General features: G+C 48.0%; 52 protein-coding genes, 1 pseudogene and 1 riboswitch (2 of these 54 only partly in view). Of the genes and pseudogenes, 28 read left to right on the top strand and 25 right to left on the bottom strand.

The annotated features are described in order from the left end of the window. Positions 1-50 carry the final stretch of a hypothetical protein gene (locus W04_RS18855; protein WP_157576305.1) on the top strand. It extends 121 nt beyond the left edge of the window, so the window shows 50 of its 171 coding nt (coding positions 122-171); the start codon falls outside the window, past its left edge; its stop codon occupies positions 48-50. Here the strand turns inward: W04_RS18855 and W04_RS06230 are convergent. Continuing rightward, the gene (locus W04_RS06230; RefSeq protein WP_053910222.1) at positions 25-666 is read right to left on the bottom strand and encodes a DUF2959 domain-containing protein; all 642 of its coding nucleotides are present in this window, start codon (positions 664-666) and stop codon (positions 25-27) included. The genes W04_RS18855 and W04_RS06230 overlap by 26 nt on opposite strands. Positions 667-754: 88 nt before the next feature. Here W04_RS06230 and W04_RS06225 point away from each other — a divergent pair, with 88 nt between their 5' ends. The 3 genes and pseudogenes from W04_RS06225 to dtd all read left to right on the top strand — a co-directional run bounded on the left by W04_RS06225 (position 755) and on the right by dtd (position 3,030). Beyond that, positions 755-1,648 (top strand): virulence factor BrkB family protein, encoded by an 894-nt coding sequence (locus tag W04_RS06225; RefSeq protein ID WP_053910207.1) that lies wholly within the window; start codon positions 755-757, stop codon positions 1,646-1,648. Between the two features lie 2 nt (positions 1,649-1,650). Then, a complete protein-coding gene (locus W04_RS06220) occupies positions 1,651-2,604 on the top strand; it encodes an alpha/beta fold hydrolase (protein WP_053910206.1) in 954 nt (317 codons plus the stop codon). Further along, positions 2,592-3,030 (top strand): annotated as a pseudogene (gene dtd / locus W04_RS06215) (D-aminoacyl-tRNA deacylase). The gene W04_RS06220 and the pseudogene dtd overlap by 13 nt, the downstream one beginning before the upstream one ends. On the opposite strand, the gene W04_RS06210 reads toward dtd, so the two are convergent. Further along, entirely contained in the window at positions 3,027-3,716 is a 690-nt protein-coding gene (locus W04_RS06210) for a spermidine synthase (protein WP_053910221.1), read from the bottom strand. The pseudogene dtd and the gene W04_RS06210 overlap by 4 nt on opposite strands. Positions 3,717-3,857: 141 nt before the next feature. Here W04_RS06210 and W04_RS06205 point away from each other — a divergent pair, with 141 nt between their 5' ends. Next, positions 3,858-4,757, top strand: coding sequence for a bifunctional GNAT family N-acetyltransferase/hotdog fold thioesterase (locus W04_RS06205; RefSeq protein ID WP_053910205.1), 900 nt, complete (start codon positions 3,858-3,860; stop codon positions 4,755-4,757). 35 nt (positions 4,758-4,792) lie between these two features. Here the strand turns inward: W04_RS06205 and W04_RS06200 are convergent, their stop codons facing one another. The 5 genes from W04_RS06200 to dapA form a co-directional block, all read right to left on the bottom strand. After that, positions 4,793-5,830 carry a phospholipase A gene (locus tag W04_RS06200; RefSeq protein ID WP_053910204.1) on the bottom strand — a complete coding sequence of 346 codons (1,038 nt, stop codon included), beginning with the start codon at positions 5,828-5,830 and terminating at the stop codon, positions 4,793-4,795. 146 nt (positions 5,831-5,976) lie between these two features. Next, positions 5,977-7,089: a succinylglutamate desuccinylase/aspartoacylase family protein gene (locus tag W04_RS06195; protein ID WP_053910203.1), complete on the bottom strand. Its 1,113-nt coding sequence runs from the start codon at positions 7,087-7,089 to the stop codon at positions 5,977-5,979. A gap of 2 nt (positions 7,090-7,091) precedes the next feature. Then, positions 7,092-8,294: a PLP-dependent decarboxylase gene (locus W04_RS06190; protein WP_053910202.1), complete on the bottom strand. Its 1,203-nt coding sequence runs from the start codon at positions 8,292-8,294 to the stop codon at positions 7,092-7,094. Further along, complete coding sequence (locus tag W04_RS06185; RefSeq protein WP_053910201.1) at positions 8,294-9,034, bottom strand: 2,3,4,5-tetrahydropyridine-2,6-dicarboxylate N-succinyltransferase; 741 nt, start codon at positions 9,032-9,034, stop codon at positions 8,294-8,296. Before W04_RS06185 ends, W04_RS06190 begins: the two co-directional genes overlap by 1 nt. 28 nt (positions 9,035-9,062) lie before the next feature. Continuing rightward, the gene (dapA, locus tag W04_RS06180; RefSeq protein WP_053910200.1) at positions 9,063-9,950 is read right to left on the bottom strand and encodes a 4-hydroxy-tetrahydrodipicolinate synthase; all 888 of its coding nucleotides are present in this window, start codon (positions 9,948-9,950) and stop codon (positions 9,063-9,065) included. Positions 9,951-10,072: 122 nt separating this feature from the next. Next, positions 10,073-10,264, bottom strand: a riboswitch (Lysine riboswitch). A 148-nt stretch (positions 10,265-10,412) separates the two neighbouring features. On the opposite strand from dapA, the gene W04_RS06175 reads away from it, so the two are divergent. After that, positions 10,413-12,110 (top strand): response regulator, encoded by a 1,698-nt coding sequence (locus tag W04_RS06175; RefSeq protein WP_053910199.1) that lies wholly within the window; start codon positions 10,413-10,415, stop codon positions 12,108-12,110. Here W04_RS06175 and W04_RS06170 read toward each other — a convergent pair. Then, positions 12,085-12,972 carry a TraB/GumN family protein gene (locus W04_RS06170; RefSeq protein ID WP_053910198.1) on the bottom strand — a complete coding sequence of 296 codons (888 nt, stop codon included), beginning with the start codon at positions 12,970-12,972 and terminating at the stop codon, positions 12,085-12,087. The genes W04_RS06175 and W04_RS06170 overlap by 26 nt on opposite strands. A 483-nt stretch (positions 12,973-13,455) precedes the next feature. On the opposite strand from W04_RS06170, the gene ilvG reads away from it, so the two are divergent. The 8 genes from ilvG to can all read left to right on the top strand — a co-directional run bounded on the left by ilvG (position 13,456) and on the right by can (position 22,894). Continuing rightward, on the top strand, positions 13,456-15,117 hold the full coding sequence (ilvG, locus tag W04_RS06165; protein WP_053910197.1) for an acetolactate synthase 2 catalytic subunit: 1,662 nt from the start codon (positions 13,456-13,458) through the stop codon (positions 15,115-15,117). Further along, positions 15,114-15,356: an acetolactate synthase 2 small subunit gene (gene ilvM, locus W04_RS06160; RefSeq protein WP_022943892.1), complete on the top strand. Its 243-nt coding sequence runs from the start codon at positions 15,114-15,116 to the stop codon at positions 15,354-15,356. The genes ilvG and ilvM overlap by 4 nt, the downstream gene beginning before the upstream one ends. 54 nt (positions 15,357-15,410) lie before the next feature. Then, positions 15,411-16,334: a branched-chain amino acid transaminase gene (locus W04_RS06155; protein ID WP_053910196.1), complete on the top strand. Its 924-nt coding sequence runs from the start codon at positions 15,411-15,413 to the stop codon at positions 16,332-16,334. An 86-nt stretch (positions 16,335-16,420) separates the two neighbouring features. Continuing rightward, positions 16,421-18,277 carry a dihydroxy-acid dehydratase gene (gene ilvD, locus W04_RS06150; protein ID WP_053910195.1) on the top strand — a complete coding sequence of 619 codons (1,857 nt, stop codon included), beginning with the start codon at positions 16,421-16,423 and terminating at the stop codon, positions 18,275-18,277. Further along, entirely contained in the window at positions 18,277-19,836 is a 1,560-nt protein-coding gene (gene ilvA / locus W04_RS06145) for a threonine ammonia-lyase, biosynthetic (RefSeq protein ID WP_053910194.1), read from the top strand. The genes ilvD and ilvA overlap by 1 nt, the downstream gene beginning before the upstream one ends. 47 nt (positions 19,837-19,883) lie before the next feature. Next, on the top strand, positions 19,884-20,948 hold the full coding sequence (locus W04_RS06140) for an ABC transporter substrate-binding protein (protein ID WP_082342153.1): 1,065 nt from the start codon (positions 19,884-19,886) through the stop codon (positions 20,946-20,948). A gap of 81 nt (positions 20,949-21,029) precedes the next feature. Then, a complete protein-coding gene (locus tag W04_RS06135) occupies positions 21,030-22,232 on the top strand; it encodes a methyltransferase (RefSeq protein ID WP_053910193.1) in 1,203 nt (400 codons plus the stop codon). Continuing rightward, on the top strand, positions 22,229-22,894 hold the full coding sequence (can, locus tag W04_RS06130; RefSeq protein ID WP_022946622.1) for a carbonate dehydratase: 666 nt from the start codon (positions 22,229-22,231) through the stop codon (positions 22,892-22,894). The genes W04_RS06135 and can overlap by 4 nt, the downstream gene beginning before the upstream one ends. Before the next feature lie 31 nt (positions 22,895-22,925). Here can and W04_RS06125 read toward each other — a convergent pair whose 3' ends face one another. Beyond that, on the bottom strand, positions 22,926-23,198 hold the full coding sequence (locus W04_RS06125; protein WP_053910192.1) for an accessory factor UbiK family protein: 273 nt from the start codon (positions 23,196-23,198) through the stop codon (positions 22,926-22,928). A 223-nt stretch (positions 23,199-23,421) separates the two neighbouring features. Here W04_RS06125 and rep point away from each other — a divergent pair, with 223 nt between their 5' ends. Further along, positions 23,422-25,437: a DNA helicase Rep gene (gene rep, locus W04_RS06120; protein ID WP_053910191.1), complete on the top strand. Its 2,016-nt coding sequence runs from the start codon at positions 23,422-23,424 to the stop codon at positions 25,435-25,437. Here the strand turns inward: rep and W04_RS06115 are convergent. The 3 genes from W04_RS06115 to elbB all read right to left on the bottom strand — a co-directional run bounded on the left by W04_RS06115 (position 25,424) and on the right by elbB (position 29,333). Next, on the bottom strand, positions 25,424-27,988 hold the full coding sequence (locus tag W04_RS06115; RefSeq protein WP_053910190.1) for a diguanylate cyclase domain-containing protein: 2,565 nt from the start codon (positions 27,986-27,988) through the stop codon (positions 25,424-25,426). The genes rep and W04_RS06115 overlap by 14 nt on opposite strands. Positions 27,989-28,123: 135 nt before the next feature. After that, positions 28,124-28,516 (bottom strand): cytochrome c5 family protein, encoded by a 393-nt coding sequence (locus tag W04_RS06110; protein ID WP_022946626.1) that lies wholly within the window; start codon positions 28,514-28,516, stop codon positions 28,124-28,126. Positions 28,517-28,682: 166 nt separating this feature from the next. Continuing rightward, complete coding sequence (elbB, locus tag W04_RS06105) at positions 28,683-29,333, bottom strand: isoprenoid biosynthesis glyoxalase ElbB (protein WP_022946627.1); 651 nt, start codon at positions 29,331-29,333, stop codon at positions 28,683-28,685. 491 nt (positions 29,334-29,824) lie between these two features. Between elbB and polA the strand changes: the two genes are divergently transcribed. The 3 genes from polA (at position 29,825) to W04_RS06090 (ending at position 34,109) form a co-directional block, all read left to right on the top strand. Next, the gene (polA, locus tag W04_RS06100; protein WP_053910189.1) at positions 29,825-32,557 is read left to right on the top strand and encodes a DNA polymerase I; all 2,733 of its coding nucleotides are present in this window, start codon (positions 29,825-29,827) and stop codon (positions 32,555-32,557) included. A gap of 432 nt (positions 32,558-32,989) precedes the next feature. Beyond that, on the top strand, positions 32,990-33,574 hold the full coding sequence (locus W04_RS06095) for a YceI family protein (RefSeq protein ID WP_231658046.1): 585 nt from the start codon (positions 32,990-32,992) through the stop codon (positions 33,572-33,574). Beyond that, positions 33,564-34,109 carry a DUF1285 domain-containing protein gene (locus W04_RS06090; RefSeq protein ID WP_053910188.1) on the top strand — a complete coding sequence of 182 codons (546 nt, stop codon included), beginning with the start codon at positions 33,564-33,566 and terminating at the stop codon, positions 34,107-34,109. The genes W04_RS06095 and W04_RS06090 overlap by 11 nt, the downstream gene beginning before the upstream one ends. Here W04_RS06090 and yihA read toward each other — a convergent pair. Beyond that, on the bottom strand, positions 34,073-34,720 hold the full coding sequence (yihA, locus tag W04_RS06085) for a ribosome biogenesis GTP-binding protein YihA/YsxC (protein WP_022946631.1): 648 nt from the start codon (positions 34,718-34,720) through the stop codon (positions 34,073-34,075). The two genes, W04_RS06090 and yihA, sit on opposite strands and share 37 nt — an antisense overlap. A 255-nt stretch (positions 34,721-34,975) precedes the next feature. On the opposite strand from yihA, the gene W04_RS06080 reads away from it, so the two are divergent. From W04_RS06080 to W04_RS06065, 4 genes are all read left to right on the top strand, one after another. Then, positions 34,976-35,608: a cytochrome c gene (locus W04_RS06080; RefSeq protein ID WP_022946632.1), complete on the top strand. Its 633-nt coding sequence runs from the start codon at positions 34,976-34,978 to the stop codon at positions 35,606-35,608. Positions 35,609-36,181: 573 nt separating this feature from the next. Then, the gene (locus W04_RS06075) at positions 36,182-36,835 is read left to right on the top strand and encodes a class I SAM-dependent methyltransferase (RefSeq protein ID WP_053910187.1); all 654 of its coding nucleotides are present in this window, start codon (positions 36,182-36,184) and stop codon (positions 36,833-36,835) included. 2 nt (positions 36,836-36,837) lie between these two features. Further along, complete coding sequence (yihI, locus tag W04_RS06070) at positions 36,838-37,413, top strand: Der GTPase-activating protein YihI (protein ID WP_053910186.1); 576 nt, start codon at positions 36,838-36,840, stop codon at positions 37,411-37,413. Continuing rightward, the gene (locus W04_RS06065; protein ID WP_022946635.1) at positions 37,410-37,910 is read left to right on the top strand and encodes a DUF2489 domain-containing protein; all 501 of its coding nucleotides are present in this window, start codon (positions 37,410-37,412) and stop codon (positions 37,908-37,910) included. Before yihI ends, W04_RS06065 begins: the two co-directional genes overlap by 4 nt. Positions 37,911-37,944: 34 nt before the next feature. Here the strand turns inward: W04_RS06065 and hemN are convergent, their stop codons facing one another. Then, a complete protein-coding gene (gene hemN, locus W04_RS06060) occupies positions 37,945-39,315 on the bottom strand; it encodes an oxygen-independent coproporphyrinogen III oxidase (RefSeq protein ID WP_053910185.1) in 1,371 nt (456 codons plus the stop codon). An 83-nt stretch (positions 39,316-39,398) separates the two neighbouring features. Next, on the bottom strand, positions 39,399-39,821 hold the full coding sequence (locus tag W04_RS06055; RefSeq protein ID WP_053910184.1) for a BLUF domain-containing protein: 423 nt from the start codon (positions 39,819-39,821) through the stop codon (positions 39,399-39,401). Positions 39,822-39,890: 69 nt separating this feature from the next. On the opposite strand from W04_RS06055, the gene W04_RS06050 reads away from it, so the two are divergent. After that, the gene (locus W04_RS06050) at positions 39,891-40,652 is read left to right on the top strand and encodes an NADP-binding protein (RefSeq protein WP_053910183.1); all 762 of its coding nucleotides are present in this window, start codon (positions 39,891-39,893) and stop codon (positions 40,650-40,652) included. Here the strand turns inward: W04_RS06050 and hutH are convergent. Genes hutH through hutC form a run of 3 tightly spaced genes read right to left on the bottom strand, consistent with a single transcriptional unit; the run spans position 40,649 to position 44,623 of the window. Then, positions 40,649-42,178 (bottom strand): histidine ammonia-lyase, encoded by a 1,530-nt coding sequence (gene hutH, locus W04_RS06045; RefSeq protein ID WP_053910182.1) that lies wholly within the window; start codon positions 42,176-42,178, stop codon positions 40,649-40,651. The genes W04_RS06050 and hutH overlap by 4 nt on opposite strands. Further along, a complete protein-coding gene (gene hutU / locus W04_RS06040) occupies positions 42,171-43,859 on the bottom strand; it encodes a urocanate hydratase (protein ID WP_053910181.1) in 1,689 nt (562 codons plus the stop codon). Before hutU ends, hutH begins: the two co-directional genes overlap by 8 nt. 50 nt (positions 43,860-43,909) lie before the next feature. Then, the gene (hutC, locus tag W04_RS06035) at positions 43,910-44,623 is read right to left on the bottom strand and encodes a histidine utilization repressor (protein ID WP_053910180.1); all 714 of its coding nucleotides are present in this window, start codon (positions 44,621-44,623) and stop codon (positions 43,910-43,912) included. 116 nt (positions 44,624-44,739) lie between these two features. Here hutC and hutI point away from each other — a divergent pair, with 116 nt between their 5' ends. Next, entirely contained in the window at positions 44,740-45,966 is a 1,227-nt protein-coding gene (hutI, locus tag W04_RS06030) for an imidazolonepropionase (RefSeq protein WP_053910179.1), read from the top strand. A 79-nt stretch (positions 45,967-46,045) separates the two neighbouring features. Further along, on the top strand, positions 46,046-47,770 hold the full coding sequence (locus W04_RS06025) for an EAL domain-containing protein (RefSeq protein ID WP_053910178.1): 1,725 nt from the start codon (positions 46,046-46,048) through the stop codon (positions 47,768-47,770). Here W04_RS06025 and W04_RS06020 read toward each other — a convergent pair. Continuing rightward, entirely contained in the window at positions 47,767-48,819 is a 1,053-nt protein-coding gene (locus W04_RS06020; RefSeq protein WP_053910177.1) for a formimidoylglutamase, read from the bottom strand. The genes W04_RS06025 and W04_RS06020 overlap by 4 nt on opposite strands. An 8-nt stretch (positions 48,820-48,827) precedes the next feature. Then, positions 48,828-49,349, bottom strand: a complete 522-nt coding sequence (gene rraA / locus W04_RS06015) for a ribonuclease E activity regulator RraA (protein ID WP_022946645.1) — start codon at positions 49,347-49,349, stop codon at positions 48,828-48,830. A 167-nt stretch (positions 49,350-49,516) separates the two neighbouring features. Here rraA and W04_RS06010 point away from each other — a divergent pair, with 167 nt between their 5' ends. The 3 genes from W04_RS06010 (at position 49,517) to W04_RS06000 (ending at position 53,086) form a co-directional block, all read left to right on the top strand. Further along, on the top strand, positions 49,517-50,041 hold the full coding sequence (locus W04_RS06010) for a phosphatase PAP2 family protein (protein WP_053910176.1): 525 nt from the start codon (positions 49,517-49,519) through the stop codon (positions 50,039-50,041). Continuing rightward, complete coding sequence (locus W04_RS06005) at positions 50,038-51,066, top strand: MJ1255/VC2487 family glycosyltransferase (RefSeq protein ID WP_053910175.1); 1,029 nt, start codon at positions 50,038-50,040, stop codon at positions 51,064-51,066. Before W04_RS06010 ends, W04_RS06005 begins: the two co-directional genes overlap by 4 nt. Positions 51,067-51,205: 139 nt before the next feature. Beyond that, entirely contained in the window at positions 51,206-53,086 is a 1,881-nt protein-coding gene (locus W04_RS06000) for a methyl-accepting chemotaxis protein (protein WP_053910174.1), read from the top strand. Between the two features lie 88 nt (positions 53,087-53,174). Here W04_RS06000 and W04_RS05995 read toward each other — a convergent pair whose 3' ends face one another. From W04_RS05995 to priA, 5 genes are all read right to left on the bottom strand, one after another. Then, positions 53,175-53,549 carry a gamma-butyrobetaine hydroxylase-like domain-containing protein gene (locus W04_RS05995; RefSeq protein WP_053910173.1) on the bottom strand — a complete coding sequence of 125 codons (375 nt, stop codon included), beginning with the start codon at positions 53,547-53,549 and terminating at the stop codon, positions 53,175-53,177. Positions 53,550-53,600: 51 nt separating this feature from the next. Further along, positions 53,601-54,929 (bottom strand): HslU--HslV peptidase ATPase subunit, encoded by a 1,329-nt coding sequence (hslU, locus tag W04_RS05990; RefSeq protein ID WP_053910172.1) that lies wholly within the window; start codon positions 54,927-54,929, stop codon positions 53,601-53,603. 11 nt (positions 54,930-54,940) lie between these two features. Beyond that, positions 54,941-55,459 carry an ATP-dependent protease subunit HslV gene (gene hslV / locus W04_RS05985; RefSeq protein ID WP_022946651.1) on the bottom strand — a complete coding sequence of 173 codons (519 nt, stop codon included), beginning with the start codon at positions 55,457-55,459 and terminating at the stop codon, positions 54,941-54,943. Between the two features lie 154 nt (positions 55,460-55,613). Continuing rightward, positions 55,614-56,144, bottom strand: a complete 531-nt coding sequence (locus tag W04_RS05980) for an SPOR domain-containing protein (protein WP_053910171.1) — start codon at positions 56,142-56,144, stop codon at positions 55,614-55,616. Positions 56,145-56,163: 19 nt separating this feature from the next. After that, positions 56,164-57,671: the 3' portion of a primosomal protein N' gene (priA, locus tag W04_RS05975; RefSeq protein WP_053910218.1), read on the bottom strand. The gene runs 718 nt beyond the window's last position; 1,508 of the gene's 2,226 nt are visible here — the last part of the coding sequence; its start codon lies off the right edge, out of view; it ends in the stop codon at positions 56,164-56,166.

Below are 57,671 nucleotides of genomic sequence, written 5' to 3'. Positions count from 1 at the left end.
CGGGCAGTGGGTTATCAAAGAAAGTTAGTTTTGATTCATTTGCTCAATAAAGCGGTTAGAGTCTTCGATTGAACGATTCATATCATCAATAAGTACTTGAATGTCGCGCTTAAGATTCGTGAATTCACCTTTTATCGCGGCGATTGCTTGCGCGTTGAGGTTGTGCTTAAGGTAGAGCACGTTGTCTTGTAAAGACTCTAACACGGGTTGCATCTTCGCCTCGCTAGCGCGCATAGAGCGCAGGAGCTGCTCAAATTGGCGTTCAGTGGCGCGCAACTTTTTACTGCTTTCGCGTTTTAGAGCGGCGCTTTGGTACTCTTCTAGTTCATCGGCCCATTCGTCAAATAAAGCTTCTGCCACATCTTCTACTTTATCAATGTTAGTTGAGACCTCATCAGCCGCCGCGAGACTTGACTCATAGTCATCATTGAGCTGCTCGTAAGCGTCTTGTAAATCACCGCCATCGAAGTTAATTAACGTACTTAAACGCTCCAATGCTGACTGAAACTCCTGTTGTGAATCCTGCTGTGACTCTTTAGTTTCCTCAACGCGATCAACAAGGATATCTCGTTTATGTACGCCGACAGATTCCATTGCCGAATAGTAAGCGGACTGACACGCTGTGAGCGTCATAAATGCAGTAGCTAGCGCGATTTTTTTAATCATTTTCAACCCTTGTATGGATACTTGATACTGTAAATTATGTGGTCGATTGCTATGATAAGCAAAAGGTTTTTTATATTTTAGGTAACTCATGCAGTTCGACGGTGAGAAAATCAAAGCGCAACTCTCCATCTGGTTAAAAGCACAGCCGCGCTGGTGGCGGTATTTTTTTACTCGGTGTATGGAAGATCAAATCACTGTTAACGCAGGCTATCTAGCCTATGTAACCCTGCTTTCCTTAGTGCCTTTAATTGCTGTAGGTGTGGCCATCTTCTCGGCTTTCCCTGGCTTTGAAGATACCCGTATTGCTATCGAAAGCTTCATTTTTAATAACATGGTGCCCACCTCAACGGATGTAATTAAAGAACATATCGGCGCATTTACAGGGAATGCGAATAAAATGACCGCCGTGGGGGTCTCTTTCTTGGCTGTTGTGGCGTTATTTTTAATACGTAATATCGATCTCACCTTAAACCGGATTTGGCGCATCAAAAAGAAACGCCCTGCGGTCATTTCTTTCGCTATTTATTGGATGGTGCTGAGTCTAGGGCCGGTATTGCTTGGGTTAAGTATTGGTGCCACGTCTTACATTGTGTCTTTGGTGTCTTTTGCTGATGGTGGCATTCCTGGTTTTAGTGGTTTTGTTTTAAAGTCGCTTCCTTACGTTATTTCTACTGTTGGCTTTGTGATGCTCTATACTCTAGTACCAAATACACGAGTTCCATTTAGAGCAGCGGTTCCCGGGGCTATTTTTGCAGCACTGTTATTTGAGCTGACAAAAAAGGGGTTCGCTATGTACATCAGCCATTTCCCCTCATATGAAGTGATTTATGGGGCGCTAGCGACAGTACCTATTTTATTTGTATGGGTGTATCTGTCGTGGGCTGTGGTACTACTCGGTGCAGAGTTCACTGTGTGTATCAGTGTGAGCAAGCCTCCTATTGATGATATTGTCGCCGAGGAGAAACGCGCACTTAAGGAGTAACAATGGCATTGAGCTACCCCGTTAGTGCGCCACGAAAAACCCACCATGTTTTGGTCGGACAGGGGCACCAACTAGAAGTTGAGGAACATGGCAGCGGGGATGGCTTGCCGGTGATTGTCTGTCACGGGGGGCCAGGTGGAGGGCTCAGTCGCTTTGAATGCGCGCACTTTAATCCCGAGCACTACCGAATTTTACTTTTCAGTCAACGAGGGTGTGGTAATTCCACCCCTCATAGTTGCGAGCATAATACTCTGGAACACTTGATTGGCGACCTTGAATGCATTCGCCGTCATTTGGGAATTGGCCGCTGGGTTGTGTGTGGTGAGTCTTTCGGAGCTACCCTAGCGATGGTGTATGCTTTGCGACACAGTGAGCACGTAAACGCTTTGATGCTTTGGGCCAGCTTTTTTGCAAGCCAACAGGATTACGACTGGTGTCTGGGGAAAAGTGGCGCCGGAGCACAATTTTACCCTGAATATTATCGCCAATTTAACCTACAAAACCAGCCAACGTCAGCATTGATCGAAGGTTTCCATCAGCAACTTTTTAGTGATAGCGAGCCCACGCAGCTCAAAGCCGCCAAAGCATGGGTGGCCTGGGAGGAAACCTTATGTTGCGGCACGGCACCAAGTATTAAACTGCTAGAACCCGCTGCGCTTATCAACCGAGCACAGCTACAGCTGCACTACTTCAAGCACCAGTTTTTTCTACGTGACAATATGCTCATGGACCATGCCAAGGAGTTCGCAGGCCTGCCGGTATGGATGGTTCACGGGCGCCACGACTTGGTGTGTTCATACGCGCGAGCCCAAGCATTTGCCACGGCCGCACAAGCACATTTAGATATTTTTGAAGGCCTTGGTCACAGCTTGGCTGATGAGGTATATTGCCAAGCCCAATGTCGGGCAACCGACCATATGTATTTGAAGTTAAAGAGGCAGCAGTGCAAGGATTAATACAGCGCGTTAGTCGCGCCGAAGTCACCGTTGAAGGGCATGTAGTAGGGGAAAATAGACCAAGGGATTGTGCTGTTATTAGGCGTAGAAAAGGCCGATAGTGAACAACAGGTCGACAAACTACTCCATAAAGTGAGTAATTATCGTATTTTTACCGATGAGCAAGGTAAGATGAATTTAAGCCTAAAAGACATCGGTGGTGAGCTTTTGGTGGTATCGCAGTTCACGCTTGCCGCCGATACTCGCAAAGGGATGCGTCCTAGCTTTTCCAGTGCGGCAACGCCACAACAAGCTAGACAGCTATATGACCTGTTTGTTGATAAAGCGAAAGCATTAGGCATCACTGTGGCGACCGGACAATTTGCTGCAGATATGCAAGTATCATTAGTCAATGATGGTCCGGTGACGTTCAATTTAGCCGTTTAACGGGACAAAAACACTAAATGATTGGAGTAGCCTTTTACTTTAACCATATCGGGTGGCTTGCCAAAACAAGTGATCAACAAATGTTTAAGTTGCTGCAACTGTGACTCATGGTGGGCCAAAAAGTTGATAAAGAGGTGCCCATCATGGTTCAACGCAGCGCGTATTTTGTCGTAAAACCGATGTTTGTAGAGGAACATTGGAGCATCGAGCTCACTGAATAAATCAATGATTATCCAGTCGTAACACCCCGGCTCACTCAGTACTTGCTCGGCATCGGCACAGCGTAAAGTGGTGTCATGGCGACCACCGAAGTAGCGTTTATAGCAATGAATAATATCGGGGTTTTGCTCCACGGAAATAAGCTCGGTATCAGGGTAGCTGTGGTGTAAATAGTTGCGTATCGCCCCTCCACCTAGCCCCAATTCCAGAACTCTGTCCGGGGTGGGCAAGGTGTGCCAATACTGAGCAAAAATTTGTAGGTGTGGAAAAAGTAGGTGGTTAGGGCGACTGCGCTCAATAATGGATTGCAGTGTTTGGTTTATCAGCAACCAGCGAAACTGTTTATGTTGGCGTACCTGAATACTTGTGCAGCCGAATTTGTGCCAATACAAAAGTTGGCCGATATTGGCACAATCAGCAACAAAGTGCTCGGAGACGGCTCCGCTATGTTCGATTACTGTTTCCATAAAAACAGCATAGACACCTTGTGACATTTTACCTAATTGTGCACTAAATTTTACGGTGCGAGAAACCGCAGTGCTTTGGTCTTATTTTATCCCGTTGGTAAATCTTGTAAGGTGAGGCATCACTTTTTATCTGGAGTTGGCATGTTCGAAGTAACTATTCCGCAAAGTAGCGATGATTGGCAGGCCTATTATCATTTACGTTGGCAAGTTTTGCGTGCACCTTGGGAGCAGCCTAGAGGCAGCGAGCAGGATGATTTAGAACAAGAGTCAGAACATCGGTTTATTAAGAATAAGGACGGTGAGGTGATCGCCGTGGCACGTTTGCACTTTAATAACTCGCAACAAGCCCAAGTGCGTTATATGGCTGTTGATGATGCTCACCGAGGCCAACATCTGGGTAGCCGGCTATTACATGAGCTGGAGAAAATAGCTTGGAATCAGGATGCGAGTGAATTGGTTTTGTTTGCTCGCGAGCGAGCTTTGAAGTTTTATCAACGCCATGGCTACGAGCTTAAAGAAAAAGCGCATCTTGCCTTTGGTGATGTGCAGCATTGGAAAATGGTAAAGCAACGCCCTAGCGAGCCAGGTTGGTTTCGTCATCCAGATTGGACTCAGGTCTTGCAAGACACTTGGCGCGAATCGATTCCTATCAGCGATAAGATGGGAATTAAAGTAGAAACGTATACTGACTGGCAGTTCAGTGTCAGTGCTGATCTGAATGCTAATATTAATGTGCATAACACCATGTTTGCTGGCTCTGTTTATTCTATGGCAACGCTAGCAGGGTGGGGAGCAACTTATTTGGCACTTCAAGAGTCCCAACTTATGGGGGACATTGTGCTTGCTGATGCGCAGATAAAGTACCTTAAACCTATCAACAAAGAGCCTAGAGCCCAGGTTGATTTAACCCAGTGTGAGGGGAATGTTGGCGATTTAACAACCCAAGGGAAAGCACGTTATCAGGTGCCAGTACACATTTATGATGGCGATATTTTGGTCGGGGAGTTTACCGGCCGCTTTGTTATCGTTAAAAGTGAATAAGATTAAAAAAGCCCCTGACGGGGCTTTCTTTTATACTACAGAAGGTCGGTGAGTAGAATGCCGACACCAAAGCGCTCGGTATCTTGGTTGTAGTCAATCAAGCTTTCACCATAACCATTAAAGTACTGAGCATAGCCACGAAGACGGCCCCACATAGGGAAAGACCAATCTAGTTGAATGGCACCGCGATTATCCGAGTTTAGATTGTTGCGCAGCATAAAGCTAAACTCATGCTCTTCGAAACGGCGCACGCCTTTGAGCTCAAAGTAACCCATGTATTTATAAATATCAGGATTGTCATCACCATCGGCAACCATAGGATCTTCTTTTTCATCTTCAGGGATGCGGTACCACGGCTTAAAGCTAAATACATAGCCGTCTTTTTCCCAAATAAAGTCGACGTATAAGCGGTTCCAGGAACGCGAGTAAGGTTGGCTACGGCCGTTGGATTGATGCACAGCACCCACTGCAATGGCCATTTCGTCGCCCCAAAGCACGTTTTCAGGGTCTAGATAATTAATCCAAAAAATTTCCGGCTCATAATTGGTTTCTCTAAATGGCGCAGAAATATCTTTGTTGTAATACTGCCAATAAGATTGCAAAGTAAAGCCGAAATAGACGGCTTGGTCCTCGTCACTGAAGTTGTCGTAAAGCGGTACTTTTAGCGACAGCTGATACTTAATCTCAACATTATCTAAGTTTTCGCCGGTATTGGTGTCGCCTAAAGCACTGATATCCCCAAAGGGTTCTTCATTAGGATGCTTCATGTAGGTCACGGGCAAAATATAGTTGCGCTTGTGCGGCGTGATCACGTTGCGGTTTTTCTCCGTTACCTCTTCACGAGCCTTGCGCTTATCAATGGCTGTAAGCTGTTTACTTTCTTCTAAATCAGAGCACTTTTTACGAAGCTCATCCAAGGTTTGTTTACCATCACCGGCAATCGCTTCATTAAGAATGCACTGTTTGACAATACTTAGCTCATTGTCTTGTTCGTTATTTGCATTTGTTGCAGGCTCATCCGCCCACGCATGGCCGCTCAGGGTCAAAGCCAATAAAGTGTATCGCCAATTCATAAAAATCCGTGTGCTGAATAAAAGGGACAGAAGATGAAATCAATAGTACACCTTTTTAGCAACAAGCGGGTGAATTTAGGCTGAAAAAGAGGGCGACAAAGTCGCCCACTGGCAGTGAGTAAACTCACTGACTCTCACGCAATGGTTTACAACTCGAAGGTGTTGGTAAAGAATTTATAGAGTTCGGTGCCCTGATTTACACTCGCAGAGGCAAAATGAAGAATGGCAATCGCATCGCTGTCAGCACACAAGGTGTGCAGCGGCGTTTCACTTAAATATCGCTCCATTCGCAATATGTTGGCGATAGGAGTTCCCGCTGCAATCGGCTCCCCCAGTGGGGCTAAATATTCCACCATTCCCCCCATCGGGGCATAATAGGTTTTATAATCGCTGAGCATACAACCATAGCGCGTCATTTCTTTTGGGTAGAAGGGTGCGTCTTGCAACACGCCTTGGTAGTTAAGATAAGTTAAAATATTGTCGGCATCGTCTTTAGCGGTACTGAGGTCGATACGCTCTTGTGAGCCAAGCTCAACGGTAAATGCTTCCACAGGCACTTCAAAAGCACAGTCCAATGCATTGAACTGAGCCTTAAGTTGCCACCAAGGGCAAAACGCCGCTTCATCTAGGGCACCGTCGAACTCATTGGGTATAAGTAAAACGTTAGCGATATTAAAATACTTAGCGCTAGCACGGGCATATTCAGGACAATACAAATGCTGAGTCGATATCGGCCCGGTGTGTAAATCTAAAACGATATCGGCTTGATGTGCGAGCTGCTGAAGTTGCAAAGCGATGCGCTTACCCGTTGACAGCGTGTGCGCAGGGGCCTCAAGTTGAGCGTCGATACTCGCAATTAGCGCGTGCTGAAATGTATCGCGAATTTCGCCGCTAGACAGGTGTGCGCATTGCTCGGCCATCGTCTTTGGCAACTGGCTATCGTAATGATACATACGGTTCCAGTTAACACCGGTAATAGGATCAAAGCGACCCAGCGTGAACTCGCCTGATTTTTGGTTGCAACCAATGGGGTTCGCATAGGGGACTAGGGTGATGTCGCCGTTAAGCTCGAGGGTCTGTAACTGCTCTAATAGTTGGTAAATGACGGCATTACCTTGCACCTCTGCGCCATGCATATTGGCCTGAATATACACGCTTTTTCCTGTGCCATTACCCTTTAAACGGTAAACTGGAATGGTTAACGGCAGGCCATTGGCTACCTCACCCACATAAAAGTTTTCTTGACTGACAGGATGCATATTTACCTCAGATAAAAACTGGCCGGTTGTGGCTCACGAACCACGCGCAAAGTGCCGTGTTCAAACACGTATTCACCAGCCAATGAGTGGCACAGAAAAAACGGCATACTCTCGGTGAAGCCATAGGCTCCGGCCTGCATAAACACGAGCCAATCATGTTCATCAATATCCTCAGGCAGCGAGTGTTGTCCTAGGCTATCCAGCGCAGTACACAAAGGTCCATGGATACGATAGTTTACCTGTTCGGCTGTACTTCGGCGTAATAACTGCGCGGGGAAGTTTTGCCCTGCCACAGCGGGACGTAAAAGATGATTAATACCACCTGCGACGATCAGCTGGCGCTCACCATAATTTGTTTTTTGTTCAATGACGGGGTCTAAATAGTAACCACATTGTGCGACGGCGTAACGGCCCAACTCCATCCACAACTCTTTTACGCCGCTTTGACGCTTAATATCGCGCAGTGCGCCGAGCACATCCTGCCACTTTAGCGGGCTGCTTTCGCTGTCATAAGGAACGCCTAAGCCTCCACCTAAATCCAGTACTTGCATGGCAAAACCAAGGCGTTCACAGAGTGCTTGTAATGGCGCTAACATGCTTTGCCATAGGTGAAGCAGCTGGGCCGCATCAAGCATGTTGCCCCACTGAAAAATATGCAGGCCAATGCAATTCAGCGCAGGGTAGTCGGCTAAGTAGAGCCCTTGCCACTGCTCTGGCGCTAAGCCAAACGGAGTCAGGGTATTGCCACCGAGCGGATTACGCTCACCTTCTGGCCAGCGCAACTGCACTCTGAGCAATACATCCACTTCAATACCTTGGTTATACGCCAGCTCATTAAGCCAGCGAACTTGATTGATACTCTCCAATACAAAGGTACGTACCCCAGCGTCTAAGAATTCGCCTAACTGCTGGCGCGATTTTGCCGGCCCGGTGTTGAGGATGCGTTGTGCACCAACATGCTGTGAAAGCACCTGGTTGAGCTCACCGCTGCTGGCGACATCAAAGTCAAAGCCAGCGGCTGCCAGAGTCTCGATAACCGCAGATAAAGGATTCGCTTTTACCGCATACCATAACTTCACCACATCTTGCGCCATCAGCTCATCAAGGTGCTTACGTAGGCTGTCAAGATCGTAGACAAAACAAGGCTCGTGGCGCTCCTGAGTGAGGGTATCAAAAGCGTTTAACAATGCGCCAGAGACAGGCATTAGCGTAATACCTCTTCTAACTCCAGCGATGCATCGCTGTGCTGATCGCGATACTTTACGATAAGCGCACAGCTCATACTGAGCCCTTGTTCGCGTCCCCAAGTGCTAGAGCTTGGGCGCGAGCCAGGTATAACAATGGCGTTGGCCGGAATCGCTTCGCCCTTATCGAGTTGTCGCTCGTTAACGCAGTCATATACTGGGATAGTGGCGCTTAAACGTACACCAGGGGCGAGTACCGCACCTTGGCGAACCACCACCCCTTCGACAATGACACAGCCCGCGCCGATAAAGGCATCATCTTCAATCACCACAGGGTTAGCGCCAATTGGCTCGAGCACGCCACCTAGTTGCACAGCGGCGCTAAGGTGAACGTTTTTGCCCACTTGCGCACATGATCCCACCAAGGCATGACTGTCGACCATAGTTCCACTGTCGATGAAGGCACCAATATTGATATATGCAGGTGGCATGATAATGGTGCCAGGGGCAACGTAAGCGCCTCGACGCACAGCACTACCGCCAGGCACCATACGAACATTATCTTGGGCGCTAAAACCGCGAGGAGCTAGATTATGCTTATCAACAAAGCCGCCCGCAAACTCGGTGTTACTACCATTTTTGAAGGCTTCGAGAATGCCTTTTTTTACGTCCACATTGGCGTGCCATTGGCCGTGTTCGTCTTGTGTTGCGGCGCGTACGTGGCCGCTTTCGAGGTCATTTAGTAAGTCTAACCAACTCATAACTGAGGTACCTTGTTAACTAATTTTATCAATGTGCCCACGCAACAATGCGTTCATGAGCATTAAGAAGTGGTTGTGTGTCATTAAGCTCAAGGTGGCTTAATGGTGGTCGTAACACCGGGCTGTTGAGGCGTTCAAGAGCATGCAAAAGGCACTTAACGGGCACTGGATTGGCTGCACTGAACAGCGCATCAATTGCACTGCGCCAGGTGACAAAGGCATTGACGCTTTGTCCTTGAAGGCATTTTTGTACCAGGTGCTGTGTCTGCTGTGGCCAGACGTTGGCGGCCACAGATACAAGGCCCGCTGCACCGGCCTGAGCAAAATAAGGGATCAGCGCGTCGTCGCCACTGAAAATTGCTAACTCAGGCGCGGCTTCGCGGTAAGCCTCAAATTGTGCAATATCACCGCTGGCTTCTTTAAGTGCCCAGCACAGTGGGTGCTGTTGTAGCTGTGCTAAGACCGTAGGGGGAATACTAACTGCAGCGCGTCCGGGCACGTTGTACAACATGCACGGCTTTTTGCTGGCATCCAGTAGTGCCGAGTACCAATGTAGCTGCCCTTGAATACCCGGTTTAGCATATAGGGGCGCTCCCAGAAGGTAGGCGTCTATGGGGTGTTGGTTACAAAAACTAAGCCATTGTAGTTGCTGGCTAAGGTTAAAACCGCCCACGCCAACCATCATTGGCACACGCAAGGTGAGCGCTGTAACGTGATGAACTACGGCTTGTTGCTCATCTATACTGAGAGCCAGAGCTTCACCAGTAGAGCCAAGAATAAGAATGCCGTTTCCCGCTTGCTCTTGCTCGCGCACAAGTAGGGTTAAGGTGTTAAAATCAATACTGCCGTCAGCATGCATCGGAGTGATCAATGCTGTCCAGACAATGGTATCTGCTAAAGAATGAGTTGTAGTCATCTCTCACGAACTTAGTGCGAGTTCGATTGAATTAGGAAGGGGTTGCCCGCCTCGCATCGAACTGGTTAAATTCGAAGAGCGAATGGGCTTAAAACACAGAGCCAAATGGGCCCAGCGTTACTAAGACCAGAAGCTCTCCACCAAAAACATAGCGCTAAGCGCTAATGGTGACAGTCGCTGGGATTCAACCCATGCGCCCGAGACAGTAAGTAGCAAACTTTACTGGTCTCTCGGCGTACATCCCCCTCGTTATGGTGCTTTGGAGTTTGCTCTCCTTCCCATAACTACCTGAATGACGCTCCTCTTCTAGCCCTTGCGACCACAGCACATGCGGCCGACTCAATAAGGGTGCCTTTTTATTCAATCACTTTATGCTTAACGCTGTCAACGCTAAAGCGAGAACAAATTTTACAAAGGCTGATTTTGTGTCAGTATTAAGGGGTTATTGCAAAGGCCCCTCTTATGCAACGTCTTACCAAACACTTACAAAAACGTTATTTCTGGGCAGCCAGTGTGCTTGTTGTTGTCATACTTAGCTCTACAGTGTATGTGATGAAAAGCATCAATATGCAGCGAAATGACGCAAAAGTAATAAACATTGCGGGTATGCAGCGGATGCTTTCGCAGAAGATTGCATTGCATAAATTGGCCGTCAATGACCGTGCTGTAAGATTTGAGCAGCAGCAACTCGCTCGTGCCACTATGCGCTTTTACAATAACCATGAGTTTTTATTAGGCTCACAGTTGGTGCAGCAAAGCCCTCAGGTGCAGGCGCTTTATCACCAGCAGGGCTTGGATGGTCGGGTGCGCCAGTATGTGCAGTTAGCGAGTCGCAGCGATGCACCTTTAAGTGCTTTTCAGGGTCAAAAACTACTGTCGTTATTGCAGGACTTAGATGCTGTTGTCACCGTATTAGAGTCAAAATCTAAGCAAAAAATAGAACATTTACAGCTTGTTATTCCCCTTTTAACGCTGGCAGCCATTGCTACTATTTTATGTGAGTGGTGGCTCATCTTTAATCCTTTGACACGTCGAGTGTCAGCTATTCTTTATCGGCTTCGTTACCAACGGCGTCAAGCCGCGCATGCGCATCGGGTAAAATCTGACTTTTTAGCTAATATGAGTCATGAGCTAATGACGCCAATCACGGGGATTATTGGCCTATTGGACTCTCATACTGCGGCTGGTCGCGAAGAACAGCAAACGGCATTGGGCTGCGCCCGACATTTGCAGGCGCTAGTGCAAGAAATGTTGGAATTACAGAAGCTTAAATCGGGAGCGTTTACTACTTTAGTGACCGAGCAGTCATTAAAGCAAACGGTGAGTGCAATATTGGCGCCTTGGCAGCTTAAGTCTGAAACCCTGCAGCGATTGAGTGTCGAGGGTGAAGATAGCCTACCTGTTCAAGCACAAACTGATCATCTGCATTTAATCCAAGCAGTTAATCAGCTATTGAGCAACGCCTTTATACATACGCGCGCTGCGGTGCATGTGCAATTTGAATACCATGAACCAGCTGGGCTGCTGAGTGTTGTCGTTAAAGATAACGGCGATGGCATTACTACTGCTGATATTGAGGCTGCTCAGCAGAATGCTGTGTATTACAACACCGAGCAGGTACAGCACTTTCAAGGCGCGAAATTAGGTCTCAGCCTCGTGTATGCGTTAACTCAAGAGGTGGGTGGAAGCCTTACGATTCGTAGTACCACAACAGGCACTGAGGCCAAGCTAACTTGGCCCGTACTTACTATCGACAAAGCCCGGTTAGAGCCAAGCAGCCAGCATGGCGATATTCTGATTGTTGAAGATAACCCAATAAATCAGTTAGTGCTTGCTAAACAAGCTCAGCAAATAGGCTTTAACACCACCATTGTTGATGATGGTGAGCAAGCACTCAATAAATTACTAGAACATCACTATCAATGTGTATTAATGGATTTAAATATGCCAAACAAAGACGGCATAAGTACCATTATTGAGATTCGTGAGCGCTTAGCGCTCAGCGTGCCTATTTTTTTGGTGACTGCCAGTCAAGACGAGCATCGCATCGCGCAGAGTATCACTGTCGGCGCCAATGCCGTACTTAACAAGCCGGTCAATACTCAGCAGTTGAGCGCGTTATTGAAAAAACACGTTATTGAGAGGGCTGCCTTTTCGTAACCGTGAATCCTTGTTCGCGCAGTAGGTTAACGAGCCCATTTTTTTCCGGTAAATGGAGCGCACCTACGGCGATAAACAGTGACTGCTGCTGCATTGGCTGGTTAAGTTGTGCGACCCAGTTTTGATTACGCTCAATAAGTAAAATATGCTCGTTAAGTTGACCGAATTCAGAGTCATCAAAAGCATCGTGGTAGTACTGCCTCAGTATGTCAGTATCTCCTTGCTTCCACGCGCTGATCAATCGAGCAAAATAGTGGTCGAGGTCTTTGAGTTGGCGAAAAGTATCGTTGACCATTTCATCAGCGTAATTATCTAAGGCGCTGAACATTTCTAGTTGCTGCTCTAGCGACTCGAGCTCCATTATCGGCTTACCTATTGCGTTTGCCTTAGCTAACACTTGCTTGTCGATTCCGTTTTGCTCTGAATAGCCTGCATTTTGATACTCGATTTGCACCATAGTGAGTAAAACGGCCCAAGGCTTCAAGCCTGAGAACATGGCAATATTAATACTCTTTTGTGCAAAATAGTCACTGAGGCGTTGATAGTTTTTACTGCTCAGTTCAGTTTCTAGCGTGCGGCCGTTACGCAGCATCATTAGCGGCATGGAGCGTTGTTGAATTTGCATAGGTGAGAGCGCGCTAATATCTACTTCAACGACCACTTTATCACTGCGGCTAATTGCTTGCTCAACATAAGAGGGGAGGCCTTTCATTGCTTCATCACCAACATGCACAGTGCCAAACAAATAGGAAGTAACGCCATTTTTCTCCACTTGCCACAGTGCCGGAGTGGTGTTTGCGAGGCAGAGCTGAGTGAAAAATGCAAAACAAATGTACAGCAGTGGCCAGAAGGTTTTTTTCATAATGGTATCCAGAGGTAGTTGTTTTTAGCCAGTGTAACTGAGTTCGGTAATTTAGCCTATTGGCTGACCATTTTTACTAAAAATATTCAGCTGTTACAGCACGCTATGTTAAATACGTTTTAATGTCGCAATGAAAAAGTTGGAATTATTTTTCACTTAATTGGCTATTAAGGTTTTTTTATGTGATTAACGTCGCAATTTTTAGTTGTTTCGCATTGTTTTTATGGTTGACTTAGAAGGGCTGCCAAGGTACTAATAGAAAAAGAGCGCAGAAATGCGGTAACAAACTTAAAAAAGCGAAGCGAAAAGTACATGTTGAATACGCAACTTAGCCTAGTCCTAGTGATTAACGTCGTGGTGATTATTATTACCACGGGGGCTTTGTAGTGCGTTAAAAAAGAAATTTCGCAAAGAAGCCCCCCGCACTGAAAAGTTCGGGGGGCTTCTTCGTTTATGGGCTAACACATTGAGGAATGAGGAAAAATGACTGGCGCAGAATTAGTGATCGACATATTAGCCAAAGAGGGCATAAACGAGGTATTTGGTTACCCTGGTGGGGCCATCATGCCCATTTACGATGCCCTTTATGAATCTCCAGTCACTCATTACTTAACTCGCCATGAGCAAGGAGCTGGCTTCGCCGCTGTGGGTTATGCACGCAGTAGTGGCAAACTGGGTGTGTGTATGGCCACTAGTGGCCCGGGAGCCACAAACCTGATCACCGCCCTTGCCGATGCCATGATGGACTCCGTGCCGTTATTAGCCATCACCGGGCAGGTGCCCACAGCGGCAATCGGCTCGGATGCATTCCAAGAAGTTGACGTCTTGGGAATGTCTCTTTCATGCACTAAACACAGCTTTATGGTTGAGCGCAGTGAAGATTTAGCGCATACCCTGCAACAAGCCATCCACTTAGCTCAAAGTGGTCGTCCAGGCCCTGTGCTTGTTGATATTCCAAAAGATATTCAAATGAATGAGGCGCATTACCAGCCTTGGCTAGCCGAATCAGAGCCGACGTCGCAACCTTGCCAGCAACAAGTACAATTGGCTAATCAGTTGCTCAGCGAGGCTCAGCGGCCAGTGGCCTATATCGGTGGTGGGGTTCAAAGTGCTGGAGCCCAGCAACAACTCATGCAGTTTCTATACAAGACCAATATGCCAGCGGTGCAAACACTTAAGGCGTTAGGTAGCGTCACACCGGATTATCCACTTAATTTGGGCATGTTAGGCATGCATGGCACTAAGGCCGCTAACTTGGCGGTACAAGAATGTGACCTGCTTTTGTGTATTGGTGCCCGTTTTGACGATCGCGTGACCGGCAACCTGACTAAGTTCGCGGCGAACGCGAAAGTTGTGCACCTTGATATCGATGCTGCTGAAGTTGGCAAGCGAAAGCCTACAGATGCATCGCTGGTGGCGGATTTAAAAATATCACTGCCGCAATTGCAGTGTTTTGTCAGCGAGCCGCAATGGTGTAACTATGTTGAGGAGCTAAACCAAGAGCATGCGTGGCGCTACGACTACCCCGGTGAAACCGTGTATGCACCAGCTTTACTTAATCAACTGTCGCAGCAGCTAAGTGCCGATGCAGTGGTATGTTGTGACGTTGGTCAGCACCAAATGTGGGTCGCGCAGCACATGCAATTTAGCCACCCGAGCAACCACTTAAGTAGCGGCGGTGCTGGGACCATGGGGTTTGGTTTACCTGCTGCCATTGGCGCGAAAATCGCCCGCCCCGAAGATACCGTGGTGGTGGTTTCTGGTGATGGCTCCATCATGATGAATATTCAAGAGCTGGCCACCATCCGCCGTAATAATTTAGATATCAAAATCGTGGTTATTGATAACCAAAGGTTGGGTATGGTGCGCCAATGGCAGCAGCTATTTTTCGCTGAACGCTACAGTGAAACGACCCTTTCTGACAATCCAGATTTTGTCGCTTTAGCGCGCGTTTTTGGCATCGCAGGGCGCTGCATCACTTCTCAGGATCAAGTACAGGCTGCGCTTAGCGAGTTGCACAGCAGTGACGGCCCGTATTTGCTGCATGTGTGCATTGACGATGCCGATAACGTCTGGCCATTGGTACCGCCAGGTGCCGCGAACGATCAAATGCTGACGCAAACAAACCAACAGGGGCAACCATGAAACATCGCTTAACTTTACATCTTGCCAATCAAACCGTCGCCGTTGAACGCTTTTTACGAGTTGCTCGCCACCGTGGTTTCAAGCTAACGGCGTTGGAATTAGCCAGCAGTGAAGAGCATTATGCTATCAATATGACTGTCGACAGCGACAAACCCATCTATCTTTTAACGCAACAACTGAATAAGCTGGTAGATGTGCAAAGCGTGACTTTGCAACAACTACAACAACAAGCGATTTAGCGCTGCGACCAGCAAGGCGCACAGCAACACGGATTTATAAGAAGGTATTAACACATGACACAAACATCCGAATTAATCTGGCACAACGGCGAGATGATCCCTTATCAGCAAGCCACCACGCACGTATTAAGCCATGCCTTACATTATGGTAGCTCGGTATTTGAGGGGATCCGTGCCTATGACACCGCTAATGGGCCGGCTATTTTTCGTTTAACTGACCATATGAAGCGGCTCTTTGATTCGGCAAAAATCTACCGCATGGAAATCCCGTTTTCACTGGAAGAGTTAAATCAGGCGTGTAAAGAAGCGGTGAAACAAAATGGCTTTAGCGATGCTTATCTGCGCCCGTTTGCCTTTTTAGGTCACGTTGGTTTGGGGTTAAACCCCAAATCACACCTAGCCGATGTCACCGTAGCGGCCATGGAATGGGGCGCCTATCTCGGTGAGGACAGTCTCGCTCAAGGCGTTGATGTATGTATCTCTTCATGGAACCGCCTAGCGCCTAATACTATGCCCACGGCGGCAAAAGCGGGCGGCAACTATTTGTCTTCGCAGCTTATATCAGGTGAAGCCAAGCGTAACGGCTATGTTGAAGGCATTGCCTTAGACACCAATGGGTGTTTGAGTGAAGGAGCAGGCGAAAACCTCTTTGTGATTAAAAATGGTGTGCTATACACGCCACCTACCACCGCCTGTATTTTACCTGGCCTGACCCGCGACACCATTATGACGCTTGCCAAAGAGCGCGGCTATGAAGTCCGTGAAGAGTCAATAGCCCGTGAGGCATTGTACCTTGCCGACGAATTCTTTATGACCGGTACGGCCGCCGAGGTCGTTCCGGTGCGCAGTGTCGACCAAATTCAGGTTGGCGAAGGTCAGCGTGGCGCTATCACCGAAGAGCTGCAAACCGCCTATTTTGATTTGGTCAAAGGGCGCAGTGAAGACCCGCGCGGCTGGCTAGAGTACGTAAACGACTAACGACGAGGTGCCACTAGCACCACTATTTTGGGAATGAGGTAAGTCAAGGCAGCCACGGCTGTGCTTGCAAATATATAGAGGTAAACATGGCAAAACTGCGTAGCGCAACAACCACCGAAGGACGCAAAAGAGCAGGGGCTCGGGCGCTTTGGCGAGCGACCGGCATGAACGACAGCGATTTTAAAAAACCGATTATCGCGGTGGTTAATTCATACACTCAGTTCGTGCCAGGGCACGTGCATTTGAACCAGCTCAGCGAGCTAATGGCACATACCATTCGTGATGCCGGTGGGGTGCCACGTGAATTTAATACCATCGCCATTGATGACGGTATCGCCATGGGTCACGGCGGCATGCTGTATTCTCTGCCGTCACGAGACCTCATTGCCGATTCGGTGGAGTATATGGTTAATGCTCACTGTGCCGATGCCATGGTATGTATCTCTAACTGTGACAAAATCACCCCAGGGATGATGTTAGCCGCATTGCGATTAAATATTCCGGTGATCTTCGTCTCTGGCGGGCCGATGGAAGCGGGCAAAACTCGCCTTGCGGATATCGACATTAAATTAGATTTGGTTGATGCCATGGTCAAAGGCGCCGACCCTAGTGTCAGCGATGAAGACTCAGAACAAGTAGAGCGCTCTGCGTGTCCAACCTGCGGCTCGTGCTCGGGTATGTTTACCGCTAACTCGATGAATTGTTTATTGGAAGCCCTAGGCTTGGCTCTTCCAGGAAATGGCACCACGTTAGCAACGCATAAGGATCGGATGCAGCTTTATGTTGAAGCCGGTCAACGCATCGTTGATTTATGTCAGCGTTACTATGGCCAAGAAGACGACTCGGTGCTGCCGCGTAATATCGCCAATCAGGCTGCCTTTATGAACTCAATGACGTTGGATATCGCCATGGGCGGTTCATCCAATACGGTGCTGCATTTATTAGCCGCCGCCCAAGAGGCAGGGGTGGATTTTGATATGAATGATATTGATAGGCTTTCACGCAGCACCCCATTTTTATGTAAAGTCGCTCCTGCGACGCAGCAATACCATATTGAGGATGTGCATCGCGCTGGCGGGATTATGGCCATTCTCAACGAATTGGCGAAAGCGGATAAGCTGGATTTATCCGTTGGCCACGTCGGGGGTGCCAATCTTGGCGAGGTGATCGCTCGCTATGATGCCAGCAAAGAAGAGAACACGGCGGCGCGCACATTTTACCGTGCTGGTCCTGCTGGTATCCGCACTACCAAAGCCATGAGTCAGGATTACCGTTGGCAAGAGATGGACTTGGACCGCGAGCAGGGTTGTATTCGCAGTGTCGAACATGCCTTTCGCCAAGATGGTGGGCTGGCGGTGCTTTATGGCAACTTAGCTCCCAACGGCTGTATTGTGAAAAGCGCGGGGGTCAGTGATGACATGTTAGTGTTTAAAGGCACAGCTAGGGTGTTTGAATCACAAGACGATGCAGTCGAGGGCATTTTAGGCGGCCAAGTACAAAAAGGCGATGTGGTGGTGATCCGCTACGAGGGTCCCAAGGGCGGCCCAGGCATGCAGGAAATGCTGTACCCGACTAGTTATCTAAAATCCATGGCTTTAGACAAGGACTGTGCGCTTATTACCGATGGCCGCTTTTCCGGTGGTACATCGGGCTTTTCTGTGGGCCATGTTTCTCCTGAGGCTGCCAGTGGCGGTGCGATTGCTTTAGTTGAAGATGGGGATGAAGTGGTACTCGATATCCCCAACCGAGGTATCAATCTGAGTTTATCGCAGCAGCAGCTTGAGGCGCGGGCGCAAAAACAGCAGCAACGTGGCAAAGATGCATATAAGCCGCTCAACCGTAATCGTCCTGTAACAGCCGCGCTCAAGGCGTATGCGCTGTTGGCAACCAGTGCGGACAAAGGCGCTGTTCGCGACCTTGAAAAGCTTGAGGAGTTAAGCTGATGGCCGCCTCCGAGCTTGACTATTTTCGCGCTATTATCCAAGCCAATATGGAGCCTTTGGTTAAGTTCACAGAGGTCAGTGAACTGACTGCGTTAGAGCAAAAGCTAGGGTGCAAGGTGTGGCTTAAGCGTGAGGACCAACAACCCGTTTACTCCTTTAAGTTGCGGGGCGCTTACAACAAGCTAAGGCAACTGGAAAAAGGCAGCAAGGTGATCACCGCCTCAGCTGGTAATCACGCGCAAGGAGTGGCGTTAAGTGCCACCGAGTTAGGGCATCAAGCCATTATCGTGATGCCCCTTACCACGCCGCAGATCAAGGTCAATGCAGTACGTGGCTTCGGCGGTGAGGTGATTTTACACGGCCATCACTTTGATGCTGCAAAAGCCCATGCCTTAAAACTGGCCGAGCAACTGCAGGCGGTGTTTGTGCCGCCATTCGATGATCCCGATGTGATCATTGGCCAAGGCACGATTGCGCGCGAGCTAATGCAGCAGCTTCCGCAGTTGGATGCGGTGTTTGTCCCGGTTGGCGGCGGCGGGTTGTTAGCCGGTATGGCGGTGTATATCAAATCGCTGCGCCCAGATATCCGCATCATTGCTGTGGAGGCCGAGGAAAGCGCCTGTTTGCAAGCGGCTATGGCCGCTGGAAAACCTGTAGAGCTTGAGCGGGTGGGCAGTTTTGCCGATGGCGTTGCGGTGAAGACCATCGGCAGCGAAACCTTTCGTCTGGCGCAGCAGTTTTGCGACGAAGTCGTGACCGTCAGTGGTGATGAAATTTGCGCTGCGGTACAAGATATTTTTGTCAGCACGCGCGCTGTAGCGGAGCCCTCCGGCGCGCTGTCTTTGGCAGGGCTAAAAAGATGGGCGACAACACAGGCTCAGCAAGGAGCTAATTTAGCGGCGGTGCTCTCCGGGGCGAACTTAAATTTTGACCGTCTTCGTCACATCGCCGAGAGAACGGCGCTCGGTGAGAAGAACGAGGCGTTATTGGCGGTGACTATTAAAGAAGAGAAAGGCAGCTTTAAGCGCTTTTGCCAATGTTTAGGCGGGCGTGCGATCACTGAGTTTAATTACCGTTATGCCGGCCCGGGTGAAGCACAAATCTTTGTCGGTATCGGGTTGCGTCAAGGTGTTAGTGAGCTTGAAGAACTACTCGGTGAGCTTGAACATCAGGGCTATCACTATGTTGATATGTCCGACAACGAGCTTGCCAAATTACATGTGCGTTATATGGTTGGCGGCAAGCCAACACAGCAGCTACAAGAGCGGGTGCTGCGCTTTGAATTTCCTGAATACCCTGGTGCGCTAGCGCGGTTTCTCGATACTTTAGGGAGCAAATGGAATATTAGCTTATTCCACTATCGTAATCACGGTGCTGCGCTGGGTAATGTGTTGGCGGCATTTGAAGTGCCCGGACAAGATTACAATGCCTTTGATGAGCACTTGAAACGCCTTGGATATGGGTTTGTAGAAGAAACAGGTAATTCATGTTATCAGCAGTTTCTCGCACACAACGGCTGCGAAGAGGAGGGTAAAATTGCCCAACAAGCTGGTATTTAAGCCTAAGCTTTAATATAGTATTAACAGCATTAGCACAAGGAAGTACAGTGAAGCAGCGCATGGAATGGAAAAAGGGCCTACTGAGTTTATTTTTGCTTTTTGGCCCTTTTTTTTCAGTAATGGCCAGCCCTACTAAAGTGACCTTACAGTTAAAATGGCGACATCAATTTCAATTTGCAGGTTATTATGTTGCCAAAGAGCTGGGTTATTACCGTGATCTGGGCTTAGAGGTCGACATTGTCGAGGCTGTTGGTAACGACACTGACAGCGTGGCCAAGGTGCTCGATAATCATGCTCAGTTTGGTATCAGTCACTCCGGTTTGCTTAAGCATCGTCTGCAGGGCCAGCCTGTAGTCGCAATGGCCGCACTGATGCAATCCTCTCCCTATTGCTGGCTAGTAAAGAAACACTCACCAATATTCGCTCCGCAAGATTTCGATAGTAAGAAAATCAGCTCGCTTAGCGCCAGTGAGAATGCTGAGCTTATCACTATGCTTGCCAATGAAGGCATACAGCCAGAGATTGTTGATATTGGTGCTCAGGCGCCATTGGCTGCTTGGATTGAAGGGCGTCTCGATGCCATTCAGGTGTACATTACCAACGAGCCCTATACCTTGGCGCAGCAAGGTATTGATTACCGTCTCGTATGCCCAAAGCAACATGGCTTCAATGTATACGGTGACGTGTTGTTTACATCACAGACCTTCCTTGATGCTCAGCCTGAAGTGGTCGCGCGTTTTTATCAAGCGAGCATGCGCGGTTGGCGTTACGCGTTACTCAACCTACAGCACAGTATTGCCCTCACTAAGCGTCATTATGCCGTTGATAAAAGCCTACAAGAGCTGGCTTTTGAAGCAGACCAACTCAAACCTTTGATGATGCGAACGGGCAGTACGCTAGGTGCAATGTCTGATGCGCGGTGGCGACTGATTGCAGAGCTTTATGCACTGGATGATAAACCTATGCAGGAGTACTTTCGCGGTTTTATGTATCAGCCAATGCAACAAAGTGGTATGCGCTTGTCGTGGATGTTCATTTTAGCTATTGCGATCATCTTAGTTGCCGTTCCGACTTATGTTCGACTCGTGGTGCAAGCGCGAAAATCTAAATAGTATAGTGGCGAGATAAAGTTTTCTGCGCTTGAGCCAAGCGATTTGATATAATCTAACAATTGCAGTCCGTTAGTCTTTCTCATGCCATCGTTAACATCGCACTTTCAACGCCTAGATCAATTGCTTAATGACACTCGAGGTTACTGGCAATGTGTGGCATTTTCATGCGAGCACTACCCTTGGCCTGAACTGACAACGGTGCTGGAGAATCTCTGTGATGAGCAAGTGGCTGAGCTTGATGCCCAACCATCACAGTTAATAGACTACTTCAGTACTCATATTGACCAGCTTTCGCAGTTGCCAGAACTAACCGATTTGCCTATCAGCACACAAGCACAGCCTAAAGCGCTACCATTTTGGCTAAGTAATGGTATTAAAGGCCGTAAATTGACCCAGCTACAGTGCTTTGTTGATGGGCTCGCCCCTGTGCAGGAAGGCAGTACCATCTTGGAGTGGTGTGCGGGTAAAGGTCATCTTGGGCGCCTCCTCGCGCACCAACATCAGGTGCCCGTGCACAGTGTGGAAATTCAGCAGCACCTATGTGAGCAAGGTGAACAGCTAGCGGATAAGCTAAACTTACCGATTCACTTTCACCAAGGTAATGTAGTGACAGATGATTTTAGTGCCCTAATTGAGCAGTGTGATCACGCTGTTGCCCTGCATGCTTGCGGTGGCTTGCATCAAGCCTTGTTGCGTCAGGCCTGTCAGCAGCAAACACCGCGTATTTCAATCTCTCCCTGTTGCTATCATTTGTTTATCAATGGCGACTATTACCAACCAATGAGCGCAGCTGCACAGGCAAGCTCATTGCGGTTGACCAGCAGCGATCTAAAACTTGCGCTGCAACAAACTGTGACAGCACCACAGCGAGTGCGGCGCGTGCGGCAAAAAGAGGTGTTATGGCGACTCGGGTTTGATCAGTTGGTGCGTGAGCAATTTAAACGCTCACAGTACACGCCCGTGCCTTCAGTCGGTAAGCAAATATTCAGCGGTGAATTCTCAGATTTTTGTTTGTGGGCGGCACGAGAAAAGGGTTTAACCCTGCCAGCAAAGTGTGATTTTGCACGCTATTTGAAGCTCGCAGAGCAAAGGAAGCGCATGACCGAGCGAATCGAACTGGTAAGACATCTCTTTAGAAGGGCAATAGAAGTTTGGCTGGTGTTAGATCGTGCTTTATATTTGCAGCAACACAATTATCAGGTGGGCCTCAGTGAGTTTTGCGAAACTGAAATCACACCTCGTAATATCTTAATTGAAGCCAGCATAAACAGTGAGATGCAATGAAGAATCTAGGTCACCTTTTTGAAAGTAATAGGCAATGGGCTGAACGAACTACGGACCATGACCCAGAATTTTTTCAAAAGTTATCGCAGCAGCAAAGCCCTAAGTATTTGTGGATTGGTTGTTCAGACTCTCGAGTCCCTGCAAACCAAATAGTAGACCTTATGCCGGGCGAGTTATTTGTTCATCGCAACGTCGCGAATGTTGTGGTGCACACTGATCATAACTGTTTGTCGGTGATGCAATATGCAGTAGAAGTTTTGAAAGTTCAGCATATTATGGTGGTGGGTCATTATGGCTGTGGCGGCGTTAAGGCGGTACTCGATGAGGCCAAGCTGGGGTTAATTGATAATTGGTTACGCCATGTTGATGACGTTAAAGCCCAGCATTTATCACTGTTAAATAGCGCACCTGAAGCCCAGCGTCTGGCTCGCTTAATTGAGCTTAATGTGATTGAACAAGTACGTAATGTTTGCCGTACCAACATAGTCCAAGATGCATGGGCTAGAGAGCAGCCGTTGACGGTGCATGGTTGGGTGTATGGGCTTGAAAACGGCCGTTTACATGATCTCGATGCCGTGGTTCGCTGTCATCAAGAGCTACACAGCAGCTACAAAGAGGCGCTGCACAACGTTGCCTTGCGCGTGAGAGCTAATGCGCAATAACGAATAGTTGGGCAGCCAGTCTAGACTCGAATTAATCTTCGTCTTGGTTTTCTTGGTTACCCTGAATTTGCGCTTCTAAAAGCGCCACTTTTTGCTCTAGCGCCGTCAGCTTTTCACGTGTTCTTACTAGCACTTGGCTTTGAATATCGAACTCTTCACGGCTCACGAAGTCCATCTCTGAGAGTTTGTTTTGCAGTACTTGTTTAGTCTTACTTTCAAAGTTTTCGGCCATATCGCGCATGCCTTTAGGCATGTTACTGCCAATCTGGCGAGCAATTTCTTCAATTTTTGCAGGGTTTATCATTGCACAGCTCCTTTTCTCACATACTTAAGTGTAACTAACCTCAAGCACAAATAACAACTTGTTTGCCTTAGAGTAGCGTTTATATACGCTGTATCTAACCCAAGTCACAATACAGTTTGCGTTAGAGCATACTTATTTATTTGTCACGGCCCTGATATCGCGGCTGTATCACTTGCGCTAATAAGATAAAATACGTAGCCCACGGATACTCAGATTAGGTTTTATGAAGCTCAACCCTCAACAAAACGAAGCAGTGAAATACATTAGCGGGCCTTGTCTCGTCCTCGCTGGTGCAGGCTCTGGTAAAACCCGCGTGATCACTAATAAGATAGCTTATTTGGTTCAGCAGTGTGAGTATCGGGCCCGTAACATCGCGGCAGTTACCTTCACCAACAAGGCTGCCAAGGAAATGCGTGAGCGCGTTGCGCAAACTTTAGGTAAGCAAGAGGCCAAAGGATTATGGGTATCCACCTTTCATACCCTCGGCTTAGAGATAATTAAAAAAGAGTTGAAAACCTTGGGTTTCAAAGCAGGCTTTTCACTTTTTGACGACCAAGATACGAATCAGCTCCTCAATGAGCTGACTGCAGACGAGCTTGATGGTGACAAAGACTTACTTAAGTTGTTGAAAATGCAAATCAGCGACTGGAAAAACGAGCTGATCTTGCCACAACAGGCTATTGCGGCTGCTCGAGAGCAGCAAAAAGCCCTTTTTGCACAACTTTATGCCCGCTATCAAACCCAGTTGCGTGCTTACAATGCGCTCGACTTTGACGATCTGATTATGATCCCGACGTTATTGCTCAACAGTCATGCCGAGGTGCGTGAGCGTTGGCAAAACCGCTTTCGTTATATGCTGGTGGATGAATATCAAGATACCAATACCAGCCAATACCAATTGGTCAAGCTATTGGTTGGGCAGCGGGCGCGCTTTACTGTCGTAGGTGATGATGACCAATCTATTTATTCGTGGCGCGGGGCAAAGCCACAAAACCTTGTACAATTGAGTAAAGACTACCCACATCTGCGTCTTATCAAGCTAGAGCAAAATTACCGTAGTGCTGGACGCATTCTCAAGGCGGCTAATATTCTCATTGCCAATAACCCGCATGTTTTTGATAAAAAACTGTTTAGTGAGCTGGGCTTTGGTGATCAGATTAAAGTCATTGGTACTCGCGATGAGGAGCACGAAGCCGAACGTGTGGTAGCAGAGATTATTTCTCATAAGTTTACCAAGCGCACAAGCTACCGCGACTACGCTATTTTATATCGCGGTAATCACCAAGCGCGGGTGTTTGAAAAGGCGCTAATGAGTAACCGTATACCCTATAAAATCAGTGGTGGCATGTCCTTCTTTGCGCGCGCAGAAATCAAAGACATGATGGCTTACCTGCGATTGCTAGTAAACCAAGATGACGATAATGCGTTTTTGCGCATCGTTAACACTCCCAAGCGTGAAATTGGCCCTATGACCTTGGAAAAGTTGGGTTCGTTGGCGAATGATAAGCATATTAGCTTATTTGCTGCATGTTTTGAGCCCGAGCTTGCACAGCGTTTACAAGGGCGAGGTTTTAACACGTTAATGGGGTTTGCTCGGTGGGTCGTGGAGTTAGCCGATAACTGCCAACGTAGTGACACCCTTGAGGCGGTAAAAGACTTAGTGCGACAAATTAATTATGAAGCTTATTTGTATGAGACTTCGACTAGCGCTAAAGCCGCTGAGATGCGCATGAAGAATGTCTCTGAGTTATATCGCTGGATCACCGATATGCTCACTGGTGATGCTGACAATCCAGCCCTCACCCTACCTGAGGTGGTGATGAAGCTCACCCTGCGCGATATGATGGAGCGTAATGAAGAGGAAGATGACAGTGATGCGGTGCAACTACTGACACTGCATGCCTCTAAGGGTTTGGAGTACCCTTATGTATTTATGGTAGGCATGGAAGAGGGGCTGTTGCCACACCAAACCAGTATTGATGAGGACAATGTTGAAGAGGAGCGTCGCTTGGCCTATGTGGGGATCACCCGAGCGCAACAAGAGTTAGTGATGACGTATGCCAAAAGCCGTCGTCAATTTGGTGAAACCATGACCCCAGAAATTAGCCGTTTTGTGGAGGAACTCCCGCAGCAAGACTTGGCTTTCGAAGCACGAAAAGCACCACAAAATCAGCAACAACGCATGGAGCAAGGGCAGGCCCGAGTGGCCAATTTAAGGGCCATGCTTAAGAAGGAATAGCGTGTAGTGGTTGTTGCTCGGCAATGGCGTGTTGCTGACCAATAAAGTGATGTACACCGTGATGCTCAAGCAACGAGCGATAATTAAGAATACAGGGCCCTTTAGCGATCACCATGCAGTCATTTAGTTGTGTGACTGCCAACACGCCTTGCAGCATATGATCGTAACGTGGGTCCTGTAATACTCGACGGCTAAAGGTGGCATTGAGTAATACACAGAAGTAGGGCAGCTGGGTCAGTAAGCTTAGCTCGCAGCGATCTTTACCAAACTCATTGAGCCCAATATGCAGCCCCTGCTGGTAGAGCTTGTCTAAATTTTTCATTTGGTTAGCGCTACAAAAGCGCAGCTCGGCTTCACTGAACAACAGGCAAAGTTTATCTTTATTCGTCAGTTGACCCACCCAATGACTAAGCCCCTCAAAGTGTTTATCATCCAGCAACAAACTTGAGCAATTGAGTAAACTCATAATGTCGCTTTGGTGTTGATTAAAGCCATATTTGAGCAGTTTGAGCTCTACCTTAGCGAGCTCGTAATTATCACTGGCAAAACGCTTAAGTTGTTCAAAACTGGTACTCCCGAGCACTGGGTGCTCGCCATAAGCATCAAGTAATTGCGCGTGAGGTTGCTGCTGGTCGAAGTTTACAATGTCGCTAGCACGAAAATGGGTGTGCAAATCCATTAGATGATGACGTTGATGTGGCTCTTGCTGATCGTTGCCATAGCTTAGCAGCGGGTGGTAAAACTCAAAGCGGCCTTTGCCAGTTTGCTTGGCATAATACATGGCGGCATCGGCATCACGAATGATTTCATCGGTATGGCTGTAGTCGCGTTTACTGTAAGTAATGCCAATACTGGCACCGCTTTGAATACAAACCCCTTGGTTGCAGAAGGGTTGCTGCATCACTGCGATAATGCGCTTGGCAACATCTTCGGCTTGTTGACGCTCGTTGAGTTGGGTGAGCAGAATGACAAATTCGTCGCCACCAAGGCGGGCGATCAAATCATGATCGCGAATACATTGCTTAAGCTTATCCGCCACTTCAATGAGAAACTGGTCACCACACTGATGACCCAGCTTATCATTGATATCTTTAAACTTATCTAGGTCGATGAACAATACGGCAAAGTCTTTTTCAGGAAAGCGCTGATATTGCCCCAATGTGCGCTCAAGCTGAGATAAGAACAAACTGCGATTAGGTAACCCTGTTAGGGAGTCATGATGAGCATCATGATAAAGCTGCTGCTCTATTTTACGGCGCTCATCAATTTGTAGTTGTAAATGTAAGTTGGCTTGACGTAGCTCCCGCGTTTTTTCGGCCACACGTAACTCTAATTCTTGGTGACTCTGTCGCAGCGCTTGCTGCGATAAATGGTTTTGCAGTACGTTGGCAATTTGGTTGGAGACGTAAGCGATGAGCTCAACATCCTCTTGCACGAAGTCGTACTTGTTGTTGTATGCCTGGCAAACAATGAGTCCAATCACTCCTTGCGCTGTTTTTAGGGGAGCTCCTAGCCAGCTAGTACAGCGACAGCTTGGGTCTAATTTACCTTGGCGCTCAATGATACCCTCAGCAATCAACTGCTCGCTGCGAGCCCTATCTATTAATTGGCACTGTTTGGATGTTAGTACTAACTCACTAAAGCCTTTTGCAAAGGGTCGCGGACCAAAGTCTTCGCTGCACTCATCGACGGCGTAAGGGAAGGTAAGCCAATTATTGTCTTTATCATACAGCGCAATATAAAGGTTTTCCGCATAGGTGATGGACTTCATGATCTGGTGAACATGGTAGTAAACATCATCAATATTGATCGACTGGCTCGCCAGTTCCGATATTTGGAATAACGTTTGCTGTCGTTCTAAAGCTTTTTTACGTTGGCTAATTTCGTCATTAAGCGCTTGGTTGCTAAGCGTTAATGCTTGAGTACGTTGCTTTACTTGGCTTTCAAGTAATTCGCGCTTTTTCACCCGCTCAATGGCCGTTGCTAGATACAGCGCGATGACCTCAAATAGCTCAATTTGCTCTTGGCTATAGCCTTGTTTGGCATCATAGCTTTGCGACACCATGACACCAATCACATCGGTATCTTGATAAATAGGCACACCAAGCCAATGTTCGGCTTGCGCCCCTAAAATTTTGAACTTGCCTTGTTGCTGCGCTGCCGTCATGGTTTCACGAGTGAAGTAGGCGGTTGCCCGAGAACGAAATACGTAGCCAGTCACACCTTGCTCAAAATGCTGATCGGTGACTAGGGGTGTTTGTATTCCGTCTTTCTGATCAACGAAGTAGGAAAGCTCGAGTAGTCCTGTATCTGGGTTACGCAGGACCACATAAAAATTTTTACTCGGTACGTAATCGGCTAGCAGACGTTGAATTGCAGGGTAGAAAGAGCACAGCTCAGGAATGGTACTGGCTTGTTCTGACAGTAAAATAAGGGCATGTTGGAGGTGGTGTTGCTGCTTGTATTTTTGCAGCAACGCCTTCAGGCGTTTATTCTTTTTCTGGAGCTTATTGAGCTCCTGCGGGGACCACTCATCCACTGAACGTGCCATTTGTTATTTTTGTTTATTTATTAACCGCCAAATATTCCATCTTTTTTGGTTCAGGTCAAGGAGTATCGACCTCTATACTAGGAACGAAAAAGGGAGGCCATTGCCTCCCTTTTTTAACTCTTTAACAAGTCGTTGTTACTGCTTAACCATAAAGTCGATAGCAGCTTGGATTTCCTCATCCGAACAATCCATACAAGTACCGCGCGGAGGCATTGCATTGAAACCATTAATCGCGTGATCAAGCAATGTATCCATGCCTTTTGCTAGGCGAGGTTCCCAGTCAGCTGCTGTTTTTGGAGCGCCGAGTGCACCTGAACCATGACATGCGAAACAGGCCGCTTGATATACTTGTTCGCCACTGCGAGGGCCGCTTGGCGCCGCATCGGCAGCAGCAGTTTCACCGGCAAGGTAAACATCACCAACAGGTTGCAGGCGCTTTTTGATAGCTTCCTCGGTGAGTGAGTTGTCGTAAGGTTGCGCGTAAACAGCAGTGGATAACAGTAACAGTGCAGCTGATAGTTTCTTCATGTTTCTTTGCTCATTCGGGTGCTAACGGTCTATACGACCTGGTGACGAAATATCGGCAAATTATAACCGCAGCGAGCGATTTATAAAATGCCTAGATTTCATTAATGCGTTAAAAAGTAGCCATTTTATGCGCTAGCGCAAAATATTGTCGCCGTTGCACATCGCGTTAAACCCAGCTCAACAGCTTATTCACGGCTTTTTCGATACCGCTGGCAGCCTCTTTGACGGAGCCCGCAAGCATGTAGGCAGGCGTGGAAACGACCTTCGCTTTTTCATCAGCGACGATGTCATCAACGGCACAGTCCACATGCTCGGCGCCAAGTGCATTCATCGCCGAGGCCGTATCGTTGTCGTTACCTATGGTCGCTTTTGTGCCTTGTGGGTAGATGTGCGCAATCATTGCTGGCGCGATACACAAATAAGCCGCCGGTTTGCCTTGTTCGGCAAAGCTTTTACAGACCCGCTCTACCTCTGAATTTAATGAGCTATCGGCACCTTTTAGAGCGAAGTCGCATAAATTTTTTGCGGCGCCAAAGCCTCCGGGCAAGATAAGGGCGTCGTAGTCGCTAACATTAAGCTCTTTGAGATCAAGAATCTCCCCTCGGGCTATACGTGCCGCTTCTTCCAATACATTGCGTGTTTGCTGCTGCTCTTCCCCAGTTAAGTGATTAATCACATGGTGCTGGTCTATATTGGGGGCAAAACATTGATACTGCGCGCCCGCTTGCTCAAGATAAAGTAAAGTCAGTACTGATTCATGAATTTCGGCACCATCAAAGACCCCACAGCCACTTAAAATTATCGCCACATTCGCCATTGTTTTGCTCCTTGATCAGATGAAAGATAATATTCTCTGCCCTAGTAAGGTAACGATCCTAGGTAGCTCCCGTCAACGCTGATTTATGCTCAGCTCTCATGCCACTAAGAGAAAAAAGTTATAAAGGATCACTAGGATCTTTGATCCTTTATGCTAGAATGCGTAGCTGGTTATCGAAAAGGACGTTGTACACGCATTCTTAACGCCTCTTAGAAAGCCACTTTCCACATCGGATAAATAAAATAAAAAAGAAAACCGAATTACGCAGTCTTTTCTTTTTCTAACTAAAACAATGAGTTACAAACCTATCTGGATTCGAAAAATGGACCTGGAGGGTAAGTCATGGTTTTTATCTACAAAGTTATCCACAGGTTTTTAGTTCATTACTTTTACTCTATTTACAGCGCTTAACAGCAATTGCAACTCGTTTTCTTAAGCGCCTTATGGCATCCTTGCGTTATTAAAAAACTGACATGTTTGAGTGTTGAAAAATGGCGCAGATCGCAGAAAATCCGCTTATCCTCGTTGATGGTTCCTCCTATTTATTCCGTGCATATCATGCGCCACCACACCTAACTAATTCTAAAGGGGAAGCTACGGGGGCTATTTATGGCGTAGTCAACATGCTGAAAAGCCTGGTCAAGCAGTATGACCCTACGCACATGGTGGTGATTTTTGATGCCAAGGGGAAAACCTTTCGCAACGATATGTACAGTGAGTACAAGGCTAATCGCCCACCCATGCCGGATGACTTACGTACTCAGATAGAGCCGTTGCATAATATTATTCGTGCGATGGGGTTTCCTTTGATTAGTATTGAAGGTGTCGAAGCGGATGATGTGATCGGCACTTATGCACGTATTGCCAGTGAGCAGCAGCGTCACGTGTTGATATCCACAGGCGATAAAGACATGGCGCAGTTGGTCAACGAACACGTGACCTTGATCAATACCATGACGGGCAGTATTTCCGATCCCGATAGTGTAAAAGAAAAGTTCGGCGTGGGGCCCGATCGTATCATCGATTATTTAGCCTTGATGGGTGATAAAGTCGACAATATCCCAGGTGTAGAGGGATGTGGCCCTAAAACCGCAGTTAAGTGGCTCGACAAGTACGGCTCTCTCGATGAAGTGATTGCCCATGCCGATGAAGTCAAGGGCAAAATAGGCGACAAACTGCGCAATGCCGTGGAGCACCTGCCACTGAGCTATGAATTAGCAACGATCAAGCTTGATGTTGAACTCGACAGCGATTTGGAGCAGCTAAAACTGCAGCAACCTGATACCGATGCCCTGATTGAGCTATATGGTGAGTGTGAGTTCCGTCGTTGGTTGGCTGAAGTGCTGGATAAAGGCAGCAACACCGACACTCATCTTGATGCCCCCACCGATACTCAAGAAGTGCCAACCCGTGATGCTCATTACGAAACGATTTTAACCGAGCAGCAGCTGGATACTTGGTTGGAAAAGCTTAATCAGGCTGAGCTCATAGCCTTTGATACCGAAACCACAAGCGTGAACTACATGGAAGCGCAGCTAGTCGGTATGAGTTTTGCCGTGACTGTAGGTGAGGCTGCTTATCTGCCGCTCACCCATGACTACCCTGGAGCACCGGAGCAACTGCCTCTTGACCTTGTATTGGAAAAAATTGGACCGATTTTGGCCGACGCTAACAAGGCGAAAGTAGGACAAAACCTTAAATACGATAAAAGTGTGTTAGCCAATGCTGGTATCGAGTTTAATGGTATTGCTTTCGATACCATGCTCGAGTCCTATGTGTTTAATAGCGTGGGTACTCGCCATGATATGGATTCCCTCGCATTGAAATACCTGGGCCATAAAACCATTAGTTTTGAGGATATTGCCGGCAAGGGTAAAAAGCAGCTGACCTTCAATCAGATTGAGTTAGAAAAGGCCGCTCCTTATGCTGCCGAAGATGCTGATATTACCCTGCGTTTGCACCAGCATTTGTGGCCAAAAGTTGAGGCGGATAGCAGTTTAAAAACCGTGTTTAGCGATATAGAACTGCCTTTGGTTAATGTGCTCTCTGATATTGAACGCACTGGCGTTGCCATTGATTCAACGATGCTAGCAAAGCACTCGCAGCGCCTTGGTGAGCGTTTGCAGGAGTTGGAAAAAGAGGCCTTCGACATAGCTGGCGAGGAGTTTAATCTAGGTTCGCCAAAACAGCTACAGGCGATTTTGTTTGAGAAGCTAGAACTGCCGGTGATCAAAAAGACCCCTAAGGGAGCTCCTTCAACCGCAGAAGAAGTCTTGCAAGAGTTGGCGCATGATTATCCACTGCCCAAAGTCATTATTGAGCACCGAGGGCTGGCTAAACTGAAGTCAACTTACACCGACAAGCTACCGCTGATGGTGAACGAGAAAACTCAACGTGTGCATACCTCTTATCATCAAGCGGTGACCGCCACCGGACGTTTAAGCTCGACCGATCCTAACCTGCAGAATATACCTATTCGTTCAGAAGAAGGTCGCCGCATCCGTGAGGCCTTTGTTGCCGCCTCAGGCTATAAAATTGTCGCTGCCGATTACAGTCAGATAGAGCTGCGCATCATGGCTCATCTTTCACAGGATAAGGGTCTGCTCAGCGCCTTCGCTGACGGCTTAGATGTGCACAGTGCCACTGCCAGCGAGGTTTTCTCTGTGCCATTGGAGGAAGTGACTAGTGATATGCGCCGTAAAGCCAAAGCCGTTAACTTTGGTTTGATTTATGGTATGTCGGCATTTGGCCTCTCGCGGCAACTCGATATTCCGCGCCATGAGGCCCAGCATTATATGGATAAATACTTTGAACGCTTCCCTGGCGTTTTAGAATATATGGAACGCACTCGAGAAGGAGCCGCTGATAAAGGCTATGTCGAAACGCTATTTGGTCGCCGTTTACATTTACCGGAGATCAATGCTCGCAATGGAGCACGGCGTAAGGCCGCAGAGCGGGCCGCAATTAATGCACCGATGCAGGGAACTGCTGCGGATATTATCAAAAAAGCGATGATCACCGTACACCAATGGGTGCAACAACAACCACAAGGCACGGTCAAACTATTGATGCAGGTACACGATGAGTTGGTGTTTGAAATTGCTGAGCAACATGTTGATGCCTACACCAAAGAAATCTGCAATCTTATGGCCAAAGCCGCTAGCTTAGATGTGCCGTTAATCGCCGAGGCGGATAGCGGAGATAATTGGCAGCAGGCACACTAGCATCAAGCAGCTTGAGTACTTTTGTGCTCAAGCTGCACTTAGTTAAAACCCTGTAAAAGAGTATAAGAAATAGTTTTATTTGGTTTATATAGGATTAAATAAGCGCTGTTACGCGCGCTTTACGTTTATTTCTCGATATTGATTTGCTACAGTCCGCGCGTCCTCATCCTGTAGGACATCCTGTTGATGATGTGCCACTCGCTTTGCGATGGTACAGCGTATTGATAGCTTCTCCCCAGATTGCTATACCGGCTTACCGTTTTGGTAGGCCGGCTTTTTCTACTCCTTCGCTGTTATGTTTTTTATTCTCTTTCCTAGCATTTTGCTGGCTGATCCTTTACTCATTTCCTTAAGTATCCTTGGGTGGTTAGTTCACCTACAGATAGTTTATTGCTAGCATGGTGATAATCATTCTTATCGAAGGAAAGCGTAATGTTTAATAGTTTTGTTCGTTCTTTAATGTGTGGTGCGCTGCTTGTTGGCAGTACCAGTGCATTAGCTGCGTGGCAGGTAGATAATAATCACAGCCGCGTAAATTTTGTCTCAGTAAAGAATAACGCTATTGCGGAGAGCCACTTCTTCAAAAACGTTTCAGGCAGCGTTGATGAGAGCGGCATGTTTAAGCTAGCGATCGATCTCAACAGTGTTGAGACGCAGATCCCGATTCGCAACGAGCGCATGCAGAAATTTCTTTTTAACACCGTCGAGTTTCCCGCGATGGAAGTTACTGCGAATGTCAGTGAGTTAATCGCACAAGCGAAAGATACCGGCGTGGCTCAAGGAAATGTTCAAGCACAGCTGGCGTTACACGGTAAAACTAAAGCTCAGCAAATAGCTGTGAGCGTGGTGGCAAGTCGTGCCGGTGACCTGGTGGTTAGTTCTATGATGCCAGTGTTAGTAAGTCCCTCTGACTTTGCGTTGCAACTGGGGATCGACAAGTTGAAGTCATTAGCCGGGTTAGACTCTATAACTCGCGCCGTTCCTGTCTCTTTTGTACTGACCTTAAATGAGCAGTAATGAGCAAGCGCTAGCGGCTCTGTCGCAGCAACTTGAGGGGCAAATTGCGCCTTTAGATCAATGGTCGCCGCAGCAATGCGGCACCATCGACATTCATATTACTGCAGATGGTCGTTGGTTCCATCACGGCACTGAAATTAAACGTGCTCGTTTAGTTAAGTTGTTTGCTTCGGTGTTATGGTGTGAGCAAGGGCAATACTACCTAAAAACCCCTGTTGAACAGATGGCTATCAGGGTGGACGATGCGCCGCTATTAGTTGTTGACTGGCGTCTAGCTACAGCGCAAAACGCAGCGCGTCCAGCGGTTATTTGTATCGATAATATTGGCCGTGAATTTGTGCTCGGCGCACAGCATCCGCTGCTTATACATGTCGATCCGCAAGGACAGAAGCTGCCTTATCTGCAGCTGCCTTATGGGGTGCAAGCGAAATTAGCGCGTACGGTGTATTATGCGTGGGCCGAGCAGCTCGCTCAGCCCCAGGGTGAGGAGTTTATAATCTATTCGGCAGGAGAGTCGTTTTCACTCGGCGGCTGAGTGACAACAGGCCCTAAAAACCACTCATCTAGCTGCTTTCTTAACTCATTCAAGCCGGTACCTTTAAGCGACGAGAATGCGTGTACAGTGATGTTGTCTGCTACCTCAGCAAGCTCGCGGCGCACCTTTAGCACCTCAGACTTACGTTTGCCTTGCTTGAACTTATCAGCCTTAGTCAGTAGCGCCAACACAGGAATGTCGCTGGAGCTGGCCCACTCGATAAGTTGACGGTCGAGATCTTTTAGGGGATGACGTATGTCCATCAACACTACCAAGCCTTTTAGACTCTCGCGCTTTTGTAAATACTCACCTAAAGAGCGTTGCCATTTTAGTTTCATCTCCATTGGCACTTTGGCAAAACCATATCCAGGTAAGTCAATTAGCCGCTGATCCTCTTGCAACGCAAAAGTATTGATCAATTGTGTGCGTCCAGGCGTTTTACTAGTACGAGCGAGTTTTTGTTCGGTCAGCGTATTTAGTGAACTGGATTTACCGGCATTGGAGCGCCCTGCAAACGCGATCTCAATACCTGTGTCCTCCGGTAATTTACTGATATCCGGGGCACTTGTTATAAACTTAGCTTGCGTATAATCAACGCGGGATTTGGCCACATGAACTCCTCAGTGAGGCACCAAAATTAGATTAACCGCTAGTTTATATCAGAAAGCGGCTAAGCTAAAGGTGCAAGCAATGGGTCAGGAAAGCTCGGCAAAACTATGCGCTGAGACAAATTTTCCTTAAAACCCCGCATTTTATAAGCTTAATGTGGGCAGAAAACGTGCCAGAGAAATTTTTATCGTGTAGAATAGAGCCATTGCATCGAAAAGATTGTAAACGAATACAGGGTCCGAAACAGAGAATTTACCATGAAGAAATTAGCACTATCCTTAACTATGTTAGTTGGTGTGTTGAGTGCAAACAACGCAGCAGCATTTGATGGCGACGCCAGCGCAGGTAAAGACAAATCGGCGACATGTGCTGCGTGTCATGGCGCTGATGGTAACGCGCCTGTCACCATGTACCCTAAGATCGCAGGTCAGCACGCTGAGTATTTATATAAGCAGCTTAAAGAATTTAAATTAGGCATGACCTCTGGGGGCGAAGAAGGTCGCGCGGATCCAGTCATGGGTGGCATGGCAATGCCATTGAGCGATCAAGATATGAAAGACTTGTCTGCTTATTTTGCTTCGCTCAATATGTCTGAGGGCACAACCCCTGAAGATGTTGTCGAGCAGGGCGAAATGCTTTACAAAGCAGGTGACGCCGAACGTGGAATTCCTGCTTGTGCTGCGTGCCATGGCCCTCGTGGTAACGGTACATCTTTAGCTGGATTCCCAAAAATCTCATTCCAGCATGCGGAATACCTTAAGGCGCAGCTAGAGAAATTCCGTGATGGTGCACGTGCAAATGACCACAATGGTATGATGCGTGACATCGCTAAGAAATTGACCGATGAAGATATCGAGGTCTTATCAAAGTACCTAGGTGGTCTACACTAAAATTCAGCCTCGTCCAAATGGATGAGGTTTTGAAAAGTGACTAAGAAAGCAGCATTAGCTGCTTTTTTTGTGCATGTTAATTAAGTTGACGATATCTCCACCTGCTTGTGAGACATTGACCATATGTGAATGTAATCTATTGCTCATTTTAAATCACAAAATAAACCTTAACTTAATGAAATTTAAAAATTTACCTGTTTTGGTACAGCAACAAAACTACAAAAAATAGTTAAACCAGTTGTAACTAAGTTATGAATCAGTAAATTAGTTGCTGTCGCAACAAACAATAACAACAGGGAAATTGGTAACGGAATCGCGGCAAGTTTGTGCGCTAGGGGAGCATCGAAAGATGCACAACCAAGGAAGAATAACAAAGAGTTAGGAAGACCGAGAAAAATAAAACACCACACGGAAGATAATAAAAACAATACGGAAAGTGATAACAAAAATAATAAAATAAGACTTAAAATCAAGTCGAAGGGAGAAGTGTCCAAATTCATTTTGGCGCTCGAGTTGCGAGGCGGTAGAGGTTAGCTCTACCGCCTTTTTATTTGTCCTGTTACAATAGTCGCTATGAAAGCGAATACCTGCCCGCTGTGTCAAAGCTCAAACCCAAATCACTACTACCGCGACAAAGTACGCGACTACTGGCAATGCCAGCGTTGTACATTGGTGTTTGTGGCGGCATGCCAATACGTAACGCCAGCACAAGAGAAGGCCATCTATGATCATCATGAGAATGACCTTGATGACCCAGGGTACCGTCGCTTCCTAAGCAGGGTCTTTAATCCGTTGCAGCAACGTTTAGTTGCTCGAAGTAAAGGCTTAGATTTTGGCTGTGGGCCAGCGCCCTTACTCGCTGCTATGTTGCAAGAGCAAGAACATACAGTGGCATTGTATGATCTCTATTACTACCCTGATCAATGTGTGCTTTATGATCGTTATGACTTTATATGCAGCACCGAAGTAATAGAGCACCTGGCCGAACCTAATATTGTCCTTGGACAATGGTACGAATTATTACGCCCAGGGGGCACTTTGGCTTTGATGACCAAGTTAGTTATCAATGCTGAGCGTTTTGCCACCTGGCACTATAAAAATGATCCAACACACATTGCCTTTTATAGCAAAGATACCTTTGCTTATATCGCCGAGCAGTTTGGATTTAATGTGGAATTTATTGCGGCTGATGTGATCTTCTTAACACGGCCGCGCGATAGAGATTAACTATGACGAGAAAGAAAAAGTCCCGCAAGGTCATCAATAACGGCACTGCGCGTTTAAGTAAAGATAAGCTCAGAGAGCTGCGAGCGATGAAAGAGCAGCGCAGCAAGAAAAAGAAAAAAGGTGCCGAGCCTGGTAACCGTAATTCACAACTTTTAAAAGTTGAGGGTAGCGAGAGCAGAGAGAGCGGCAAAACAGATAAGCGGGTGGGCAGCAAAAAGCCTGTGAGCTTAACACCACAGGCGCCTAAACAGAGCAAGCCTGAGTCTAAGCCTCGGCGCAATCTTCAACCACAAGCGACTCTGCGCCAAGCGAATGAGCCAGAACTGAGTCCGCAACAAGAGTTGGCACAGATTGAAGCGGATGAGCGCCTGCTAGCGCTTATTGAGCGTCACGATCAAGGCGAAACGTTAACAGGCAAAGATGCAAAATATTTCAATGCCAAGGTCGCACGTCATGAGCAACTATGCGAGATACTGGGCATTGATGATGAAGACTTTGCGGATGACGAAGATCTGCTTGATAGTTATATGAATGATTCTTTGGCGGATGAGTGGCTAGACGAAGAGGATAAAAAATGAATTCCATGTGGATCATTGCCATCGTAATTGGGGCGCTGATCATTGCTGGGTTGGCTTTTTACGCAGGGCGTTTGATTTGGCAAGTGAAGGAGCAAAATCAGGCGATTGCAGCTAAACGAGCGGAGCTCGCCGAAAAGCGCTTAGCCCGTAATGCAAAATTGAGTGATAGTATCCACCTGCTCGCGAAAGCGATGAAAGAAGGTCAATGTGAATACTCGGAAGGATGTTTACGAGTGTGGGTACTTATGAGTCAGTACAGCTTCGATCAAGAGCGCGACTTGCAGGCGCACTATCCGGGTGTCTATGCCATGTACGATGCGGTCAAGGACCTACCTACTCACGAGGCACGCAAAAAATATTCGAAGAAGGAAATCTTCAAGCAAGACAGTGCGCGCTGGCGTAAAGAAAAAGAGTTGGAAGCGGACATTCTTGAGGATGCAGAAAAAATCCTCAGTGAATTTACCGCTGACCCCAACAGTAAGCATGTGTTTATGTAAGAAAAGCCGCTGTATAGCGGCTTTTTTATCGCTTCTAGATTACTCGTGAAAAGCGTTGTTGGTTGAGTTTTTGTTGTAAGTATTGATCAAAACACATACAGATGATGCGAATGAAGAGAATACCTTTTGCAGTTACGCGAATATGCCGCTCACTGACGCTCAGCATGTCATCGTTAATAAACCCCTGTAACTGCGCCAGCTCGTTGGCAAAGTGAGCTTTAAAGTTTATGTGGTATTGATTTGAGAATGCGTCCATATCTAGCTCAAAGTGGCAAATAAGCTGCTTTATTACCGCCGCGCGAATATGGTCTTCATCGTTGAGTGTCAGTGCTTTACAGGCACTCAGAGTATGATGTTCTAACGCTTGGTAATACAGCTTCAACTCTTTGTGGTTTTGAATGATGTGATTGCCCAGTTGCGAAATGGCGGATACGCCTAAACCCAGTAGGGGGAGGTCGCCGCCGAGAGTGTATCCTTGAAAGTTCCGGTGCAGATGACCTTGGCGCTGAGCCACAGCCAGTTCATCGTCCGGCTTGGCAAAGTGGTCCATACCAATGAATTGGTAGCCAGCCGCGAGCATGGCGGAGAGCGTTTCTTTAAACATCGTCAGCTTGGCTTGGGCGCTGGGCAAATCGGCGTCTTTAATTTTGCGCTGAGCGGCAAAACGCTCTGGCAGATGGGCATAATTAAATACCGAGACGCGATCCGGGCCAATATCAATCAGCCGGGCAATGGAGCGCGCAAAGGAAGCTGTTGATTGTTTCGGTAATCCGTAGATCATATCAACATTGACCGAGGTAAAGCCCACCGCTTGCGCGCGACGAACCAGTTGTTCTACATCCTGTGCGCACTGTGGTCGATTAACGGCGTTTTGTACCTCATCATTGAAGTCTTGAACACCAAATGAAATACGATTAAAACCGAGCGCCTTAAGCTCATCGATGCGCTCTAGCGGCAAAGCGCGGGGATCAACTTCAATGCTGCGCTCACTGTCGTTGGCAATATTAAAGTGCTCATTAATGAGTGCCATTAAGCGGTGCATCTGTGCGCTATCTAGAAATGTTGGCGTGCCCCCGCCCAAGTGCAGCTGTTTAACGCTTAAGTGGCGGCTATGCTCACTTAATAGAGCCATTTCTTGGCCCAGATAATCTAGGTATAAATCCGCTTTATGTTGGTGGCGGGTGACAATTTTATTGCAGCCGCAGTAATAGCAGAGTTGGTGGCAGAAGGGGATATGAATATACAACGATAATTCATCACCCTGACACTGCTGTAGTGCGTTTATTAGCGTATTGCCATCGGCCCCATCGGTTAATTGCAAAGCCGTAGGATAAGAGGTATATCTCGGGCCAGAAACGTTGTATTTGTTTATTAGCTCATTGTGCCATTGTACTTGTGCTATCACGACGCTCTCTCACACAGGTGGAAGTGCGGCTAGTTTACTTAACGTGCACAGCGGTGCTTTGATCTACAGCAATTGAGCGTGAACTATTCCAAAGTCGGGGTATTGCGTGCCAGTTCAGCCAATAGTGCATGGGCACTATCGCCGGTCATTTCATACGGGTTAAAGTCGCTTTTGCCGCTAAAGCGCATGGTGGTCTCGCGAATAATGCTTGAAGCGGGAATATAGCCCATGCTCCAGCGACCAAAGTTGCGTTCAGTGATCTCACCATAGCTCAGCAGCAGTATATCTTGATGCCGTGTATCGCCCAGTATGCGCTGGTACAAAGCATTTACTCTGGCTCTTGAGCCTTCTAAACACTGTAAAAAGTATTCATGGTTGAAACAGAGTAATCCTGATATATCGTTACTTCGATTGTTGCCGCGCGAGTGCTCTAAAATTTGTGCCACATCGTCAGTGCTGAGAGAATCACTGACACGGGAAGCGTAAACTAAGCGAACTAAAAACATAGCAAGTTGAATTCCTTGGTGTTGTACTGTGCAAAGTGTAGATGGCGCTGAGTTAATTTGGGAGAAAATATGACAAAAAAAATCGTGATTATCGGAGCCGGTTGGCTTGGTGAAGCGCTGGCACAGCGCTGTTTATCGTCAGGGTGGCAGGTACAAGCAACGCACCGTCGTCGTGGTGAGCAAAGTCACGAACGTCAATTTGTTATTAACGAGCGTGGTGAACTTGAGCATGACCTCGATTTAACTGATGCATTTTGGCTATGTGCAATGACTCCGGGGAGTCGAAATCCTAATAGCAACTACCTACAAAGCCTTGAGGCGGCGCTGGCGCTCTATCAAACATTGCAAGGTCGAGGGTTCGTGTTGTGCTCAAGCTCGGGTATCTACCCTCAACAGAGTGGCGACTACAAAGAAAGCAGTGAATTGACGCTAAGCAGTGAACGCCAGCAGCGTTTGTTTGCAGCCGAACAGCGCGTGTTAGAACAGGGTGGCCGGGCATTGCGTCTAGGGGGCCTTATAGGGCCGAAGCGCGAACCGGGGCGTTTTGTTAGTGGTAAAGCGCTATCATCGCATGGCGATGATGTGGTGAACATGGTGCACCGTGACGATGTGATTGACGGCATTTTGCAGCTACTGTCGCACTATGAGCAAACGCAAAGCGTTTACAATTTGGTTCATCCACAGCACCCTACGAAACAGCAATATTACCGTGATCACTGTCAGCGTTTGGGCAATGAGCCTCCGACCTTTACCAGTCAGAGGCCCATTAAACGGCGTATCGATGGGAGCGCCATCGAACAATTAGGGTTTAGTTATCAGCAACCTATTTAGGCCGACGGTAACACCCCGTCAATCAGAGCACATAGCGCGCGCTCTTTGAGCAATTGATTAGCGCGCTCAATATCGGGGGCGAAGTATCGGTCCTTGTCATAGTAAGCGACGCGTTCTCGCAAAGTGGCCTTCGCTTGCTCAACACTGGCGGCCGCTTTTAGCGGAGCGCGAAAATCAAGCCCCTGCGCACTAGCTAGATACTCTACTGCGAGTACACCGCGAGAATTCTCGGCCATATCTTGCAGTCGTCGCGCGGCAAAGGTGGCCATCGACACATGGTCTTCTTGGTTGGCCGAGGTAGGGAGGCTATCGACCGATGCCGGGTGAGCTAAGGATTTATTCTCCGAGGCCAAGGCTGCAGCGGTGACTTGAGCTATCATAAAACCCGAATTCACGCCGCCGTTTTCCACCAAAAATGGCGGCAATTTAGATAAGTTCGAATCTATGAGTAGGGCGATACGGCGCTCGGACAGCGCGCTGATTTCGCTGATCGCTAAGGCGAGGTTGTCTGCCGCCATGGCGATGGGCTCGGCATGAAAGTTGCCCCCAGAAATGATTTCACCTTGCTCGGCAAAGACCAGCGGGTTATCGGTGACGCCATTGGCCTCGACGAGAATGACTTCACTGGCTTGGCGAATTTGCGTTAAGCACGCCCCTAGTACTTGTGGTTGGCAACGTAAGCAGTAAGGGTCTTGCACTTTTTCACAGTCGATATGGGCACGGCTAATGGCAGACTCTTTATCTAGCAGTTGCCGAAAAACTTGGGCGCTGTCGATTTGTCCTTGTTGGCCTCGGGCGAGATGGATACGCTCATCAAAAGGTGCCCGTGAGCCCATCGCCGCCTCAATGCTCATGGCGCCGATAACCGCACTTTGTGCCCATAAATCCTCGCCCTGAAATAGTCCCTCTAAGGCTAATGCCGTCGACGCTTGAGTGCCGTTGAGCAGCGCCAAACCTTCTTTCGCGGCAAGGGTGATGGGGGTGAGGTTAGCTTTGGCGAAAGCTTGTGTTGCTGGCATGATATCACCTTGATAGCGCACCTCTCCTTCGCCTAATAGCGGTAGGCACATATGTGCTAAGGGGGCTAAGTCTCCGGATGCGCCCACTGAACCCTTAATGGGAATGCATGGGTAAATACCAGCATTAACTTGGGCAATTAAGAGATCGATAACGCATTGTCGCACCCCGGAAAAACCGCGTGATAACGAGTTGATTTTCAACAACATCATTAAGCGAACTGTACTATCTTGCATCAACTCACCAATACCGGCAGCATGTGAGAGCACAATAGAGCGCTGCAGCAGTTCTAGTTCCGGCTCAGCAATTTTGGTGTTCGCAAGTAAGCCAAAGCCAGTATTAATGCCATAAACGGTTCGCTTATCCTTAATCACTTGTTGCACACAGGCGGCGCTTGCGGCGATAGCGCTCAGAGCACTCTCGTCTAAGGTGATGTGGATAGGTTGTTGCTGCGCTTGGCGCAAAGTGGCTAAATCGAGCTGACCAGGGTGCAGGTGAACATTAATCATGGCGTTGCTCCTTATTGACCATAGGTAAATCTAAGTCTTGCTCAGCAGCACAGTCTATGGCGATATCGTAGCCGGCATCAGCATGGCGCATCACTCCGGTAGCGGGGTCGTTCCACAGTACTTTCCCCAGTTTGTCATGTGCTTCATCGCTGCCATCGGCAACAATGACCACCCCAGCATGTTGGCTAAAGCCCATGCCTACGCCACCACCATGGTGTAGCGATACCCAAGTGGCGCCGCCAGCGGTATTCAGTAACGCGTTTAGTAACGGCCAATCCGATACCGCATCTGAGCCATCGCGCATTGCTTCTGTTTCTCGGTTAGGGCTTGCAACTGAGCCAGAATCAAGGTGATCGCGGCCAATGACAACCGGGGCTTTTAGTTCACCGTTTTTAACCATGGTGTTAAAGGCTTGCGCTAAGCGGGCGCGATCTTTGAGCCCTACCCAACAAATACGAGCCGGTAGGCCTTGGAATTGAATACGCTCACGGGCCATATCGAGCCAATTATGCAGGTGCGGATCATCGGCAATAAGCTCTTTCACCTTGGCATCGGTTTTATAAATGTCTTCTGGGTCGCCCGATAAAGCCACCCAGCGGAAGGGGCCAATACCTTGGCAAAAGAGTGGGCGAATATAAGCAGGCACAAAACCAGGGAAATCGAAGGCGTTATTGACGCCCATATCTTGTGCCATTTGGCGAATATTGTTGCCATAATCTGTGGCAGCGGCGCCTGCGTGTTGCATGGCGAGCATGGCACGTACCTGCACCGCCATGGATTGTTTCGCTTCGCGTACCACCCGCTCTGGGTCTTGCTGGCGCAGCTCATGAGCTTGCTCCAGAGTCCATCCCTGTGGCAAATAGCCATTTAATGGATCATGAGCGGAGGTTTGGTCGGTGACCACATCGGGTGTAACTTGACGCTCAACCAGCTCGCTGTAAACATCGGCGGCGTTACCTAATAACCCCACTGAGATTGCTTCACCTTGAGCGCAGGCACTGTTAATCATTGCTAAGGCTTCGTCTAAGCTATTGGCTTGTTTATCCAGGTAACGGGTTTTTAGGCGAAATTCAATTCGGCTTGGGTCACACTCAACGACTAAGGCACTAAAGCCTGCCATGGTTGCTGCTAACGGCTGGGCTCCGCCCATGCCTCCTAGGCCGCCGGTGAGGATCCAACGGCCCTTTGCTTGACCTTCAAAATGCTGTTTGGCCATTGCCACAAAGGTCTCATAGGTTCCTTGCACTATGCCCTGGGAGCCAATATAAATCCATGAGCCGGCAGTCATTTGTCCGTACATCATCAGACCTTGTTTATCGAGCTCGTTAAAGTGCTCCCAATTAGCCCAATGAGGCACCAAGTTTGAATTCGCGATGAGCACTCGAGGAGCATTGCTGTGGGTGGTAAAAACGCCAACAGGCTTTCCAGATTGCACCAATAAGGTTTGGTCATCCTCAAGGCGGTCTAGGGTGCGAATGATCTCATCAAAACACGGCCAGTCACGAGCTGCGCGGCCTATCCCGCCGTAAACAACCAGTGCTTCAGGGTGCTCGGCAACCTCTGGGTCGAGGTTATTCATTAGCATGCGTTTAGCAGCTTCAGTTTGCCAGCTTTTAGCGGCGATTTTATCACCGTGCGGGGCGCGAATAACGCGGCTATTATCTAATCTGTGTGTTGTCATAATGTCACCTGTTGATAGGTTGTATATACAATTGGTTTTTATAAAATTTTTTAACTGCGTTTAGTGAATGTTAAATGGCCACCCAAGCGATATTTGCTGCCCGGAGATACAAGCCTAGCGAAGCTAACAATGCCTCTTTGTGACCAGGTACGACGGATCACTTGTAAGCAAGGCTCCTCGTTATAGAGGTTTAACCACGTACACATTTGTTGGTTTGGCGTGATAGCCTCGACCGTATGTCGCGCCTCGGTCAGAGGGGCAACTTGAGATAAATACTCATGAGGCGTCAGGGTATGGAAATCCTGCTGCAGGTAGTTAGGTGCCAGCTCCGGGTTAACAAAGCGTTCTTCTACTTGCAGGGGCGCATCGTTTTCAAAGTGCACTAATACTGAATGATACACCTGATCGCCGGGCTCAACGCCTAGCGCTATAGCGATGGGGGCAACTGCATCAATAGACTCTAGGGTTACCGGCGCACAACTGTAACTGTGGTTACGTTCACGCACCTCATCGGCGATGTTACGGATCTCCAGCAGTGATGACTGTGATTTAAAACTGGCAACGAAGCTCCCTAAGCCTTGGGTGCGAGTGAGTATGCCGGCATCGGTAAGCTCACTCAGAGCCCGGCGTGCGGTCATGCGGCTGACTGCAAACTGCTGCGCAAGCTGGTTTTCTGATGGCACACGTTGGAACTCTTGCCATTGTCCGCTGCGGATCTGGGTTAAAATATGATCTTTAATTTGATGATACTTAGCTGACGACATGAGGGCTCCTAATCAATACCATCGCGGCACTTTGCACTGCCTTGGTTATTATGTAAACATGGCATAAATATCTTGTATATACAAGCTTAACAAATTACTCATTAGGAGCACGTCTAATGCACGCGGATCACATTATAGTAGATGTAAATATCGCCACTATGGAGCCTCAAGGTGATGACCTTTATGGTGTTATCGAGCAAGGAGCCGTGGTCATGGGCGAGGGGGTTATTCAATGGCTTGGGCCGATGAGTGAGCTCCCAGAGCTGGATTTATTAAGTATTCCTGTGACCTCGGCAAAAGGGGCGTGGGTGACTCCAGGGCTTATCGATTGCCACACTCACTTGGTGTTTGCCGGTAATCGTGCACGAGAATTTGAGCGCCGTTTGCAAGGAGAAAGTTACCAAGCTATTGCTGAGCAAGGGGGAGGGATTGCGACCACTGTGAGCGCAACCCGCGCGGCAGAGCCGGAACAGTTGTACGTTAGTGCCAAACAGCGCCTTGATGCGCTCTACGCTGAAGGGGTGACCACAGTAGAGACAAAATCAGGGTATGGTTTAGACCTAGCTGCCGAGCTAAAACTGCTGGAGGTCGCCAAGTTACTTGATAGCCATCACCCTGTATCGATTCAGAGCACATTTTTAGGTGCCCATGCATTGCCCAAAGAGTATCAAGGAGACAGTGATGGTTATATCGACCTGGTATGTGAGCAGATGCTCCCCGAAGTGGCGGCCAAGAAACTGGCCAGTGCGGTAGATGTTTTTTGTGAGCATATTGGTTTTTCCCATGCGCAAACGGAGCGGGTGCTTAAGGCGGCGCAGGATTTAGGCTTCAAACTTAAGCTCCATGCCGAGCAGCTCTCTAACATGGGCGGTACTGCCTTGGCTGCGAAGTATCAGGCGTTATCGAGTGATCATCTTGAATACCTTGACGAACAAGGGGTTAAGGCAATGGCGCAAAGCGGTATGGTTGCTGTCTTGCTCCCGGGGGCGTTCTATTACCTTAGAGAGAGTCAGTATCCACCAATAGCGTTGTTGCATCGTTATAATGTGCCTATCGCAATTGCCACTGATTTTAATCCCGGCACATCCCCGTTGTGCTCATTGCAGCTAATGATGAATATGGCCTGTACTTTGTTTCGACTAACACCAGCGCAAGCGTTACAAGGCGTGACATGTCATGCGGCACGAGCGTTAGGGCTTGCAGACAGAGGTACGCTTGCACCAGGGATGCGTGCCGATGTCGCTTTGTGGGACATTGAGCACCCCGCACAATTAAGTTACGAATTTGGAACCAAGCCCTTGAAACAACTGTGGATTCAGGGAGTGTTAAGCAAAACTTTCTGATCATGGGCGGCTAAATTATAAGCGGCTATACTTGGCTTATTAACAAGCGTCAGCCGCGTCAACAATAACGATAATAATCATGATCACCAGCATTCATTTGAGCGCCTTTATTAGCGGACTGTTTATGATGGCGCTAATCGTCAGCGTTGTTCTCGTCAGTGAACGCCGTGATGGCTTAAGTGCGATGTTCTACTCAATCGCTGGACTGGCCTATATCAGTGGCTATTGGCAAGTCGCCAGCGTCATTTTGTTAGGCGCTTATGGCGTTCGTTGTTGGCTTGTATACCGGCATCAAAATAAAAGATTACTGCTTGGCAAGGGTGGGTTAGTGCTATTGCAGAGCTTGCTGATAGCAACGCACCTCTCTTTTGAGTTGCACAGCGCTTGGTTATGCATCGTCCCCTTGTTGTTGCAGCTTAGCGCTTATATGGAGCTGAGCTTTAGTGAGCCGGAAGTTGCATCCAACCAACAAGCTAATACACTTGATAACCACTCTCTCCCTATTATTTCTTGGCCGCAAGCGTTAGCGCAATATCAAGATTGGAGCGCCAATAATCGCGCTGATATCGCCTTAATTTTAGTACAAATAGAAGGTTATGAGCCTCTTAACCGTCAGCTTGGGCAAGAATTTGCTGAGCTATTACTGATGCAAGCCTTAACGCGGATGAATCAAGTCATCGACCACCCGCAAGTGTTAAATCTCAATGTGCCGCGACGACAAGTGCAACAGAGCGCGCAACTTTTCCAAGTTGCTCCGCTGTGTTACGGCACAGTGGTGGTATTCGATCAAGAGCGACACGTACATGAGCAAGTTGCTCAACAGCTAGCCGATGCCGCTCAGCGGCCGTTCAATTCTCAGCAGGGTATCGTCGAGCTAAAACCACATATCGCTATCGTACAAGGGGCGAGTTCAGCATCAAGCCTTGATGACATGTTGCAGTGCGCGTTTAAAACGCGTGACTTTTATCCCGAGCAACGTATTAGTCATTACAGTGCTGAGCTAGAGCAGCAGGTGCAATCCCACGAAATACAACTGAAAGAGTTAGAGAAGGTCGATTTTGAGCAAGACTTTGTGCTTTATTTTCAGCCTGTAATTGGATTGCCCAAACAAGAGCTCTTGTATGTTGAATTATTGCTACGATGGCAGCATCCAGAAAAAGGGTTATTAAAAGCCGAAGAATTTATTGCTGATCTGCGTGCCGTCGGACGTGGTTATAAGCTGGCATTCCATGTGCTTGAACGTGCAGCGGAAATGGCCTTGGCATTAAAAATGGACGGGCAGCCGACCCCGGTAAGCATTAACTTGTATGGTGAAGAAGTCCTGCACGATGAGTTTGTTGATTTTGCTGAGCGTATGGTACGAGAGCACAACCTTGCTCATGGCGATTTAATTGTTGAATGTCCTTTGCCAGTGCTTATGTCGCTGGATAATCGCGCTTTATCATTGTTAACTCGGTTACACCAGGTAGGGGTTCACGTTTGTTTGGATGGTCTTGGCGAAACGCCATTATTTTTAGCGAAATTGCCTAAGCTTAAGCTAAGTTACGTCAAAGTGGACCCTGCATTGACCGAAGATGTTGATTATACCAGCGCCAACAAAGCGCTACTCAATGGCCTTATTGACATGCATCGCCACCTAAAGGCGCAAGTGATTTGCCAAGGTATTGAAACCGACGCCCAGCTTAGTTATATCAAAGAGTTCAATGTGCAAGGCGCGCAAGGTTTCATTTTTACCCAGCCTTTACCATTAGAAGGGCTATTAGGGTGGGGGCGACAGTGGCGTCACCAACAATCTTTCAGCTAGCGTTGGTATCTTGCACGTAAAAAAGCAATAACTAAGGCAGTGAGAATTTGCCCAGCGGCATTCGCACCAGCGTCATAACCATTAGGGTCTTGCTCTGGAGCCGCTTCGCACAAATGAATGTACGCCATCGCCGAAGTGCGCGCGGCGCAAAAGACATATTGCTCGGCTTCGCTAAGGCTTACACCTCGGTGATTAAACGCACTGGCTGGCGCGCAGGTAATGGCATCGACATCCAACTCTATGGCCAGTGGGCTAGTAAGAGTAAAGCTGTGTAGGGCGCTATTCACCGACTCTGCTATTGATGTGGTCGTGGCTACTTTAAGAGCATGATAACTGGTGTAGCTGGCGTGATGTTCATGCAGTGCGGCTAGTATATCTCGGTTATTTTTCTGTTCATCCAGAGCGATGACATGGTAGCCCTGTAAATATCCCCGGCGTGCAGCATAGTGAAAACCATTGCCACTGTGGCGTCCCTCAAGTGCACGAAAGTCACCGTGGGGGTCTAGGTTGAGCGCATTGATGGCGCAGCCGAAATGCTTACTGCTTGCGCTCAGTAACGGGTAACAATTATTGTGACCGCCACCTATCACTATCGGGGTTAGTCCGGCCGCTAGAATAGCTGCCACTACAGGTTCGACTAACTGATCTATATTCTCACACAAGGCCCGCAGGCGTACCGTGTCGTCTGGATTAAGGTTGTCCAAAGCCTGGCTTTGCAGCTGCAGCGCTTGGCAGTCTATTTCTCCTAGCAAGAGTGTGTCTTGTACGGGGGTAAATTCATTAACAGGAAGGTTTAAAAACTTTGATAGAAAAGCGCGAAAACCTTGTTGAGCACCGCCTTTACCTAAGTTTGCCCGAGGGCCTATATCTTCAGGAATACCGAGAATAACGTAACGTATGCCAAAGGCATAAGCATCTTTGAGGGCTTGACTGAACTCCAAACGCGTATCGAGCAAGGCCATCGCCTGCCACACACGCTGTTCGCCGGAGCGAGCAGCCACTATGCCTTGTAAGCTCTGCTCATCATAAATAGTGACTGCATGGTTCATATAGTGGATTAATCCTCTAATACATCAAGCTCTTCATCTTCGATGTACTCTAGCTCTAGCTCTTCGGCGGACAATATAATGCCGGTACTATCGGCATAAATATAATCATCTTCGTAGAAAGAGACCCCGGCAAAGTTAACTGGAATTCCTTCCTCACCCGGAGCGAGATTGTCTGCGCCCACAGGAATTGAGGCAATCGCTTGGATGCCTAGCTCCAGTTCTTCTAGCTCATCAACATGGCGTACCGCACCATATACGATGATCCCTTCCCAATTATTCTCGACGGCCAGTTCTGCAAGCTCGATGTCTACCAGCGCGCGGCGAGTAGAACCGCCACCATCAACGAGTAGCACACAGTCAGTACCATCTTGTTGCAGTACCTCACGCAGCAGTTGGCTACTCTCAAAACATTTCACCGTTCTTATACGGCCGCAAAATGCACTTTGACCGCCAAAATTAATAAACATGGGTTCAAGCACATCAACTACATCGGCAAAATGGTCGCAAAGTTCAGAAGTACTGTATTCCATTGGGCTCTCCTACGGGCACTTTTGCATCAAGTATACCTAGGTTATGGGGCTTAGCAAGCGAAGCGCAAGGTCATCGTGAGACGACATATTAGTGTCTAAAAAACGTCATGTAATTGTTATTTTCGCTCACTATAGTCAAAGTAAGTCAGCTAGTTAGGTGAAAGCGAATGATCTTATCGCATATAGATCGCATAGACAGGGCACTGTTTAAGGTGATATTTCGCCGGCGTTACCGGCGCTGGTTACATCACTGCATTCGCATGACATCACGCTCAGGAGACGGCATTTTATATGGGGCCTTTGCTCTTTACCTAGTGGCATTTAGTACCGCGCAGCAACAGACGTTAGTAATGGTACTGCTGGTGGCTTACCTAATCGAGAGACCAGTGTACTACGCTACTAAAAACCTGTTTCAGCGTGTAAGGCCCTGTGATGGCGTGATAAGCCATGCGCATATTCGCCCAAGCGACAAATTTAGTTTGCCTTCAGGGCACAGCGCAGCGGCGTGGGTATTTGCTACTGTAGTCAGCCACTTCTATCCACCACTAGCTATATTTCTTTATGCATGGGCAAGCTTGGTAGCGTTATCGCGGGTGCTGCTCGGGGTACATTATCCCCTTGATGTAGTTATCGGCTCGTTGATGGGTTACGGCTGTGCCCTTTTAGCACTTATTATTACAGGGACTTTATGAGAATTCTTTACGGCGTTCAGGGCACAGGGAATGGCCACACCACACGCGCTCGGGTCATGGCCAAGGCATTTGCCAAGGCGGGTATTGAAGTGGATTACTTATTTTCAGGGCGCAGCAAAGCTGATTATTTTGATATGCAGGAGTTTGCCGACTTTCAGACGCGAACAGGGCTTACCTTTGTCACCGAGCGGGGTCGAGTTAATGGCTTTAAAACGGTTAAACAAGCGAAAATACGAGAATTTATCAGTGATATTCGTGAACTCAACTTACGCCATTATGATTTAATCTTTAATGACTTTGAGCCCGTTACCGCGTGGGCTGGGCGTCGGCAAAAAATTCCTGTTATTGGCATGAGCCATCAAGCCGCATTTTTATCACCCCACGTACCGGTAACTGGCGATAACCTCTTTACCAAAGCAATGATCCGCAACTTCGCTCCAGCGGATGTTTATCTCGGAGTGCATTGGCAGCCTTTTGACGATTCTATTATTCCTCCGTTTATTGAGCATGGCACTGCGGTTGATAGTGAGTATGTCGATAACAAGGTACTGGTGTACCTGCCTTTTGAGGAGCTGGAGGAGGTTATACATTATCTCAAAGACTTTCCTGGCAAAGAGTTTTACTGTTATCACCCACACGCGCAAGACCAGTCTCTCGCTCATATTCATTTGCGCCGCCCGTCTCGGGCAAACTTCCTGCGTGATTTGGCAAGTGCGAGCGGAGTTATAGCCAATGCCGGTTTTGAACTTGCCAGTGAAGCGCTTACGTTGGGTAAGAAGCTCTTGCTTAAACCTCTGAACGGTCAATTCGAGCAATACTCAAATGCATTGACGTTGCAGCAAATGCAGCGGGCGCAAGTGATGCACTATCTTGATCAAGATGCGCTCGAAGATTGGATCAATATTGCGACCCAATCTCGAATTAACTATCCTCAAGATCCTGCGCCTTTGGTCGATTGGTTAGTACAGGGGCAGTGGCATCAGCGTAAAGGCTTAAATGAGCAGTTGTGGCACAACGTGTTGTAATTTTTGTTGGTTCTGGTCGCTTGATTAATATATAACTGCCTTGATTTTAAGAAAAATCGACAAATTTTTTGCGACATATCATATATGGCGGCTAAAATTTGAAGATAATGGCGCTGCAGTTACTTAGAAGGTCAAAACCATGAACTTTATGAAAAAGCTCACGATTAAACGTCGTTTACAGTTAAATGGCGCAGTCGTAGCAACAGCTTTGCTGGTGTTATTCGCTGTAATTATCTATGAAGCCCGCATAATGGGCTTACTTAACTCCACACTGGAAAATGCTGAAGAGCTCAATGTTCATGAGCTTACCTTACGTAAGCATGAGAAAAACTTTCTATTTTACAAGCAAGAACAAGCATTGGATGAGTTTGCCACTGAGTATCAAGCTCTTGAAGCGCGGGTAGCGAAGCTGCGCGAGCAGTTTGTGACCCTCGATGGTGATACTCAGCTGATTGATAATTTCGCCTCACAGGCGCAGCAGTATCGTGATGACTTTAACAACGTCGAGGCTTTACAGCGCGAAATCGGCTTGCACCCAAAAGATGCCCTTTATGGCGCTCTACGCAGCGCCGTACATGAAGTCGAAACTCTTCTTAAAGAGCGACAAAACTTTGAAATGCTGGCGCTGATGTTACAACTTCGTCGGGCTGAGAAAGATTTTATGTTGCGCCTTGATGTGAAGTATCTAGGGAAGTTTGACACCCATTTCAGCGCATTGAAAAACAAAGTGCAAAGCGCGGGGTTTGATGCGCCATATCGCACTAAGTTAATCACCCTCCTTGATGACTATCGCAGTAAATTTAAAAGCTTGGTTGATGCGCAACAACGCTTGGGCGTTGATTTAGAGTCTGGCGCGCTGGGGCAATTGCGCCAGTCCGTTGAGCAAAGTGACAAGTATGCTCGCCAAGTGCTGGGTGCCACGAAAGAGATGATAGAGCAAGAGATGCGAGTGACTCAGATCACTGCTCTGACAATTTTAGTGATTGCTGCAATCTTGGTGGCGGCGCTGCTGACAATGACCAGTCGCGCGATTATTCAGCCAATTGATAGAGCGGTCAGTGCTATTACCCGTATTCGTGAGACCAATGATTTAAGTATTCAAATTGACACCCATGGCAATGACGAAATTGCGACGCTGACCAGCAATATCAATAACCTCACCGCCGGTTTTAGAGGGCTTATTTTTGATGTAAACAATGCCCTAGCGACACTGAACGCCGCAACAGAAGACCTAGCTAGCACCACCGCATCAACCAGTACTGGCGTACAAGAGCAGTTACAAGAAGCTGATATGGTGGCCACAGCGGCCACCGAGATGCAGGCAACCATTCATGATATCTCTGGCAACACAGAGGAAGCTGCGAAACGAGCGCAAACAACCAATGAAAGTGCTTCTCAAGGGCGTCAGGAAGTGGATGCCACCGTATCTCGTATTGCCCAGCTCTCGGACTCGCTTGGTAATGCCTCTGGGGTGGTTGGTGATTTAGAGAAAGATGCTGACACCATTGGTTCGGTACTGGATGTTATTCGCGGTATCGCTGAGCAAACCAACCTCCTAGCGTTGAACGCTGCCATAGAAGCGGCACGGGCGGGTGAGCAAGGCCGTGGCTTTGCGGTGGTTGCGGATGAAGTACGTTCATTGGCGCAACGCACACAAGACTCCACACAGGAGATAGAAAATATTATTTCTGGCCTGCAACAGCGGACCCAACAAGTTGTGAGTATTATGCAACAGTGTCGCGATCAAGGCGGTGAGAGTGCAGAGCAAGCTTCTCGTGCCGGCGACTTACTGAGCTCGATTACCCAAGAAATTGAAACCATAATGGAAATGAGTACGCAAATCGCGGTGGCCATTGAACAGCAATCACAGGTTGCCTCTGAAGTGAATCAAAACGTGGTGCGTATTCGTGATATTGCGGAGCAGGCCAGTGGCCATGCAAGTAATAATGCCCATACCAGTGAGGAAGTAGCAGAGCAGGCTCGGGTGTTGCACGATGCCGTGGCTAAATACAAGGTTTAGAAAAAGCCGAAGACAGTAACATAATAAAAGGGGGCGAAAGCCCCCTTTTTTGTACTCACCCACCCTAGTTGGTGGCAACGCACTTAGCTTAAGGCGTCACCTTAATCGCAATGCTTGCATCACGCTGGGCATTCGCAGCTTTAAGTCGCGCCAAATAACTCTGCCAGAGATTATCTTTGTTGCTGGTCAGTTCGGCTAAGTAGCGAAAGCTGTATAAGCCACTGAGATGGCCATCATCAAAAATTAAGCGCACGGCATAGTGGCCAACAGGTTCGATTTTGTTGATACCAACATCCCGTTTGTTGGTAACGAGGTTTGGCTCGCTTTGATGGTGGCCTTGTACTTCGGCAGAAGGGGAGTGTACACGCAGGAATTCAGCACTGAGCTCGGCGCTATCGCTATTGTCAAAGTGAATGTCTAAGGTTTTTGAACGCTGATGATAGTGTAAGGTTGTTATCAACATAAACCAGCCTCAGTAAAAAGGGCTTGGGTGGAGTTGCCCAAGCCCATGCCGTTATAAAATAAAGCGGCTTAGGTCTTCGTCTTGCACCAAGTTACCCAAGTGCTGATTGACGTACTCGCCGTCAATGGTAAGACGTGAGCCTGCCTTATCGGAAGCATCGAAGGATATTTCTTCCATCAATCGCTCCATGACTGTGTGTAGTCGACGAGCACCAATATTTTCTGTCTTTTCATTCACTTGCCATGCTGCTTGAGCAATGCTGTCAATAGCATCATCAGTGAACTCGATGGTGACTTCTTCGGTATTCATAAGCGCGATTTGTTGCTCCGTTAACGAAGCATGCGGCTCAGTCAAAATGCGCTTAAAGTCATCGGCGCTGAGGGCGTCCAACTCAACTCGGATCGGTAAACGGCCTTGTAGTTCAGGGATTAAATCTGAGGGTTTGGCCATTTGGAACGCGCCAGAAGCAATAAATAGAATATGGTCAGTTTTCACCATACCGTGCTTGGTGCTCACACTTGAACCTTCAATAAGCGGCAGCAGGTCACGTTGTACTCCTTCACGGCTTACATCTGGGCCATTTGCTTCACCGCGCTTACAAATTTTGTCTACTTCATCTAAGAACACAATACCGTGCTGCTCAACGGCTTCAATAGCGAGCTCTTTAACATCTTCGGGGTTAACCAGTTTGGCGGCTTCTTCCTCAACAAGTAGTTTGAAGGCTTCTTTAATCTTCAACTTGCGCTTTTTGGTTTTGCCGCCGGACATGTTTTGGAACATGCTCTGTAGCTGGTTGGTCATTTCTTCCATGCCGGGCGGTGACATGATTTCAACATTAGGCGCTTGCTCAGCAACATCGATTTCAATTTCTTTATCATCGAGCTGACCTTCACGTAATTTCTTACGGAAACTTTGGCGGGTACTGCTATTTTCACTCGGCTGTGACTCGCCCCAGGTGTCTTTAGCTGGTGGCAGTAATGCGTCTAAAATACGTTCTTCTGCAGCTTCCTCAGCACGGAAGTGGTGTTTCTTCGCCTGCTGCTCACGAACCATCTTAATGGCAATGTCGACGAGATCGCGGATAATAGTCTCTACTTCTTTGCCAACATAGCCAACTTCAGTGAACTTAGTCGCTTCTACTTTCAAAAAAGGAGCATTAGCAAGTTTGGCTAATCGGCGTGCTATTTCAGTTTTACCCACACCGGTTGGGCCGATCATAAGGATATTTTTCGGTGTTACTTCCTGGCGCAGGCTCTCGTCAAGCTGCATACGGCGCCAACGGTTGCGCAGGGCGATAGCCACTGCTTTCTTAGCATTGCTCTGACCAATAATGTGTTGATCAAGCTCGTGAACGATTTCTCTGGGAGTCATAGCTGACATGGCAGCTCCTCTTACAATTCTTCGATAGTTTGGTGGTTGTTGGTAAATACGCAGATATCGCCAGCGATTTTTAAGCTGCGTTCAACGATTTCACGCGCACCAAGCTCGGTGTTTTCTAGTAATGCGATTGCGGCTGATTGGGCAAAGTTGCCGCCGCTACCAATCGCAATTAGGTCATGTTCAGGCTGTACCACATCGCCATTACCAGTAATAATCAGTGAGGTGGTTTCATCAGCAACAGCAAGAATGGCTTCGAGTCGCCTTAAGGCTCTGTCACTGCGCCAATCTTTGGCCATCTCTACAGCGGCTTTGGTTAAATGCCCTTGGTGCATCTCTAATTTACTTTCAAAACGCTCAAAAAGGGTAAACGCATCGGCTGTACCGCCTGCAAACCCGGCGATCACTTTACCGTTGAAAAGACGACGCACTTTACGCGCGTTGCCCTTCATTACCGTGTTGCCGAGCGAAACTTGGCCATCGCCGCCAATAACAACCTTGCCTTCACGGCGTACAGAAACGATTGTGGTCATGTGTGTCCTTATACCCAGTCTGGGTGTTTGTAACTGTCTAATAGCGAGGAAATATGGGCATGAAAAAGGGATTTCAAGGTAAACTTGCAATCCCTTTATGTGATTTGCTGTGCCTGCTTGGTTATTTACATGGCGATAACGGCTTTCGCTTTGCCTAATTCCACAACCAGATGCCACAGCCCATGATTTTTGCCTGACGCTTAAGCTTGTTCTTATCGCTCTCTGCGCCGCGCTTAGTTGGATAGGGGCCTAAACGTACTCTAAACCAGACGCCATTGCTGCCTTCAGTGCGCCTGATTTCTGATACTAGCCCGACAAAGGCTATTTTGGCCTTGAGCGTTTCCGCCTGCGCATAGGTTCTAAATGACCCACATTGCATTTGATAAGGGCCTTTTTGCTCAATTTCTTTGACCTCAACCTCTATCTCGGCTTGTTTTATTTCGTTGATAAATTCGGGCGTTTGCGGCTTTTTAATTTCTGGCTTGGAGGCGCTTGGTTTCTGCTTAACTTGCTCAACAGCCTCAGGATCAGCATGGGTTTTTATATACCAGAGGCCGTAAGCGAAGCCGGCGAGTAACAAAATGGCCAAAGCAATAAGCACAAGCGGCAGAGGCTTTTTTGCTGGGGCTTTTTTGTTCTTACCACGCTGAGGTCGTTTGCGATTTATATAGTCGTGCTGCGCCATAATTGTTTTTGTGTTCTCTTTACATCATGTCTATGGGATCAACGTCCAAATTCCAGCGTACTTTTTGCGCCAGCTTATTACTACCTAGGTAGTTCATTAGTTGCGCCAAAAAGCCGTGTAGCGCGCCTCTATCTTGCCCTTGAATATGCAATTGATAACGGTATTTGCCAGCGACTCGCTCGAGCGGTGCGGGAATCGGACCCAGCAATTGTATCTTAGGCACGGGGGCTGCGGGAACTAAATCCGATAAAAAGCGCAACAGTAGCGATAAATCATGCGCTTCCGCCCTTAGCAGGGCTAAGTGCGAAAACGGTGGCATTTCTGTTTCATGGCGCTCTTGCAAAGCATAACGGGCAAAGTGTTGGTAACCATTATTGACTAAATCTTGCAATAGTGGGTGCTCTGGGAAGTGAGTTTGCAGTAACACGGTGCCTGGTTCGCCACTGCGCCCTGCGCGTCCTGCTACTTGAGTCACTAGTTGTGCTAAGTGTTCGGTGGCACGGAAATCACATGAGTATAACCCGGCGTCGACATCAAGAATAATGACTAGGCTGACATCGGCAAAGTGGTGGCCTTTGGCTAGCATTTGTGTGCCCACCAATAAGCGTGCGCCGCCGCGATTGATGGCAGCCAGTTCTTCCTCCAAACTGCCTCTACGTCGTGTTGAATCTCGGTCGATACGGCTGATGGGTGTGTCGGGAAATTGCTCGCTTAGTGCTTCTTGCAATTGCTCGGTGCCCAGTCCCACTGGGTTTATTTGTGTGCTACCACAATCCGGGCATTGCATGGGTGGTGCACTTTGCTCGCCACAATGATGGCACACCAAACGACGCATGGCCTTGTGGTAGGTCGCGCTGGTGCTACAACGCGAGCAATCGCTGAGCCATCCGCACTCATGGCAAATGAGCGAAGGGGAAAAGCCGCGACGGTTCAAAAATACCATCACTTGCTTTTGTCTCGCCAGCTCACGCTTGATATAGGCAAGGGCGCTATGGCTGAGTCCAGCCTCAAGGTGCTGACCTTTAATGTCTATGAGTTCAAATTGATTGTCACTGCTGGTTTGTGCCCGTTGGGTGAGACTGAGCAATTGGTACTTATCGGACAATGCACGGTTGAGTGTTTCCAGGGCAGGGGTCGCGCTGCCTAGAACTAAGGGAATGTTTTGCTGTTGCGCACGATAAGCAGCCAGATCTCGGGCGTGATAGCGTAGGGTGTCTTGCTGTTTGAATGAGGCGTCATGCTCCTCATCGACAATAATCATGCCTATGCGTAAAAACGGCATAAAAATCGCTGAACGTGTGCCGATCACTATGGCACAGCTACCTTTTTGGCAAAACCGCCAGGTTTGCAAACGCTCATTATCTGTCAACGCTGAGTGCCAGAGCATAATTGGCGTATTGGGGAAGCGGCGGCGAAAGCGATTTACCGTCTGTGGTGTTAGGCCTATTTCGGGGACCAAGACTAAGGCTTGTTTGCCTTGTTGCAAAACCTCCTCTAAGCACTGCAGATACACCTCGGTTTTGCCGC

This window comes from Pseudoalteromonas sp. SW0106-04, from assembly GCF_001293805.1.
In the GTDB taxonomy this organism is placed as follows: Bacteria; Pseudomonadota; Gammaproteobacteria; order Enterobacterales; family Alteromonadaceae; genus Pseudoalteromonas; species Pseudoalteromonas ruthenica.
The sequence above is the reverse complement of the archived record's forward strand: the minus strand, read 5'-3'. Positions and strand labels throughout refer to the sequence as shown.

Excerpts from the sequence above, each read along its gene's own strand:
- hslV (WP_022946651.1), bottom strand. The coding sequence starts at position 55,459 with ATGACCACAATCGTTTCTGTACGCCGTGAAGGCAAGGTTGTTATTGGC.
- polA (WP_053910189.1), top strand. The coding sequence starts at position 29,825 with ATGGCGCAGATCGCAGAAAATCCGCTTATCCTCGTTGATGGTTCCTCC.
- W04_RS06210 (WP_053910221.1), bottom strand. The coding sequence starts at position 3,716 with ATGGAAACAGTAATCGAACATAGCGGAGCCGTCTCCGAGCACTTTGTT.
- W04_RS06170 (WP_053910198.1), bottom strand. The coding sequence starts at position 12,972 with ATGAAAAAAACCTTCTGGCCACTGCTGTACATTTGTTTTGCATTTTTC.
- W04_RS06115 (WP_053910190.1), bottom strand. The coding sequence starts at position 27,988 with ATGGCACGTTCAGTGGATGAGTGGTCCCCGCAGGAGCTCAATAAGCTC.
- W04_RS06050 (WP_053910183.1), top strand. The coding sequence starts at position 39,891 with ATGACAAAAAAAATCGTGATTATCGGAGCCGGTTGGCTTGGTGAAGCG.
- ilvD (WP_053910195.1), top strand. The coding sequence starts at position 16,421 with ATGGCAAAACTGCGTAGCGCAACAACCACCGAAGGACGCAAAAGAGCA.
- yihI (WP_053910186.1), top strand. The coding sequence starts at position 36,838 with ATGACGAGAAAGAAAAAGTCCCGCAAGGTCATCAATAACGGCACTGCG.
- W04_RS05980 (WP_053910171.1), bottom strand. The coding sequence starts at position 56,144 with ATGGCGCAGCACGACTATATAAATCGCAAACGACCTCAGCGTGGTAAG.
- elbB (WP_022946627.1), bottom strand. The coding sequence starts at position 29,333 with ATGGCGAATGTGGCGATAATTTTAAGTGGCTGTGGGGTCTTTGATGGT.
- W04_RS06005 (WP_053910175.1), top strand. The coding sequence starts at position 50,038 with ATGAGAATTCTTTACGGCGTTCAGGGCACAGGGAATGGCCACACCACA.
- W04_RS06010 (WP_053910176.1), top strand. The coding sequence starts at position 49,517 with ATGATCTTATCGCATATAGATCGCATAGACAGGGCACTGTTTAAGGTG.
- W04_RS06230 (WP_053910222.1), bottom strand. The coding sequence starts at position 666 with ATGATTAAAAAAATCGCGCTAGCTACTGCATTTATGACGCTCACAGCG.
- W04_RS06205 (WP_053910205.1), top strand. The coding sequence starts at position 3,858 with ATGTTCGAAGTAACTATTCCGCAAAGTAGCGATGATTGGCAGGCCTAT.
- W04_RS06155 (WP_053910196.1), top strand. The coding sequence starts at position 15,411 with ATGACACAAACATCCGAATTAATCTGGCACAACGGCGAGATGATCCCT.
- W04_RS06095 (WP_231658046.1), top strand. The coding sequence starts at position 32,990 with ATGTTTAATAGTTTTGTTCGTTCTTTAATGTGTGGTGCGCTGCTTGTT.
- W04_RS06185 (WP_053910201.1), bottom strand. The coding sequence starts at position 9,034 with ATGAGTTGGTTAGACTTACTAAATGACCTCGAAAGCGGCCACGTACGC.
- W04_RS06110 (WP_022946626.1), bottom strand. The coding sequence starts at position 28,516 with ATGAAGAAACTATCAGCTGCACTGTTACTGTTATCCACTGCTGTTTAC.
- W04_RS06090 (WP_053910188.1), top strand. The coding sequence starts at position 33,564 with ATGAGCAGTAATGAGCAAGCGCTAGCGGCTCTGTCGCAGCAACTTGAG.
- hutH (WP_053910182.1), bottom strand. The coding sequence starts at position 42,178 with ATGATTAATGTTCACCTGCACCCTGGTCAGCTCGATTTAGCCACTTTG.
- W04_RS06025 (WP_053910178.1), top strand. The coding sequence starts at position 46,046 with ATGATCACCAGCATTCATTTGAGCGCCTTTATTAGCGGACTGTTTATG.
- W04_RS06195 (WP_053910203.1), bottom strand. The coding sequence starts at position 7,089 with ATGCATCCTGTCAGTCAAGAAAACTTTTATGTGGGTGAGGTAGCCAAT.
- W04_RS06065 (WP_022946635.1), top strand. The coding sequence starts at position 37,410 with ATGAATTCCATGTGGATCATTGCCATCGTAATTGGGGCGCTGATCATT.
- W04_RS06125 (WP_053910192.1), bottom strand. The coding sequence starts at position 23,198 with ATGATAAACCCTGCAAAAATTGAAGAAATTGCTCGCCAGATTGGCAGT.
- rraA (WP_022946645.1), bottom strand. The coding sequence starts at position 49,349 with ATGGAATACAGTACTTCTGAACTTTGCGACCATTTTGCCGATGTAGTT.
- hutU (WP_053910181.1), bottom strand. The coding sequence starts at position 43,859 with ATGACAACACACAGATTAGATAATAGCCGCGTTATTCGCGCCCCGCAC.
- ilvA (WP_053910194.1), top strand. The coding sequence starts at position 18,277 with ATGGCCGCCTCCGAGCTTGACTATTTTCGCGCTATTATCCAAGCCAAT.
- W04_RS06225 (WP_053910207.1), top strand. The coding sequence starts at position 755 with ATGCAGTTCGACGGTGAGAAAATCAAAGCGCAACTCTCCATCTGGTTA.
- can (WP_022946622.1), top strand. The coding sequence starts at position 22,229 with ATGAAGAATCTAGGTCACCTTTTTGAAAGTAATAGGCAATGGGCTGAA.
- W04_RS06135 (WP_053910193.1), top strand. The coding sequence starts at position 21,030 with ATGCCATCGTTAACATCGCACTTTCAACGCCTAGATCAATTGCTTAAT.
- W04_RS06200 (WP_053910204.1), bottom strand. The coding sequence starts at position 5,830 with ATGAATTGGCGATACACTTTATTGGCTTTGACCCTGAGCGGCCATGCG.
- W04_RS06190 (WP_053910202.1), bottom strand. The coding sequence starts at position 8,294 with ATGCCTGTCTCTGGCGCATTGTTAAACGCTTTTGATACCCTCACTCAG.
- W04_RS06075 (WP_053910187.1), top strand. The coding sequence starts at position 36,182 with ATGAAAGCGAATACCTGCCCGCTGTGTCAAAGCTCAAACCCAAATCAC.
- W04_RS06175 (WP_053910199.1), top strand. The coding sequence starts at position 10,413 with ATGCAACGTCTTACCAAACACTTACAAAAACGTTATTTCTGGGCAGCC.
- hutI (WP_053910179.1), top strand. The coding sequence starts at position 44,740 with ATGCACGCGGATCACATTATAGTAGATGTAAATATCGCCACTATGGAG.
- W04_RS06080 (WP_022946632.1), top strand. The coding sequence starts at position 34,976 with ATGAAGAAATTAGCACTATCCTTAACTATGTTAGTTGGTGTGTTGAGT.
- W04_RS06220 (WP_053910206.1), top strand. The coding sequence starts at position 1,651 with ATGGCATTGAGCTACCCCGTTAGTGCGCCACGAAAAACCCACCATGTT.
- hutC (WP_053910180.1), bottom strand. The coding sequence starts at position 44,623 with ATGTCGTCAGCTAAGTATCATCAAATTAAAGATCATATTTTAACCCAG.
- W04_RS05995 (WP_053910173.1), bottom strand. The coding sequence starts at position 53,549 with ATGTTGATAACAACCTTACACTATCATCAGCGTTCAAAAACCTTAGAC.
- rep (WP_053910191.1), top strand. The coding sequence starts at position 23,422 with ATGAAGCTCAACCCTCAACAAAACGAAGCAGTGAAATACATTAGCGGG.
- ilvM (WP_022943892.1), top strand. The coding sequence starts at position 15,114 with ATGAAACATCGCTTAACTTTACATCTTGCCAATCAAACCGTCGCCGTT.
- W04_RS06055 (WP_053910184.1), bottom strand. The coding sequence starts at position 39,821 with ATGTTTTTAGTTCGCTTAGTTTACGCTTCCCGTGTCAGTGATTCTCTC.
- W04_RS06020 (WP_053910177.1), bottom strand. The coding sequence starts at position 48,819 with ATGAACCATGCAGTCACTATTTATGATGAGCAGAGCTTACAAGGCATA.
- dapA (WP_053910200.1), bottom strand. The coding sequence starts at position 9,950 with ATGACTACAACTCATTCTTTAGCAGATACCATTGTCTGGACAGCATTG.
- hslU (WP_053910172.1), bottom strand. The coding sequence starts at position 54,929 with ATGTCAGCTATGACTCCCAGAGAAATCGTTCACGAGCTTGATCAACAC.
- W04_RS06000 (WP_053910174.1), top strand. The coding sequence starts at position 51,206 with ATGAACTTTATGAAAAAGCTCACGATTAAACGTCGTTTACAGTTAAAT.
- ilvG (WP_053910197.1), top strand. The coding sequence starts at position 13,456 with ATGACTGGCGCAGAATTAGTGATCGACATATTAGCCAAAGAGGGCATA.